The following is a 57,671-nucleotide window of genomic DNA, read 5'->3' on the forward strand; positions in this document are numbered from 1 at the left end:
TTGACACGGAAAATGCGACGTTGATTTTTATTCTGTCCTACGCCCCAACGGGGCAGCCACAACCCAGGGCGTTGCCCTGGGCTGGCATAGGGCTGCCCCGTTGGGGCGAAGTCGAGGAACAAAACCTGCGCAGTCCAAAGCGGTGTCAATACCAACCTTTTGACAGCCCAGGCGAACGCTCAAACGGCTCGCATGGTGGTGCGCGATCATTCCTGCCGACCTGCTTAGAAGAACATCTGCTGCGTCAGCTTCAGGTTCTTGGAGGGGGAGATTCGCAGCGGCTGAGTGGCGAGATAGCGGTCGGCACAGATCAGGTGCAGTTGATCGCCGAGGCATTCGCGGTGCGTTCGCAGTGTCACGTCGGGATCGTTGTTCTCGTCGGAAAGGTGAGCCAAGCAAGCCCACTGCAGGTGCTCGCTGGCGTGCGAGATCACTTCCGCAGCTTCCCGGTTGGAGATGTGCCCGCCAGAACCCGAGATGCGATCGCGAAGGAAGTCGGGGTAGGCCGAGGCGGCCAACATGCCTTCGTCGTAGTTGCTCTCGATGAGCAAGGCATCCAGCGTGTTGACACTGGCGAGCAGGTCATCGAAGACGCATCCCAGATCCGTCCACAATCCAAATCGAGAGCATCCGTTGTCGAGCGTGAAGGCGGCTCCGTCGACACCGTCATGCGGCGTGGGCATGGTTTCGATGGAAGTCTCGCCGACGGTGAATGTTTCGCCGGGAACGAAGTGCTGGATGTCTTGGACCGGGCCAAGTGGAACACGGTGCTCAGTCGCTCGCAGGGTGCGCCGGCTGATGTGAATCGGCACATTCAGTTTGCGGTTCAGGACGCCCAGGCAACCGATGTGGTCGCGGTGCTCGTGCGAGATCACAATGGCATCGATTTCCGATGCGTCACGCCCGGCTTCGTTCAAGCGTGTTTGGACTTTGCGGAAACTGATTCCCGCATCAAAGAGCAAGCATTCCGAGCCCGTGTCGACGAAGACACAGTTGCCGCTGCTTCCTGATTGCAAACACAGAACATCCATGCGTGCAATCGTAGCAGGTTCTCAAGCGATGTTCGACAACGGGTTTTGAACGCCGATTGCCGCGTTTGAACTGGTAGCAAACGCTGCGTCACAGCAGAAATGAGGTTTCCGTCCGTAGCGACACTCGTCAAGAGTTTCGACCGTCAGGAGATCTTCGAAAGGCTTGACGACTTTCGCTACGTCATTCTCCGGAAAATAAGCTGCATCGGGTCACGAGCGAGTTCTGGCGAATCTGGTTTTGCCGAACGACTTTTGTTCGCATTTCAGTGTGCAAGCGGATCAGTCCTTCGACTTCTTCGCTTTGCTGTCGCCCTTTTTCCCATCGCCTTTGGGTTCCGCCTTGGGTTTGTCGGCGCTTTGGCCTTTTTTGTAGCTCTCGCTGCGGTAGTCGGTTTGGTAGAAGCCGCTGCCTTTGAAGACGATGGCGGCCCCGGTTCCAAACTGGCGTTGCAGTTTGTTCTTTTTGCATTCCGGGCACTTCTTCAGCACTTCGTCGTTGATGCCTTGGAACACTTCCAACTCGTGACCACAGGCTTCACACAGATAATCGTAAGTCGGCATAGGAAGGGATTGAAAGAAGAAGGGAGAGGGAGGAATGGTTTCAAAATCGAGTCGGTGATCTTCGAAATTCTTGACGACTTTCGCTACGGATCAGGCGGAACCATCACCGGTGCTGACGACGACTTGAGCCGGACGCACAACGCGGTCGTGCATTTGGAAGCCAGGTGTGGCGACGTGAGCGACCATGCCCGATGCAATCTCGGGATGAGGCATCTGCGAGATGGCTTCGTGAAAGTTCGGATCGAACAGTTCGCCTTCGGCGGGGATCTCTTTGATCGCGTGTTTGGCCAGCACATCATCGAGTTGCTTGCGAACCATGGAAACACCTTCGATCAATCCGCCGACGGATTCCCCTTCCCCCGCAGCCTTTGCCGCGTCGATTGCCCGCAACAGATTGTCCCGGACTTGGAGTATGTCGGTGACCAGCGGCATGCCAGCAAATTTCAGTTGGGCTTCGGTGTCGCGGCGCAAGCGTTTGCGGAAGTTTTCCGCTTCGGCTTGGGCTTGCAAAACACGCTTGTTCGCTTCTTCCACTTCGCCTCGTAGACGCATCATTTCTTCATCGCGAGTTTCCTCGCCGGCCTGCGTGAACGCTTCGTCGTTGGAGGCGGAATCGTTTTCAAACGAAGCGTTGGCTTGCGATTCCAATGCTTCGTCTTCGGATTGGAATTCTTCTTTGGATGGTTCGTTCATGAGTCTTTCTCCGTGTCGGTTGAGCCGGTGTTGGCGTCTTCCGGTTCGGGGTCAAAAAAGTGGCGAAGTTTGTCGAGAAACGAAGTGCGTTCGGGAAGCACGGAGTCGTGGTCGAGTTCGGCCAATTCGCGAAGCAATTTTTGTTGTTTGTCGCTGAGCTTCTTGGGGACTTCGATGAAGACCTGGACCAGCAAGTCGCCGGTTCGTCCGCTGCGAGGGTCCACGATCCCCTGGCCACGAATGGTGAAGACGTGCCCGGTCTGTGTTCCGGCGGGGACGGTCAGTTCGTGCGGTCCATCGAGAGTCGGCACATTGATCGCAGCGCCGAGTGCGGCCTGGGCGTAGGAAATGGGCATCTGCAAAATCAGATGCTGGCCTTCGCGTTTGAACAGGTTGTGTTCTTTGACGGAGATGAAGCAGTAGCAATCGCCGTTGGGGCCGCCATCGGGGCTGGGTTCGCCTTCGCCCTGCAAGCGGACTCGCATGCCGTCGTCGACCCCAGCAGGGATCTCGACGTTCATCTCGGCTTTTTCGTTTTGTGTTCCCGTGCCACGGCACTTGCCGCAGGGTTCGCCGATTTGTTTGCCGGCTCCTTTGCAGGTCGGGCACGTCGTTTGGACACGCAGGATGCCTGCCGATTGGATGACTTGTCCCTGCCCGCCGCACATGGTGCAGGTGACGGGTTCGCTGCCCGCGGCGGCGCCACTGCCGTCGCAGGTGTCGCAGGAAACGCGGCGTCGGAAGACGATGTCTTTGTGGCATCCCCGAGCGGCTTCTTCCAGAGTCAGCGTGACATCGCAGCGAACATCGGCGCCGCGTCGAACGCGTCGTCGTCCGCCACCGCCTCGCCGGGAGCCTCCGCCGAAGAAGTCGCCAAAGCCGCCACCGAACAGGTCGCCGAAGGCTTCGAAGATGTCCTCGACATCGCCGTATTGTTGCGTGGTGCCTTCGACCCCGGCGTGGCCGTATTGGTCATAGCGGGCTCGCTTGTTCGCGTCGCTAAGGACTTCGTAGGCTTCGGTGGCTTCTTTGAATTTTGTCGTCGCGGAATCGTCGTCACGGTTGCTATCGGGGTGGTACTTGATAGCAAGTTTGCGATACGCGCGATCGACCTGCTGCTTCGTGGCCGTTCGCTCGACCTTCAGCACTTCGTAGTAGCAGGTTTGGGTGGCCATGAGGAATCAAACAGTGTGTGTTCGTGGTCGGTGATCACCTCGGCGCCGAGTCGTCCATCGGTCCGGCAGGGATGAGATGGAAAGACGCTGGGAGGGTCATGAAAACGGGCCGCTCACCGATGGCGAACGGCCCATTAATAAATTGCAGTGCCGGAGGCGGGATCGATGATCCCGTCCTTCGACGCTGGCGAATTTGGAAAGGCGATTAGCTAATCATGCCTTCGACAGGACGCTTGTCCTTGTCTTCTTGCTCGAAGTTCGTGACCAAGGCTTCGGTCGTGAGCAACAAGCCTGCGATGCTGGCGGCATTGGTCAATGCGGTGCGAACCACTTTGACCGGGTCGATGACGCCGGCTTTGACCATGTCGGTGTATTCGCCCGTGTGAGCGTTGAAACCGATCTTAGGATTGTTCTTTTGCAAGACTTCGTCGACGACAACGCTGCCGTCGATGCCGCCGTTGTCAGCGATTTGACGCATGGGAGCATCCAAGGCTCTCAGGACAATCTCGACGCCGACTTTTTCGTCGCCTTTGGCCTTCTTCTTGGCTGCTTCCACGGCTTCGCGGCAGTGAACCAAAGCCACACCGCCACCAGGCAGGATGCCTTCTTCGACTGCAGCGCGGGTGGCGTGCAAAGCGTCTTCCAGGCGAGCCTTGGTTTGCTTCATTTCAGCTTCGGTTTCGGCACCGACGCTGATGACAGCCACACCGCCGGCCAGTTTGGCCAAACGCTCTTGGAACTTTTCCTTGTCGTAATCGCTGTCCGTTTGCTCAATTTGAGCGCGGATTTGAGCGACACGTTTGTCGATGTCTTCGCGTTTGCCGGCACCTTCGACAATGGTCGTGTTCGACTTGTCGACGGTGACTTTCTTCGCGCGACCGAGGTGTTCCAGGGTGACGTTCTCGAGCTGCATGCCGAGGTCTTCGCTGATCAGCGTTCCGCCGGTCAACGTGGCGATGTCGCCCAGCATGGATTTGCGACGATCGCCGAAGCCAGGAGCCTTGACCGCACACACGTTCAGCGTGCCACGCAATTTGTTCACCACCAACAACGTCAATGCTTCCGCGTCGACGTCTTCGGCGATGATCAGCAAGGGCTGACCGGTTTGGGCGGTCTTCTCGAGCAACGGCACGAGGTCGCGGATGTTGCTGACTTTCTTTTCGTACAGCAACACCAACGCGTCTTCGAGGCTCGCTTCCATGGTGCTGGAATCGTTGATGAAGTACGGCGAGACATAGCCTTTGTCGAACTGCATCCCGTCGACGTATTCGACCTCGGTGTTCCGGCTCTTGCCTTCTTCCACGGTGATGACGCCGTCTTTGCCGACTCGTTCCAGCGCGTCGGCGAGCAATTCGCCGATCACGTTGTCGTTGTTGGCCGAGATCGCACCGACGTGAGCGACTTCTTGTTTCCCGTTGACTGGGCGTCCCATTTCAACCAAGTGATCGCAAGCGGCTTCGACAGCCTTTTCGATCCCGCGACGAATCGCGGTGGGGTTGCTACCGGCAACGATGTTTCGCAGGCCTTCTTTGAAGATGGCACGAGCGAGCACGGTGGCGGTGGTGGTTCCATCGCCGGCCAAGTCGCTGGTCTTTTGAGCGACTTCGATGACGAGTTTCGCACCCATGTTCTCGAAGCGATCTTCGAGTTCGATTTCTTTGGCAACGGTCACGCCGTCTTTGGTCACGGTGGGACCGCCAAAGGATTTGTCGATGATCACATTCCGACCGGTGGGGCCCATCGTCGTTGCGACGGCCTTGGCCAGTTTTTCAACGCCGGCCAACATGCGGGCCCGAGCGTGATCGTCAAAAAGCAATTGTTTTGCCACGACTGAATTCCTCGTAGATGTTTTGGGGTGAAAGAACGAACCGGATCAGCCGATCTTGGCCAAAATATCGCTTTCGCGAAGAATCTTCATTTCGTGTCCGTCGACTTCGATTTCGCTTCCGCCGTACTTGCCGTAGATCACGACGTCGCCGACCGAAACGCTGAGTTCACCGCGGTTGCCGCTATCGAGCAATTTGCCAGGTCCAACAGCGACGACAGTGCCGCGTTGTGGCTTTTCTTTGGCCGAATCGGGGAGCACGATGCCGCCAGCGGTGGTTTCTTCGGCTTCGCTGGGTTGAACCACGACGCGGTCATCGAGAGGACGCAGGTTGATTTTTTTAGCAGTGGCCATGAGTTGATTCCTGTGAGTTGAAAGTTGAGTTTGATGTGGGGGTGAAAAAAGGATTGAAAGGAGGGTCGCGGGCAGCGGCTTACATCATGCCGCCCATGCCACCCATGCCTCCCATTCCGCCCATGCCACCCATTCCCATGCCGCCCATGTCTGGCATTCCGCCGCCCATGCCGTGATCGTGATGATCGCCACCGGCTGGTTCTTCTTCGACGGGGATTTCAGCGACCAGCGATTCGGTGGTCAGCAACAAAGCGGCGACCGATGCGGCGTTGGTCAGCGAGGTGCGAACCACTTTGGCGGGGTCGACGATGCCGGCTGCGACGAGATCGCAGTACTTGTCAGCGTTGGCGTCGTAGCCTTCTGTTTTGCCCTTCATCTGAAGCACGCGGTTGACGACCACGGCTCCGTCGAGGCCAGCGTTGTTGGCGATCGCCCGCATGGGCTGGTCGAGCACGTTGCGAATGATTCGCACGCCGAGCTTTTGATCGCCTTCGGTTGCTTTTTCCAGTTTTTCAACGGCAGCACGGCAACGCAGGAGGGCGGTTCCGCCACCGGGGACGATGCCTTCTTCGAGTGCCGCTTGGGTTGCGGCACGCGCGTCGTCGATGAGGGCTTTGCGTTCCTTCATCTCGGTTTCGGTTGCTGCACCGACGTTGATCTGAGCCACGCCGCCGGCGAGTTTCGCCAAGCGCTCTTGCAGTTTTTCGCGGTCGTAATCGCTGTCGGTCGCTTCGATCTCGCGACGGATTTGAGCGACTCGGCCTTCGATGTCAGCTTTCTTGCCAGCACCACCGACGATGGTGGTGGCTTCGCTGGTGATGCGAATTTGCTTGGCGCGGCCGAGGTCGGAAACCTTGACGCTTTCCAGGTCGATGCCGAGGTCCTTGAAGATCGCCTTGCCGCCGGTCAGGGCTGCGATGTCGCCGAGGATGGCTTTGCGGCGATCGCCGTAACCAGGAGCCTTCACAGCACAGGCCGACAGGATGCCACGCATCTTGTTGACGACCAAGGTTGCGAGCGCTTCGCCTTCGGTGTCTTCGGCGATGATCAACAAGGGCTTCTTGGCTTTGCTGATCGCTTCCAGCAAAGGAATCATCTTCTTGTTGTTGCTGATCTTCTCTTCGAACAAGAGGATGTAGCAATCGTCCAATTCGACGGTGACATCGTCTTGGTTGGTGACGAAGTGAGGCGACAAGAATCCGCGATCGAATTGCATGCCTTCGACAACGTCGACATAAGTCTCGTTGCTGCGGCCTTCTTCGACTGTGATCACGCCGTTTTTGCCGACTTTGGTGAAGGCGTCTGCGAGGACGTCACCAATTTGTGGGTCGTTGTTGCCGGCGATCGTGGCGACTTGCTTGATGTCGCTCTTGCTCTTTTCGTTGATCGGGGTCGCCATTTTGGCGATGTGAGCGATCGCGGTGTCGACAGCCTTTTGGATGCCGCGAGACAGTGCCATGGGATCGGCTCCGGTCGCGACCATTTTCAGGCCTTCGCGGAAGATGGCTTCGCTGAGCACCGTTGCGGTGGTCGTGCCGTCACCAGCCACGTCGTTGGTCTTGCTGGCAGCTTCTTTGACCAGTTGAGCACCGAGGTTTTCGAATGGATCGTCCAGTTCGATGTCCTCGGCAACGGTCACGCCGTCCTTGGTGACTTTGGGGGAGCCCCATCCTTTGTCCAAAACGGCGTTGCGGCCGCGAGGGCCAAGTGTGCTGCGGACAGCACGGGCCAGCTTGCTGACGCCGGCAAGCAATGGGCCGCGTGCGTCATCGTCGAAAACGATCTGCTTTGCCACGATGTAGTTCTCCTGAGGTGGTTTGGATCCGACAGGCACGCGGGGTTGGACGATCGCAAAGTGCGAGTCCAGGCGGCCACGGATTCGATGCCAAGAGGGAAAGAGACGGGGGAATGTGTTCGGGTCGAACGAGGCGGTTCGGCCATTCGGGCACGAATGCGTTCGTTGGGGCTCGCAGGTAGCAATCGCCGTACCGAGCGTTTTGGATTGGTTGTAAGTCTCTACCTGTAAGGGGGTTACGGAATTGGTGTGGTTGCCAGGCCAAAGTCAGGGGCCTGGTTCTTCGGTCCGCGGTTGCCAACGTGGCAGGAGGGCGTGAAATCACCACGTGTCCGGCCAGGATCTTTCCCAACCGCTGCAATCGTTTCGACCGGCAGCCAACGGCCCGAAATGCTTGCCAAGCGGTGAACTGCCGCTCAAGAATCATTGACCTTTGGGCTTTCAAAACCTTCACTTGCGGCAACTGCGCGTCGTTGCGTGGTTTTCAAAAAGTTGAGTTCGAGTTTGATCTGGCCCCTGAGATGCGGTCGGTCAGTCCGTTCATCCCGATATGATTCAAACCTGATTGGTTGTGCTGATGCGTTGGTGTCATCGCCGATATGTGTTGCCGTTTGCCGTCCTGAGCCAGTTGGTGGGCTCCTTTGCCGCGCCCGTTGCCAACGCGTGCTGCTTGACGGATTGGCTGTATGGCAAGCAACCCGCTTACGTCGCCGGGTACACGCCGGTCGTGGGTGCGCCTGTCACAACGATCACCACGATGCCTGGGCCCGCCATGGGGGCTCCCGCGATTGCGCCTCCGCCTGGTTATGCCGCCAATTACCCGGGCTACACGGCGGGTTACACACCGCTGATGACCGCCGCGCCAACTTCGTCGGTGTTGCCGCTCAATCCGACCAGCATTTACACGCCGTCGCCGTCTTATTCGTTGCAGCGTCCCGCTTACGGAGCCGTGCCGCTGGACAATCCATCGGTCTACACCGGATTGCCGACCGCGAATTCACCCGTCGTTTCGGGGTACCGAGGCGCCGTTTCCACGGGTGCCAACTTCATGGGGGCGGGCAACGTGTATCCCAACAGCAGTTACGCGGCCAACCCCGCAGGTGTCCAGCCCGTCACGGCCTATCGGCCCGCCACTGGTTATCCACCAACGACCGGTTACCCCACCCCAATCCGAAGTGGACTGTCGCGGTTTTTCAATTCGTTGCTGGGCACGGGCTATCGCAGTTCCTATTACACGGCACCGATCACCTACTATCGGCCTGCCACGACGTTGGATCCTGTCACCGGGACCACGGTCACGGTTCAACGAGCGTGTGATTCAACCGTTCAGCAGTTGCAGCGAACCCCTTACACCACGTTCCAAGGCATGGCATCGCAACCCGCCATGGTCGCTCCCACCACGATGGATCCGTGCATGACCACGATCGATTCGTGCGGCGTTGCGACTTCGGTGGCTCCGGTCACCAGTCCCTACGGGGCTTCGCCTTACGCGGCCTCGCCTTCGACTCAGTTGGCACCTGCCGGGTCGTACGCGGCTCAGCCGAGTTGGAGCGGTGCGCCGTCCGCTTCGGCAATCCCCAGCACCATTGATCCGAATGGCTACGGCGGAGTCGCCCAAACGGGAGACCTGCAGCCGATGGCGCCGCCAGCTTCGGCTCCTTCGAACTTGCAGCCATTCGACGCTCAGCAGCAAACGCTTTCGCCGTTGACGGGGTCGCCCTACGCCAGTGAACCGTCTGTTGAGTCGCAGCCTTCGCCGTCGGATCAGCCGCCTGCATCGCAGTACCGTTACAGCATCGAGCCACCGGCTCCGTCGAACAGTCCTGCCTACGATCCGCCCGAAGCGGAAAGCAAGGATCCCAGCGATGCCTACGACAGCTATCGATACCAAAGCGAACCAGAAGAGCAGGGTGGCAGCGAAGGAAGCACTCCAGACTCGCTGGACGACTACCTCAGTCGAAGCCGGCAAGAGGTCCAGCGGGATCGCGAGGACTTGCGACGTTTGACCGCCGGAAACACTTCTGCCAATCCGTCTGCCGCTCCTCGTGTGCGACCCATTCCGGCACCGGAAGGTTATCGCCATGCGTTTGACGAAGGTTCCGCTCCAGCGGTCGCACCGGTTGCCCGTCCGAGCACTTCGCCGGTCCGTTCGATCCCTTCGCTGACACCGCCATCCACCTCGGGATCGGGGCAATTGCAGGCACCTGATTTGTTGCCTGCCCTGCCGCCTCCACCTCGCACCAGCGGTGGAGCTTACGAGCAAGCTCAATCACGAACGGTTCCTTCGTTGGAGGAGGAAGGTCCGGTTCAGTGGGGATACAAAGTCCGTGAAGCGTCGTTGACGGAACGTCGGCCCTCGATGCCAGAAACGACTGCGTTGTCCGAGCCTGCTGGCGACTACCAGCCTGTTCGACAGCCCGTTCAAGAACGATTGAATCGCGTGCAAAATCGACGTCCCGCCTTGGCTCCCGTCCAGGCGACTCCTCGGGCTTTGCAACCTGCCAAACCAAAAGCCACCCAGCATCAAGAGTCGGGCTGGCACGCACTGAATCGCTGAGCCTGGTGCTGCGTCACAGCTTCGTCGTCTGGTGAGCCGTTTTGACGCCAGCGGGCTGTTGATTTAGTCGGTTGTCGATCTTTCATGTGAGCCGTTTGGGCGTTCGCCCCGGTTTCATCGCAATCACCGGGTTCGTCCGGTGTTGCAAATCAGAATCGCCGCAGTTGGATGAATCAGCCGATGCCCATTGGCTCGGCTCGACTCATCACTTTGCGTTGGTTCACTCTGCGGAATCGATTCGCACCATCGAGTTCTCTTCACTGAGGTCGATCTCTTCGTCCAGTTCGAAGTCATCGAAGCTTGGGGCACCCGACGTGGCCATTGCGAATTCGAAATTGCCTTCGCCGAGGGTCTCGAGCAGGCGATTGTAGATCCGCGTTTGTCGGCCCATGTCGTCATACGGGCCCGCGATGTACGTCGGTTTTCCGTTCATTCCAAAGGCAAGTGTGTCGCCCACGGACGCGGGCTCGATGTGATGCCACAGCGGTGCGAATTTGCTGTAGTCGGGGTGCGGTTGCAGGCCACATGATTCGGCATACGCGATCGCGGCTTCCACCACCCCGCGAGCGAACTCGGGCTCGCAAGGTTGCAGCATCTGACGCGACTGCATGTCGGAGATCACATCGTTGTATTCCGTCTGGGTGCGATAGTTGCCAGCCACGTCTTTGACGCCCATGCAACCCAAGTCGACCAGGAAGAACGCCGCGGCAATTTGGCTGCCGGGTGCCGTTCGCGAAAGCATCACGTGCCCGATCGCGGGGCTGGTTGGATTGGGGGCCAGCAGATCCGGGCTGATCATGCAGTCCTTGATTGTTCCGGTGGCGGCAGCTCGCATTTTGCCGGCCATCGACGTCAGCATTTGCTGCTGGCGGGCCAGTTCTTTCTTTTTGCGAAGTTCTTTGGCCTTCAGCTTGGCCAGTTTTTTTTGCTTTTGTTGTTCTGATTTTGCCATCGTCGATCCTCCGTGGTTGAGACAAGTTCGTTGTTGGTTCAGGTACCTTCGAAGCGAATCCGCCTTGCCTAGTCGTTCGGCGGATGAGCGAAGGATTGGTTGTGGTCCCTCGCTCACGCGTCGGGTTGTGAGTCACTTCAACAGCAGGGCGTCACCCGTTGGGTTTCCTTCGCTGTCAACAACGCGATTTTGTTTCGTTGGCACTTGCGAGGCGGGTCAGTGTAGCGAACTTGGTTGCTTCGATGAGAGGCCAGGTTTGACCAATCGGACTAACTTTCCCAACTCGCCAATTGGTTGGCCCATTGGTTCAGTCGCGGTCGATGCTTTTCAATCATCGCCAATCCTGTCAGCAGCAGCAGTCCGGTCGTGATCCCAAACGCCCACCACGGCCACACCGCATCGATCGCTTGCGTGGAATGCCAGACCATGCTGGTCACGCCGAGGAACACGAAGATGGTGCCGAGATACAGGAACGGTTTGACTCGCAGCACCACGCCGAGCGCCATGCCGGCCAGAGCAAGCAGCACCAAAATCACCGGCCCCCATAGCGAGCGACCGATTTCAGACAGCAGCATGTCGGCCGTGCTGCTGAGGTAGATCACCAAGGTGCAAGCGTACCGAATCGCAGATCCCATGGCCGCCTCCAAACGCTCGCGTTGCAGGTGAGCGACCAGCAAGACGCAGGCGGCGGGCGGGATCAGCCAGGCTTGCGGGTGCGTGATGAAGTCCCAGCCAGGCACCTGGGTGAGCGTTACCCACAGGGCTGCGTTGGCAAGCACGACGGTGGCGATTCGAGGCAGCCCATTCTTCCACAGCAGCGACATCATTCCGTAGTAAATCGCACCGACCAGCAGCAGGCCTTGGTAGGACGTTGTGCCACGAAAAAAGGTCCAGGACCAACTCTCGGACTGGGTCACAACCGCGTACGAACCGCTCAGCCAGAACCCCACGACGGGGATCATCGGCAAGAACATGGAGGTGCGACGCATCACGTCGGCCAACACTTTGTCGTCGCGTCGCATCGCCCACTGGGTCAGACCAACACTGGCGAATGCGATCACCATCACCACGTACGGCCAGACCTGTCGCAGGCCCATGAAAGCGATTCCGGTTCGGCACAGGAACAAGTGCAACCAAGTTGTCGCGGCAACCCCTTGGGCGATGTACAGCAACCATTTCCGCTGCGAATCGTTGAGCTGCACGCTCAGCAGAGAATTGGACAACCGGGAGTTGGGCAGTCCGGTGTTCGGGCCCGTCAGGATTGCCAAGGCACCCGCCATCGCCGCCAGTCCGCCCAGCGTGATCGCGACGGCGATCACCACCGGCATGCTGATGCCAGGGATGCCAACCACTGGCATCCGTACCGCAGACTCCAGCGCCAGCATGATGACCAGGGATCCGATGGCGACGATGCCCGAGATCAGCCCGCCGCGGGTCAAGGCTTCGCTCCAGCGATCCAGGAAAGGACCCTTGAGCAACTTGGGGATCGCTAGCAACAACACCGCCACCATCAAGACGCCGGCAATCAGCAGTCGCATCACCGCGATCAAGGCGGGGTGCTGCAGCGGCAGGCCGGTCAGCAACGCCATCAAAGCGATCGACCACAAGGCAATCGCAACGGTGATGTGACGTCTTCGCGAGGTGATGGCAGCGTTGTTGGCGAGGTTTCTTTCGGACAGTTCAAAGAACACCCAGGCGAGAACGCCGGTGGCCAGGATGCAAACCCGCGGCCATGGTTCATGGGTGTGATCCAGTACCAGCCAGCAGGCCAGCAGGGAACTCAGTCCAGCCCACAGCAGCGTCACCTGTTCGAGCGAATTGGCCAATCGCAGGCGAGCGTGTCCAAGCAGGGAAGTGCCAAACGTCCAAGCCACCAAGGCCGCCGACACGACCAGGTGAGTCACCGCCAACCCTTCGTTGGTTGTCAGGCCAGTTTGCGATCCAATCCAAAGGGCGACTTCGCTGACCGCGATGCAGGAGAGCACCACGCTGACAAACCAAACCGTTCGTCCGCTCGGCCGCAGCCAGGCGGACGCGGCGACCAATCCGAGCGAAGCCAATGTCAACGTGCCGCTGGTGACGCCGATCCAACCGGAATCAGCGAAGGCCGAGTTGGGCAGTGCAAGGTGCGACTCGATCCAACCGAATGCCGCGATGGGGACCATGGCACAAGCGGTTTCGATGTCGGCCAACGGTGCCGATCGATCGTTTCTGACGCTTCGCCAGACGATCACCCACAACGCCATCCAAGCCAGCCAAATGGATGTCGGATCAAACTTGGCCACGGCAACGACGGGATCCAAGACTGTGTTCCAGAGCAAGAACCCACCCACCCCAACGGTCATCCATCCCAGCATTCGTGGCAGGATGAAACGCCAGTCCCAGCCGGCGAGTGAGGTGACCGAACCGATTGATTGCCAGGCCGGACGATGGTCGCTGATGACGTTGTTTTTCGAGTCGTCGTCGCTGGTGTTCACTCGCCCCAGCCGAGTGCAAAGGAGCCCTGCCACGGACAGTCCAAGGACCGCCAGGAAAGACAGTTCCCAAGGGGCAGTGTGGTTGTCAAACAACGCAACCCAAGCCATCAAGAATGTCAGTGAAGTCAGGTGCCACGCGTGCAGTGGGATGTTTCGAATCCAGTGTAGCACCGCCGACCCAATGGACGCGGCGAGCCAAAGACCGCTCAGGACAACCAGTGCTGATTCAGGCTGAACCCACTGCATCCAAACAATGAAGACGGTTGCGTGCCCGGACAACAGGCTGATTGCAAACGGCCAAGCGTCGCGAGCCGGTGTGACGACGCATCTCAACGCGATCGCGGCGGCAATCACCGATACCAAGCCACCGACGGGCAGCGTCCACAATGAAGAGGGGGGTTGCAGCATCGTTCCGGTCGATGAATAAGCCGCCAGCCCAGCTCCGATGCAGGATGCCAATCCAACGGTCAAAATCCAACACCGCGAAAAATAGGGTCCCGCGGTGGAGCGTGGTGGGCCGTCGGCAGGTGAACCCAAGGTGCTGCGAACCAACCGATGCAGCAACCACCACGCCAGTGACCCCAGCACCGACATTTGTGTCCACACCAAAGGCTCGTTCGCAAACGGAACTCGCGTGGCGATCGCTGGGGTGGCAACACCAATCGCCAGAGGCAGCAAGGTGCTGGAAAGAAGCGAATGGGAATTCGCTTCGCGTTTGGAGTCCGCCTTGGAGGACAGCAGCCCGACCGATGCGATCACCCACCAACTGGTCACCGCGAGCGTGCTGAATCGATCCGGTGAAAGGTTGTTCGACAGAGGTGCGAACCAGCCTGTCGCCAGCAACACAATTGATCCGGCTGCGACCAGCCCGGCGAGCATCGCGTGGATCACCGAACGCTCGGACGTGCTCGGCAGCAAGAATGCAGTCAGCGGATTTGGATGGCTCGATGCAAGCGATCCGCTGCCGAGTGGCAGCCAGGGGCTGAGCATGGCTTGGGACCGAAATTTCCAGGTCAACAAAAACGCACAGGCGAGCGTGGTGGTGATGACCAAACAGGCGGAGGCGGAGTTGGTCCACGCCAGAGAAAGTTGGCTCGCGAGATACAAGCTGGCTGCGCCAAGCAATCCTAGGAACCAATCTTGCCAGCCGTTTTCGGACCAGAGTGAATCTTCGGCGTGACGTCGTGAGAGAACGAACAACGCGGCCGTTCCCGCGATCAATCCCAAGCAGGCTGCTGATTCAAACCAAGCAAAATTCGCCGCGGCAATCCATTCGTTGGTGGGCCACTGCGCAATCGCTTCCAAGGGTGCCGCCACAATCGCGGCGTACTGGCGAGCGACGGTGAAGATGAGCGTGCCGGTCGCCAGCATGGCGAACAGGCCATCAGGCAGTTGAGCCCAATTCAGTTTGCGATCAGGAAACCAACTTCGAAGTGGTGCGACCATTCGAATGAGCATCCAGATCGCCGATGTCGCCGCGAAGATTGCCGCGACCCACCACGTTGCAATTCCGCCCAGCCACGATTCGGAATGCCAAGTCATCACGCCCAGCGAAGCGGTGAGGGTGGTCGCGACGGTGATCGCGGAGAGGCCCATCGAAGTCTGTAGCCAACTTCTTTCTCGCAGCAAGATCGCGACCCCGAACAACGCGGTCACCAGCAGCCAAAGTTGACCGCTGGCGGACCACCACCCGGGCGCTGTGATCTCGTTGGATGAGAGCGACAGCAATCCAATCCCGCCGAGTGCCGCAGCAGACAGGCATGCCGTCACTCCTGCCGACAAAGCATGACGTCGCAGCGACACTTTGCTTGCTCGCGAAAGCGAGTTGGGTGGCTCGGTTGAGAGGTGTTGTTCGTTGACGTTGGATTGCCGGTGGAGCAGGTGCTTCGCGAGCAACGCGGCCGTCATCAACGACATCGTGACCGCGAGTCCGATCCAAGGTGTCAGGGTGAAATCGGTTTGGAGACGCCCATCCGTCCAGGTGAAAAATCCGAGCACCGAGGTCCAAAAGGCGACCAAGATCACCGGTGTTGCCAGGGAGGCTCGCGAATCTTTGAAGGAACCCAGGATGCATCCCAAGGCGGACAATCCGAGCACCACATCGACCAGCATCGGCGGGACCTGACCAAGCCACGCGACCGGGGCAACGCTGAGTACCAACGCTTGGACAAACGCGAGTGCACCCCAGCCGCAGGCCGCCAGCCAGCTAGCAGTGACTTGGTTGCGAGCCCATGATTTCCCTGTCGCGAATTGGTCCAGGGCGAAGCCAGCCCCACCCAGCAGCGCGGCGATTGCAAGCGATGTCACCATCGGTTCGCCGCCCAGAACCAATCGCCACATCGGCAGATCGCCCCAGTTCATGTCACCCATCCAGACAGGAGACGACAGCATCGCGGCGATCCCGAGTGGCAGCGTTGTGCCAATGAGGCGAGAGAGTTGCCGGAGTGTGATCGAGGCCGCGCCCCACGAAGCCGCCGCAACCACCGCATGCATCCACATCCAGTCCAGTCTGCGAAGTGAAGCGGGCAAGATCGCCAGCACCGCGGCCATTGAGAGCACTGTCAGAACCGTTGCGATCAAATTTGAGTTGGCCATCCAGCCACGCTTGCGAGAGCCGCCGGTAGCGGGGACCGCGTCGACGCGAAACTTCAACATGTCGCTGTGGCAACTCGATGCAATCGCGATCCAAAATGGAATCGATGCGATCGCGATTTGAATCCAAGCGGTCTGCACCGCGAATTCGTTTTCCAGATTGCTGAACAGGAATGCAGCGTAAACCAGAACGCTGGCCATCGCCGAAGACGCGATCCCGAGCGATAGCCAACGATTTTTCCAGTGCCTTGGTCCGCCCAGGGAGGGCCCTCGCCCGTGCGAATTCAGGTGAGTGCGGCGTTGGCGTTGTGGCCAAAGCAACGCTGCCGCAACGCAGATCGCGGGAACCAAGATCGCAAATCCCGCGTGGGAGCCGAGCATGCGTGCGGCGGTCGGGAGCAATGGCAGTGAGAGCGTCGGTGCGATGACGCTGGCGGTCATCGGCAACGCATCGGCACGCCCGACCAAGCTGCGTGACGATTGCAGCAGCAGCCAACCGCAGCCCGCCAATCCAGCCACGATCGTGCCCAGCGTTGTGGGCTCGGAAAGCGAAACCGAATCCAGTCCTGCACCCGCCGCGGCCATGCCAGCCAACACGCACAGTGGGACCAGCAGCGTCGCAATGATCAACACCGCGCGGCTGGTGTGGCGCAGCTTCCATCGCCGCACCGTGTACAAACCCGCCGCGAAGATTGCCGCGTCGGCGGACATGAAGATCAACGAGGGGACAACTCGGTGGGCGGACGTCAGCGTGTTCCAAAGGCTGACGACCAGGCCAATCGAGCAGACCACGACCAGCAATCCAGCGACCAGTTCGCCCCAACGAATGTTGTTGCGAGCCAGGAACGAAGTGATGACTTCCGACAGCGCTCGCTTGGGCGTGCTTGGGACCGGAGGATCGTAGACGGCTTCAGCGGTGACCGCTTCTGCGACGAAGGGGGCAATGGCCACCGGTTCAATGGCCACGGGTTCGGTTGGCGACGTTGCGATCGACTTGGCTGCGATCGGGGGGAGGGAATCCGCGATTGGTTGGGGAGTCGCAGCGGTTGTGGCGGGAAGAATTGGCTCGACAACCGGTTCGACGTTCGTCGGTGTCGAGTCCAGGGCCAAGTCATGGGCGGACGCTTTCAATCGGCCGGCGGTCTCTGCATCGACTTGGCCGGTCGCGGTCAACGCATCCATCATTCTTGAAAACGCGGCCAGGTCCGCGGAGGCTGATGGTTGGTCAACAAAAGCTGTCGAGCTTTTCTGGTTTTGGGGGGTGGATCGCTGCGTTTCAGGTGTTTCGACCCGGGGTGGTGGTGATGGATAGAGCGTTTTGGGAGCGAACACCAGGCGAAAGATGGTCGCGAAGACGACCCAGGTCAGGTGCCCGACCATCGTGATGATCAGCCAACCGATCGCAATGAAAAACAGCACTTCCATCATGGAAACCGCAGCAAGAAGCAGGGAAGGGACCGAAACGGTCGGATACAGGCCAATCTAGGCCAAGTGGTTCTCTGCTAGAGACCATGGAGAGGAAAATGCTTCGGGCGGATGCGATTTTTCTTGGTTGGTGGAGGACGATGGGGGCGTTTCGAGTTGAGATCCGCATGAAAAAAGGCCACACCGATTGGAAATCGATGTGGCCTGGTCTTCAGGTTTCTGAGGGGCGCGAACGGAGTTCGCCAATCAAATCAGAGGGTGGCTTCGTTGGCTCGGGTCTCTCCTGAAGATGCCGTGCCCATGGCACCCCAGACGCCAAAGGGACTTTCGACACCGGCGTCATGGCCGGTTCCGGGCCCACGTGGGGTCACGGTTGTGTTGCTGTCCATGCCTTCGGTCGAGGCGTTGATCGAGTCGGTGATGAATTTGATCGAACCGTCGGTCATCAGAACGTGGGCTCCTCCTTGGTGACGGCTGGTGACGCTGTAGACGCCACCGGTCCAGTCTGACCCAGGGCCGGTGCTGTAGGTGCAGCTCACGCTGTTGGGGCCCAAGATTGTGTTGATGGCTGAGTTGCAGCTGACGGAATCGGTCCACCAGCGGCCGCGGTTGGATTGTCCGCCGTAGCTGCCGTAGCCGATCAGTTCTTGGCCGGGGGCATAAAACTGAGGACGCTCAGGATCAATCGTGTTCTTGCACTGAACCAGGTCGGTTTGGAAGTCCTGGCTTCCAAAGACTGCCGCGGTGCCGATGATCGAACGGTCATCGAGGAAGTTGGCCATTTCACCCATGATGATGGTTTGGCTGGTTCCGTCCAAGCAATCGCGGAATTTTTTCTTGTTGTTCCATCTCCACATGCCACGCCACACGGCATCATCGCCTGCCCACTCATAGCCAGGGTCGGTTCGTTGGTCACCGTCAAACCAATAGAAGGTGATGTACCGAGCCGCGTCTCCATAGCAGAACGCATAGTTGGTGCGGCCAATGGTATCGCCTTCGGCAGGGTCTGATGGACAACGCAACGTTGGGATTTGGAAACGGTTGGGAGTGTAGTCGGAACTCCATGGGAACCCGCCAAATTTGACGTAGGTCGTGCCACTGTCACTCGTATGGGGATTGGAAATCATCTCCCAAACGGCTTGCTGTTCCATGAAGGGCGTCATGGCCACGGTGGGACCCAGTCCACGCCATTGGGTTTGAGTTGCGACGCGACTATAAGGAAACGTGTTGTAGGCCGCGTGGTAGTTGTGAAGTGCCAAGCCCATCTGTTTGAAGTTGTTGCTGCAGCTCATTCGTCGGGCTGCTTCGCGAGCGGCTTGGACGGCGGGCAGAAGCAAACCCACCAAGACGCCGATGATCGCGATGACGACCAAGAGTTCGACCAGGGTGAATGCCGAGCGAGTCATGCGACTCGGGACAGGTTTGGGGCGATTGTGCCCCAGCGGTGAATGTGTAACGGACATCGATGCACCTAGGAGAAATGTGGTCAACGGACCACAGGAAGTTCGGAAGGAATGAAAATTCAGGATCGCCCGCCCATGAATGAGCTGGTGTTGTTTCCTGAATGAATTGGGATTTCGCCTCTTCCAAATGGATGCAAGTGAATCGCACCGCTTGTGTTGCCCGCCTGTTCATCGCCATGCCATGAACGGCGATGGGGCCTCATTCCGTCGGTCGCTCTGTTGCAGTCGCGTTGGCTCCGCCCATGATTTCTTCCACCGATGCCTGTTCGTCATCCGCGGCATCGAGGGGCAGCAGTTCCGTTTCGGAGCTGCCGCATCCGACCAAGGCTGTGAGAAGGAGGCCTGCGACCATCCATTTGCCGATTTGGCTCATCGGTTCTGTCATCTTTGCGTCCTGTCAGGTCATGAAACCAAACGGCCGGCAAAAGTTTCAGGATTCGATTGCTCTTTCAGTCGGCCACTGCAATGACCATAAGCACTTCGTTTTTAGATGCCAAATATCAATTGCGGTGGGTCGGGTTCTAGTACCGCGAAATTCAAAGGGTCTGAAGCGCGAGGGTGATTGGGAACTGTCAGCATGCTTCCGAAACGCCCCGGTGAAGGGCGTGGTTTTGAACGCTGATTTCTTCTGCAAAAAATTCAAGAAAGTTTGAGCTTTTTTGCTAAGAGCCCGGCTTTGTGCCTAGGAGATCACGTCTTGAGTCCAGGCTCCATCCACCAATCGCCATGTGTCGGGGGTTGGGGGCGTGGATTGCAGCAGAGCTGGTAAGCGGGAGTCTTTGACATTGTCATAACTCGTGAGCTTGCCAAACCGGATCAAGGAACCGGGGACTCCAACGGCAGTGAATCCGGGGTGCCCGGTCGCTGGGTAAGGGCCACCGTGATTCATCGCCGCGCTGACGGCCACACCGGTTGGCATTTTGTCATTGAGGATGCGGCCCACTTTGGGTTCCAGCTCAAACGCTACTTGCGTGTAAGTGTCTTCATCAGCACCTTGAGTCGCGGAGTAGATGCATCCGGTCAGGTTGCCTTCCAAGTGGCGGATCGCTTCGCAGAGTTGTTGGGTGTCGTCCGCGACCATGATCAACGATGCGTTTCCAAAGGCTTCGGTTTGGAAGCCTTCCGGATTGCCAAGGAACGCTTCGCCGCTGGTTTTCAACAATGTGTTGGCCATCGCACAGCGGTCCGTTTCGGCTTCGCCTCCGCCGGCAAGCAATTCGGCACCAAAGCCGACGAGTGCTTGGATGCTCTTGCCCAGAGAAGACGCGACAGCGGGTGACAGCAGGGTTCCGGCCGGAGCGGCGGTGAAACGCTCTTTCACCGCGGCGATGAATTTGTCCGTGGCTTGGCCTTGGACGAGCATCACCATTCCCGGGTTCGTGCAGAATTGCCCGGTGCCCATCAAGACGCTGGTGATGAACTCGTCGACAATTGCATCGCCGCGTTCTTCGAGGGCTGCAGGGGTGATGACCACGGGATTGACGCTGGAAAGTTCCAGGTAGATCGGTTTGCCGGCTTTGTCAGCGGCTGCCTTCAAGGTCAGGCCGGCGCCTCGACTGCCGGTGTAGCCGGTTGCTCCGATGCGTGGATCGGAAACCAGTTTTTCGCCATCCGAGTGGCTGGTTCGGTAAATCAGCTGCACCGTCGCGGCGGGGAGTCCGGTCTCAGCGAGGGCTTCGAGGGCCAGTTCGGCAAACAGACGTGTGGTGTCAGGATGCGAACTGTTGGCTTTGCCGATCACCGGGTTGCCGGCTGCGATGGCGGCGGCGAAATCGCCACCGGAAACGCTGCCGAACGCGAACGGGAAGTTGTTGGGGCCAAACACGCAGACGGGACCCAGTGGGCCCAAGCACGAACGAATGCCCGCTTGGGTGTCGATCGTGGGCATGGCCCAGTTGCCCGTCCGGCAGGCTTTCGCTGCGGCACGCAATTGATTGCTGGTTCGAGGCAGTTCGACGTCGGCCAAACGGGGCGAACGCGCCAGGCCGGTTTCAGCAAACGCGGTTTCGACCAATTGATCTTTGGCTGCGTCAATCTTGTCCGCGTACGCTTCGATGAAGTCAGCGATTTTGGCAGGCCCAAGTTTGCGAAGCTCCGTGGCGGCTTCGACGGCGGCATCGAGTGCCTCGTCGCAGTCTTTCCAACTGCTGACGGGGAACGTGGCGTCGAGTTTTTCGTTGCGATTGGGATCGGTGGCTTGGAAGGTCGACTCGGTGTTGGCTTCACGCCAAGTTCCAGCGATCAAAACAGGGTGAGTGGCGGGAGAAGCGATGGACATAGCAGGCAATCTTTCTGCGACGAGGTGTGACGGACGCGAAGGAACTCGATGGAGTTCGACCTGTATCGTCAATCATTCGCCGGGTTGTCTCAAGCGGTCACGTTTCAGTTGCCACAGGCCAAGCATCGGAACGCATCTGATCGCGGCGCAACTGGGGGTGGATCAATCGTCCCCCAGAAACCGTGACTCAACGCAAGCCATCAACTGGGTCAGGTGAGGTTCGACCACCTGGTAGTACACGCGGCGACCTTCGCGTTCGCTGTCCAAAAAGCCACATCGCTGCAGCAGTCGAAGGTGCTCGGATGCCAGGTTGTCTGCGATTTCGCAGTCGGCGGCAATTTCACCGACGGTGTAACGACTGTGCAGCAGCAATTGCACGATCCGTAGCCGGACCGGATGAGCCAGCGTTTTCAGGCATTCCGCAGCTTCGGAGAACGCTTGCACGTTTCCCGCAGGCTTGGTGGGGGCTTCCGAGACACGTTTGCTGGTGCGAGGTTTTGAAGCGGCCATGGCGGAGTGGCAGTTGCACTGAAGTGGGGGAATCGATATTCATGTGTCGTGATGTTACGAGATAACGACCAAAAAGGATAGTTAAATGTCGGCGGATTCAAATGCACCCGTTCGTTTGGTGATCGTTGGTGGTGTTGCGGGAGGGGCTTCGGCCGCCACCCGTGCCCGGCGGATGAATGAACAGGCCGAGATCATTTTGTTTGAAAAAGATCATGATGTCTCGTTCGCGAATTGTGGGTTGCCCTATCACATTGGTCAGGAGATCGAAGATCGAGACGCATTGGTGGTCGCTTCGGCTGACTTTTTGCGACGACGGTTCCGGTTGGATGTGAGGACGCGAGAAGAGGTCGTGTCAATTGATCGTGCCAACCAAACGGTGACCGTTCGGCGTCACGGGGTCACGTCCGGGCAAGACGAAACGTACTCGCAAGCCTATGACAAATTGATTTTGGCTCCGGGGGCTTCACCGATCGTGCCGGATCTTCCCGGCGTTGACGCGGACAATGTGTTGACGCTCAGGAATTTGGTCGACATGGATCGAATCAAGGCTCACGTGGATTCCGGTGCGGTCCGTCGGGCTGTCGTGGTTGGAGCAGGTTACATCGGGTTGGAAATGGTGGAGCAACTACGCCTTCGCGGGGTCGCCGTTGAGTTGGTGGAACTGCGTGATCAAGTGTTGCCGTTGCTTGATCATGAAATGGCCCAGCCAATCGAAGATGCTTTGCATCGAAACAATGTTGGGGTTCACTTGGGCGTCGGGCTGCAGTCGATTTCGTGTGAAGGTGGGACTGCCACTTCGGTTTGTCTGAGTGACGGGAAAAAACTGTCAACTGAACTGGTCATCCTGGGCATCGGCGTGCGGCCCAACGCTGGCTTGGCGAGTGAAGCTGGACTGGAAATTGGCGGCACGGGCGGGATTGCGGTGGACGAGTTCTCTCGCACCAGTGACCCCGACATCTACGCGGTGGGGGACGTCTCTGAACCGGTGTTTGGCCCGCTGGGGAAACCGATGCGAGTGCCTTTGGCTGGACCTGCGAACCGTTCCGGTCGATTGGCTGGCGAGCATGCGGTGACGGGGGAATCCGCTGCCGCGACGCCGGTGTGGGGGACCAGTGTCGTGCGAGTGTTTGACGTTTCCGTTGGGATGACCGGTCTGACGCGAGCCTCGGCAGAACGATGTGGGAAGGAAGCGACCAGTGTGACGATTGTCGCCAAGCATCATGCGGGGTACTTTCCCGGTGCGGAAACGATGACGCTGAAACTGGTCTATGAGCCAGGGACAGGCAAGGTCATGGGAGCTCAGTGCGTGGGCGGCGAAGGCATCGACAAACGCATCGATGTGATTGCCACCGCGATGCACTTCGGGGGAACCGCTCGCGATTTAACCGGTTTGGATTTGGCCTACGCACCGCCATTTGGTTCGGCCAAGGACCCGGTGCACATGGCTGGTTTTGCGGCCTGCAACGCACTCGATGGCATCGAATCCTTTCGAGATTCGGATGCTTCCCTCAGTGATGTTCAGGTGGTCGACGTGCGTGGTGCCACGGAAATCGAAAAGGCACCGCTTCAGGAAGCCGCCGGGGCGATTCATATTCCGGTTGACGAACTTCGTGATCGCTTGGACGAGTTGGACCGCCATCAGCCAACCGTTGTCAGTTGTGCGGTGGGAGTCCGCGGTCACATTGCCGCTCGGATTCTGCGGCAAAACGGCTTTGACGTTCAAAACCTTTCCGGTGGAGCAACCGTTCGCAATCGATGCTTTGAGTGAACGGAATCAAACCCTGGGCAAACCAAACGGTCACCGCGGTGCCGTTTGCTGTTTGCCGACGGAGAAGTCGGACAGTTCCATGAAGGATGGTTTGCCCTCGATCGCATCGGCCATCGCGACAGCGGTTCCGCACGCCAAGTGGATCCCGCTGCGGTAGTGCCCACCCGCGACGAACAGACGAGGCTGGTCCGGCACGCGGCCAATCATCGGGAACCCATCGAAGGTCATGGGACGGTGTCCCGACCAGTGGGAAGCGACGCTGGCTGATTCCAATTCAGGGCAAACTCGATTCGCGAAGTGTCGCAGTCCTTGGATGACATCGTCGGTGGTTCCCGGTTCGAACCCGACTTCTTCTTCGCAGGAACCGACCAACACGTTCCCGTCCCCTCGAGCGACCAAGTAGCGATTGCCAACGTTCAGAACGATGGGGTCGGTGAAGGTTTCGCTGTTGAGCAGCAGGATTTGACCGCGGATCGGAATCACCGAGGAGTCCAATCGGGCTTCGGGGAAGATGCTTCCCATCGAAGCGCCACCACAGAGGACCGTGCGTTCGCTTTGCAGCAGGTGATCGGTCGCATCTCGTGACTGAATGGTCGCGGAGCAGCCCGCTGCGTGGGAGGAAAGGTTGAGCAGTGTGTTGTGGGGAAGCAGCGTCACGCCTTGGCTTTGGCAAGCGGTGGCCAGGGCGGTCAGCAAACGTGGAGGTCGAATTTGATATTCGTCAGGCGTCCACCAGGCCGCACTGGTCGGATGGGATTGGATCCACGGATTGGTTTGAGCCCAGTTCTTCAACCGAGGTTGCCGGCGCAGCAGTTCTGATTCATCGATGCGCTCGCATTCCACCGCGAGGTCGGCCCAGTACGACATCATGCCGGTCAGTGCAGAGGCTTCGCCAACCGTTTCTGCCAAGTACAGCCCGCCGCAGCGAATCAGTCCGGGATCGATGCCGGTTTGATCCAGCAGCTGCTGAGACCACAGCGGCCACAGCGTGTGGCTGAAGCCGCGCAGGCGATCAATGGGATCGGTCGCACGATCAAAGTTGGCGGGGGGGAAGATTCCCGCGGCGGCCCACGAGGTTCCGTGAGCGATCGGGCCTTGGTCGATCACCGTCACGTTTTCGCCCCGGCGGACGAGTTCCCAGGCAATGGAAAGTCCGATCACGCCGCCCCCGACGATCAGCGTGCCGGTGGATTGGCGGTCGGAAGGGGGAGGGGCGTCGCTCGATGCGGGATGGATGGTAGACAAATCAGATCGCTAGCTGGAAAGGATGCGGCGGAGGTCTCGTGCGAGTTCGATGTGGGGGGTGGGGGCACCTGCATTGTCGGCTGGATGTTCGATTTGATGAAGGAGGGCTGTCAAATCTTCTTCCGTGTCGATGTCGGACCGGACGGGCAGCCTGCCAATCCTTCGCCCCATCGACTCAGCCGCGGCAACGGTGCGTTGGAAAACCTCGTCGGTGCTCCAGGGAATGTTGCTCCACAACGTGTCGAGAATGGGACCGGCGAGAGGGCCGGAAAGCCCGATCAGGTAGTAGCCGCCGTCCGCCGCCGGTCCCAGCACGAGATCATTTTCGCGCAAGAGTCGATCGGCCTCGTCGATATCTGCGGAAGTCAGCAAGGGGCAATCCGCTCCAATCAAAATCGCGTGAGTGCGGGGCAGAGCAGGGCGGTCAGGCAGGTGGTCGGCAAACCAGCGTCGCATGCGATCGCCCAGATCCCCATTCCCCTGGTCGGTGAGTCGCCACTTCGCTGGCGTGACTTGGGTCAGGTGCGAAACCGATTCGATCGGCGTGACCACCCAATGCCGCTCATCTCCCCAGTCCCGTAGTTCGTGGAAGAGTTGGTCGAGGAATCGTTGGTGAATTTGGGCCGCATGGTCGAATCCGATGGTGGCACCCAGTCTTGTTTTGACCTTCCCAGGGGCTGCGACTTTGGCCATCAGGCCGAGTTTGCGGACGGCCCGGCAGTGGGCCTCCTGGGATGGATTCGAAATCAGGGATGGATGGGGCATGAAATTAGCTTTGAGAGAGTCAGGAATCGGCCACGCTCGCGACCACTCAGCGATGGCGGATTGGTTTACAATTCCGCCCTCCGCGGTGGGCAATCCCGCAATTTCGTTCTGCCAGACGTGAGTTTTTGGTTAAACTTGATTGAGGGTGCGGTCGGACGCGGATAACCTCGCCGCCTCACTGACCTCCTTTGTTTGGCGTCTCTGCGATCGAGATCTTCACCATCGGACTTGTCTTCTAACTGGATTTTCTTCCACACACCATGGCTTCGATCACATCGGAACGATTTGTCGAGATGGTTGCACGGAGCAACTTGGTTGACGAAGCCACGCAGGAACGGTTCCTAAAAAAGGTTCGTGAAAAGTGTGAGGGCAGTTTGCCGGCCAGTTCGAAGAAGCTGGCGATGGCCTACAAAAAAGCGGGCCTGCTCACCGATTGGCACATCGAGAAGCTGTTCACAGGGAAGTACAAGGGCTTCTTCCTAGGCAAATACAAACTGCTCGGCCACATTGGATCGGGCGGGATGAGCAGCGTTTATCTGGCGGAACACACCGGTTTGGGCGACAAGCGTGCGATCAAGGTGCTGCCCAAGAAACGCGTCAACGATGCCTCGTATCTGGCTCGCTTCAAACTGGAAGCCAAAGCCATCGCGTCACTCAACCACCCCAACATTGTGTTGGCGCACGACATTGATAACGACGGTGACGTCCACTACATCGTCATGGAATACGTGGACGGGGTGGATTTGCAGGTGTTGGTGCGGCGCGACGGACCGCTCGATTTTTCCACCGCCGCGGAACTCATTTCCCAGGCTGCCCGTGGATTGGCACACGCGCACGATCGCGGCGTGGTTCATCGCGATGTCAAACCAGCCAACCTGTTGATTGACAGCGACGGCCGGGTTCGGTTGTTGGACATGGGATTGGCCCTGGTGACCAAAACCGGGGATGATGAATCTCTGACCGTCGCCAACAATGAGAATGTCCTCGGCACGGCCGACTACCTGGCACCTGAGCAAGCCCTGAACAGTCACACGGTGGACCACCGAGTCGACATCTATGGTCTGGGCTGCACGTTGTATTTTCTGTTGACCGGCAGGCCACCCTTCGCCGAAGGCACGCTGGCCCAGCGGATCGCCAAGCACCAAAACGAAATGCCCAAGGCGATTCGAGAGCTGCGACCAGAGTGTCCCGGCGAATTGGAAGGGATCGTGGTGAAGATGATCCAGAAGGATCCTCGCTACCGCTATCAAAACGCCACCGACGTCGCCGAGGTGCTCAAGAAATTTGCGGCTGCCGTGCCCAAGGGCGAAATGATTCGAGTTGGGCTGGGCGAAGACCCGGGCGAAGACAGCAGTCTGTCTTCGATGGATTTCGACAGCAGTTCAGAATCGATGGTCACCCAGTCCAATCAAGACACACTGACCAATAAAAACGATGACACCCTGGCGAGCAGTCGTTCCAAGCTCATTCGGGAACAGAATCAAGCGGCCAGCGAAAGTGGTCGATTGGTGAAGGTCGGATCGATGGGAACGCCCGCCGATATGTTGGAAGGAAGCTTTCTCGATTTGGAAGTGGAATCCGGTTACAAGGGCCCGCCCGGGCGGGCACCCAGTTCTGGAAGTCGACGTGGTGTGGGTTCGGGAATTGATCGCGGCCAGGCAGCTGACGCTCGAGCACAACCCGGTGACAACCGGAGCAAGGGCATCGATCCGGTGTTGCTGGGAACCGTGGTGACCTCGCTGTTCGTGGCCGCACTGGCTCTGGGTTATTTCCTCGCGAAAGTGACGTCTTGACTGTTGTTCTTGATCGGCCCTATGAGTTCGTGCCGCCTTATCGCGGGAACCTCTGGCCCACTGCAATTCAAACCTTTCGGTTGATTGATTGGCACCTTCGCAAGAAGGAGGCTGTGCTCGATTTCGAATGCCGGCACGCCGAGCGATTCGCGGAATCGTTGCAAGCCGGTCACGGAATCTTGCTTGCCCCCAACCACTGTCGCTATGCCGACCCGATCGTGCTGGGGTGGTTGGCTCGAGAGGTCCACACCCATCTGTATGCGATGGCATCGTGGCACTTGTTCAACACCAACCGGTTCGAGCAGTTTGCGCTACGGCGAATGGGGGCCTTCAGTGTTTTTCGAGAAGGCAATGATCGCAAAGCACTCGAAACCGCAATCGACATTCTGGTCAGCGGGGAACGTCCGCTGGTGTTGTTCCCTGAAGGCACCACCAATCGAACCAACGACGTGTTGAAGCCCTTGCTCGATGGCGTTTCCTTCATCGCTCGAGCTGCCGCGAAGAAGCGTGCCAAGCGAGAGGACGGGCAGGTCGTCATTCACCCGGTTGGTTTGAAGTACCTGTGCCTCGAAGACGCACATGCCTGGGCGCACGAGCAGTTGGCGGAGTTGGAGCGAACGCTGAGTTGGTTGCCAGCTCCCGGTCCCGGGGCCATTGGAAATTTGGTGGAGCGTTTGTTTCGAGTCTCGCAGGCCTACCTGGCTTTGAAAGAAATTGAGTTCACCGGGCATGCTTCCACTGGCGAACTCAGTCCTCGGCGTGATCGTTTGATTGAGCAGTTGCTTCAGCAGTCCGAAGAACGGTATAGCTTGGTGGCGAAACCGACGGAGGATGTGCGAGAACGCGTGCGGAAGATTCGTGCGGCGGTCTCCAACACGTTCTTTGCTGCCGAGAACACCGTCCGTGACCCTGCGACTTTTCGTCGCGATGCAGAACGCGCGGACTTGGCACAGTTTCTCCTCTCGTTTCCCGATGAATACTTGACACCGGGAAAAATCACCGACACTCGCATTGTGGAAACGATTCAACGCATTCAAGAGGCCATTTTTGGCAAGGCGAAGGAGTCACTGCCAATGAAAGTGGTGATCGAAGTGGGGGAAGCCATTCCGGTTCCCGCCGGGCGCCCGCCACGCGGTGAAGCGGATCCAGTGCTTTGCCAATTGCGGGACCAATTGCATACAATGGTGACATCGTTGTCCCAAGAGGCCACCTTGTTGGCCTGAGTCATCTCTTACTCATCTCACGCCAACACGATCATGCCGTCCAAATCTCCTCGTCGTTCGAAATCCCTCACTTGTTTGACTGGGGCGTTCGCGATCGCGGCCGGGTCGACGTTTCTTGGCGGTTGCAGCGAGCCGAAGCCGGTCGCGTTTGAGCCCAACCTCGTGCACGCGATGAAGTACGAGTTGAAGGAGGGCATCGAGATGGAACAGGCGTCCCAGGATGCGTTTTGGATCGTGACCGAGATGTTCGGGACTCCCGATCAGCCCAAGTTGCCAGCAGCGGCGATGGAAGACGAAGACTTTGCGACGTTGGTGTCACTCGACAATCTGATGATGGCCTCGGGCCCCGCGGACGCAGAAGGCCGTGGGCTTTATCAAAAACAGTGTGCCATCTGTCACGGCATCAGCGGCGATGGACGCGGCTCGTCCTCCGCGATTTTGAATCCGTATCCTCGTGATTACCGCAAGGGTGTCTTCAAATTCAAATCGACCGAACGAGGCGAGAAACCCACCCGAGAGGACTTGGCGACGTTGATCAAAAACGGCATCCAAGGCACCGCGATGGTGGCTCTGCCCAGGCTGACCGACGAGCAGATCGAGGACCACATCGGCAAAGCGATCGACACGCTGAGCGGCGAGGAAGTCGAGGCGGTCAACCAAGAAGTGATCGACCAACAAACCGAAGCGCTGACCGACTACGTGATCTACCTTTCCTGGCGCGGTGAGTTGGAGCGAACCCTGCTCGACGACGCGATCTTTGAGTTGGATTTGGAAGGCGGCGATCGCATCATCAATCCCGCTCACAAAAATTCCACCGACGAAGAAGAAAAGGAATTGTTTGATGAAGGTTGGGAGATCGCCGAAGACTACGCCTTGGAAATTGCTGACGCTTGGTTGGCAGCTCCAGACACGGTGGTCGAAGTTCCTGAACCACCGGCTGACCTGCCGGTCGCGGACAACTATGAAGAGTTCGTCGCGTTTCAAAACGGCGACCAGGCCGAAACCTTGGCCGAATCCGTCCAGCGAGGGCAAGAACTGTATCTCGGCAAGATCGCTTTGTGCAGCAAGTGCCACGGCGTGAAAGGATTGGGCGATGGGCAAACAACCGACTTCGACGATTGGACCAAGGAGTGGACGCTCGGCATCGGCATCAAGCCTGAGAATCGTGATCAGCTGATTCCTTTGCTCGCCCGGGGTGCGTTGCCGCCGCTGAATGCCTCGCCACGAAACTTCACCACAGGATTGTTCCACGGGGGTGGAACCGCGAATGATCTGTACATTCGAATCACGCAGGGCATCGAGGGTTCGCCGATGCCAGCGGCTACCTTTGTGGAAGGTGAATTCGAAGAAGATGACGTGTGGCACCTGATCAACTTCCTGCGTTCACTTCAAACGCCACCGGAACCGGAAGAAGAACCCACCGAAGAGCCAAAGCCAACCGAAGTGGCCGCTCGGTAGAACGTCGGCCAGGTCCCACCTGGCATGGTGAAATGCGAGGCTGTTGAATGCCACCGCTCCGCGGTTGGGGGACGCCTTGGCTTCAGTCGCGGAGCGACGACAGTTGGCAGCGAGTTCGGATCCACCTGTTGCCGTTCGGGATGTTCGGAAAATAAATGGTGGCTGGCATCTGGGTTTCGCCCCGGATGGGGCCGTCATGCTTAGCTCGGGGCGGAAGCCCCGAGAGACCGATGCCGGAAAACAAACGGTCGCCCCGGATGGGGCCGTCGTGGGAGTTGGGGGAGTCCCTCGCTCACGCGTCGGGTTGTGATGGTTGGTCTAGGCAGGTCGGCTGGAATGATCGGGCACAACCATGTGAGCCGTTTGGGCGTTCGCCCCGGTTGCGCGTGAAAACCGTGGCTAACGCCAACGGCTCACATACGCGATGACACCTGTGTACCTGCTTAGGCCGACTCTGACGGGCAAGAGTGCCCATCATACGTTGAAACGTCGTTGACGACTGAGTCGACCAGCCGTCACCATTGACGCTCTGATTGCGAATGCCAATTTTATCCCTGGATTGCACCCCGCGGCTTGGGGCCGGTGCGGGGCACCTGGACCTCGGGTTGAAACCCGAGGCTGTCGAATGCCACCGCTCCGCGGTTGGGGGGGCGTCTTGGCCTTCGTTGCATCGGAAATGGTTGCCAGGTGCAACCTGGCCGTCGGGCATCTCACCCACCACTTCAGTGCAGGGCTTCTGCGAAGGCTTGTTTGAGCCTGGCTGCGGCGTCCCCGGCTTGGTCGCTTTGGATGACCACGTTCACTTGCAGTTCGCTGGTCGCGATCATCTCGACGTTGATGCCGGCGCTGGCCAGTTGCTCGAACAGCACCGTGCCGACTTGCGTGTGGCTTCGCAGTCCGATGCCGCTGACACTGAGCTTGGTGATTCCGGACGCACCGCGTACGTCTCGCATTTCATGTTTGTCACAGATCGCTCGAGCGACCTTGGTGGCGGCATCCACATCGGCTTGTTCAACCGTGAAGCTGACGCTGGTGCTGCCGTGTTCGCCGTCGTAGCCTTGCACGATCATGTCGATGAAGATGCCAGCTTCACCGATCTGTTCAAAGATGTCGGCTGCCACACCGACTTGGTCCGGCACGCCGTCGAGTGTCACGCGAGCTTGTTCGGGCACGATGGAAATGTCGGTCAGTGTGAGCGCTTCCAACGCGTCGTTTTGCAAGCGAGAGACGACGTCGGCCACATCGGCTTCCTTGGCATGGCTGGCTTTGATTTCGTTCCATGTTTTTGCGTCGCTGGGACGCTTGTCCAATGAGAACGCTTCGTGCACCGCACGCAGGGCTGTGTTGGCTTGATCACGAGGAACCAAGCAGGAGATTTTGATCTCGCTGGTCGTGATCATGTGGATGTTGACCTTGGCCTCGGCCAGGGCTCGGAACATGCTGGCAGCGACGGCCTTTTGATGGGCCATCCCCAGTCCCACGACGCTGACCTTGGAGACTTGATCGTCGTGGGTCACACCATCGGCACCGAGCGACGCCAGGATTCCCTCAAGTGCTGCGAGGGTTTTTTTGAGTTCGCCGCCCGCGACCGTGAACGACACATCGGCCTTGCCAGAGGAGCCCACGTTTTGGACGACCATGTCGACGGCCACCTTCTGCTCCGCGATCGCCGAGAAGATCTTTTGACTCATGCCAGGAACGTCTGGCACGCCCAACACGGTCACGCGAGCCTCATCGCGGGTCAACGCCGCGCCTGAGACGGGAGCGGTCTCCGATTCGGGCTGGGCGACGATCATCGTGCCGTCTTGATCCGAGAAACTGCTGCGGACGTGGATCGGCACCTCAAATTTCTTCGCAAATTCGATGGAGCGGGAGTGCATCACACCGGCACCCAACGAAGCGAGTTCCAGCATTTCGTCGTAGCTGATCACATCCACCCGGCGGGCTTCTGCCAGCAGTCGTGGGTCGGTGGTGTAAACGCCATCGACGTCCGTGTTGATTTCGCAAGCGTCCGCGCCCAGCACGGCCGCCAGTGCCACCGCGGTGGTGTCGCTGCCGCCTCGCCCGAGCGTCGTGATGTTCAAGTCATCGTCGATGCCTTGGAAACCCGCCGCGACGACGATGTTGCCAGCGTCGAGCAAGCGTTCGATGCGACCGGTGTCGATCGATTGAATGCGAGCCTTGCTGAAGCTGTTGTCGGTCTTTAGGCCGATTTGTCCGCCTGTCAGGCTAACCGCTTTTGATCCCATGTTGTGGATCGCCATCGCAACCAACGCCACGCTGACCTGTTCGCCGGTGCTGAGCAGCATGTCCATTTCGCGTGCCGGTGGTTCATCGCTGATTTGCGACGCCAGATCCAGCAGCGTGTCCGTGTTTTTGCCCATCGCACTGACAACCATCACGACTCGATGGCCGGCTTTTTGCGCACGAATAGCCTTCCGCGCTGCGGCACGAATCTTTTCAGTGTCGGCAACCGACGTGCCGCCAAATTTTTGAACGATCAGGGACATGGAAGTGACGAAGCGAAACGGAAGGAAGGAGGGAAAGGGATTGGCAGTCCATTTGCCAGCGGACCCGAAGGATCAGCCTTTTTGAATGTAGGCGTCCATCATCGTCCAACCGGGATCGAACACCCATCCGGATGCCTTCGCGGCGATCTCGTCGAAGGTCGTCGCGGAGTCAGTTTCGATGCCGGTGCCGGCCATCGTCAGGGGCACGGGGCCGTGTGTGTGTTTCTTGGTCCGGCAAAACGTGGGGTGATCGGGCAAGATCAACATGCGGTGTTCGTCGTGCTTGGAAAGAGCTTCCCAAAGCGGTGCAACGATGTGCTGGTCGATTTGCTGCAACGCTTCGATCTTGGCCTCGACGTTGCCCTCGTGAGAGGCTTCGTCAGGAGCTTCGATGTGGACGCAGACGAAATCATAGTCCGCGAGGGCTTGGATTGCCGCTTCGCCTTTGCCAGCGTAGTTCGTGTCGAGGTACCCGGTGGCACCTTCGACTTCGATCCGCGGCCAACCGGCAAGGGCACCGATGCCGCGAAGCAAGTCGACCGCGGTGATCATCACGCCGCGAATGCCGTAGCGTTCCTCGAATGTCGACAATTGAGGCGCGCCGCCGGAGCTCCACAACCAAACGTGGGTCGCGACGTCTTTGCCGGCCGCTTTGCGAGCGACGTTGATCGGGTGTTTGGCCAAAATCTCCGCTGACGCATTCATCAGGTCCACCAAGATCTGGCTGCCGGGACCACGTGGGAAATCATCCATCACGCTGAGGTCAGTCAAATCGTGGGGTGCGCTGGATCGTGTCGCGTTGGTGAACGGCGAGGGGTGATCGGCGTCGCCGCGGTACAGCATCAAATTGCGATAGCTGACTCCGGGGACAAATTCCAATCGGCTGGCCAGGTCAGCGTTGCCCAGAGGTCCGTTTTCGGCGAACAATTCCTTCGACAAATCCGCGAGCAACGTGGTGGCTTCTTCGGTGCTGATGTGATCGGCGGTGAAGTCGATCATGGTCTGGTCGCGAATGGTGACCAAATTGCATCGCACGGCGCAATCGTGAGGGCCCAATTCGATGCCCTGCGCGGCGGCTTCCAAAGGAGCTCGGCCGGTGAAGCACACATTGGGGTCGTACCCCAGCAGGCACAGGTTGGCGATTTCGCTGCCAGCAGGGAAATCAATCGGCGTGTTGTCGGTCACGCCAACACGGCCCAGCGAGGCGATCTGGTCCATCGCGGGCAGGTTGGCGGCTTGCAGAGGTGTGCGTCCGTTCAGTGGTTCGAGCGGTTCGTCGGCACAGCCGTCGGGGATAATCAGGACATATTTCATGGCGAAGGCTCCGCCTGGATGGTCGAAAGAATTGCGGCAGTTTCGTTGAACGCCCGCGAAAACGAAAGGGCCCGACCCAAACCGATGTCGCGGGAACCCGCAAAATCGATCTTATCGTCGTCTCCGTTGCTGCCGGATCGACCGATACAGACCGACGCGGCAGCAGCGGACTTGCGCCAGTCAAGCAAAAATCGGTGGTGAAGAGGGAGGGGGTGACCCATCCTTGAGAGGACACAGAGATCCTTCTCGTTCCAGGTCCATTGTTAAACGATGCATTCTGCCCCACCACCATCCGATTCCCCATCGGCGACTGGCCTTTATTCAGGCCCGTCTTCGGCATGCACATGGGAACAATCCGCCGAACCGGTGGCCCTCGCGGTGAGAACTTCCGCTGACGTCCGCCATTTGGCTCGCGCTGTCCGCAAGGGACGCAATGTGTCCCCGATCGTGGCCGCGTCAGAGGAGCCCGGCCAAGACCCCAGTGGGTCTGGTGCCGGTGAGTCTTCCTCGTCGCTGAAGCCACATCGCCGGATTCTGGAACTCGACGCGCTGCGTGCGATGGCCGCGATCAATTTGGTGCTGTTCCACTTCACGCACGTTTACGCGGTCAAGTTTGGCTTCTCCAGTCCGCTGGGCGGGGAGTGGCCCTACGGTGCCTACGGCGTCGAGCTGTTCTTCATCCTCAGCGGTTTCGTCAACAGCATGTCGCTGATGCGTCGTGGAAAGCCCACCGACTTCGTGGCCGCTCGACTGATTCGAATCGTGCCGCTGTTCCTGATGGTGATTTTCGCGAACCTTTGGATCGTGACGTTTGCCCCGTTGAATGGGCAGCCGATTTCGACGCAGCAGTTCCTGGCGAATTTGACCTTGATGCCGCGAGTCTTCGGCTACGAGTGCATCGATCCCGTGATGTGGACCTTGCAAGTCGAGATGATGTTCTACTTCGTCTTGGTGACGCTGTTCTGCAAAGGCTACTTGCAACGCTACTTCGTCGGTTGGGGATCGTTGCTCGCCGCTTCATTGGTGCTGTGTCCCGCGTTGGATGCAGCTCAGGCCAGCTATGGTGACACGTCCATGTTCGCTGCTCTGACAGCGGTCAGGCATCTGCTGGTGCTCGACTTCGCGCCGCTGTTTGCGATCGGGTTCTTGCTGTACATGATCAAGACCGGTGTCGGGGCGAAGTGGCAGAACTTGCTGGGCATCGTCGTTGCCGCGGGAGTCTTCCACAGCATCGATCACGGCAAGCACAACCCGGCTGCGACGGCCCTGATCATCGGCTTGGTCACGATGGCCGCCTACGGAAAAATTCCCGTCTTGCGGCTGAAACCTTTCGTGGCCATCAGTTCGATCTCGTACGCGTTGTACCTGTGTCACAACAATCTGGGCTGCACGTTGCTGCATGCCTTTGATCAAGCCGGCCTGCCACCGATCGTGTGTTTGGCGATCGTGATCGGGTTCTCATTCGCTTTGGCCTGGATGGTGACCGTTTGGATCGAGCAACCGATCACGAAGGCACTGCGTCGCTTGTACGCCAATGTGTCCGTGCGACTACGTCGGCCATCATCCGTCACCGAACCAGCCATCAGCTGATTCGTCGTCGCCCACAATCATGTCGCCCATCGACTCCGCTCGATGGAACCGGTAACGCGTAGCCGGATTCGCCAGAATTCGGACACGAACACGAACCGAATTCTTGGCGAATCCGGCTACCTTGGCCTACGTTCGCTCACCGGGTCACTTGACGACCAGGTTCACCATTCGGCCGGGGACCGCGATCGTCTTGACGACCTTTTTATCGCCGATCGCGTTTTGAACCGCGGGGTCTGCCAGCGCTGCTTCGCCCATTTCATTGGGCTTGGCATCGGGTGACAACGAGATCTTCGCTTTCAGCTTGCCATTGATCTGAACCGGGATCTCGATGCTGGACTGGACCAACGCGGCTTCGTCCCATTGCGGCCATGGCTGCAACGAAATCGATTCGTTGTGACCCAGGTGCTTCCACAGTTCTTCGCACAAGTGAGGTGCGTAAGGCGCCAGCAAGATCAGGAACGATTCCATCGCTTCGCGTGGTCGTGTTTCGCAGCGGGTGAAGTGATTGGTGAATTCCATCATCTTCGCAATTGCGGTGTTGAAGCTCATCGCTTCGTTGTCTTCGGTGACCTTCTTAATCGTTTGGTGCAGCACGCGAAGTTGTTCTTCATCGCAGGGCGTGTCCACCACCGCGGCGGAAACCTGCAGCTCGTCTTCAGGTTCGTCGATGATCATCCGCCAGACGCGATCGAGGAAGCTGCGAACGCCGCCGACGCCGTTCATCGCCCAAGGCTTGGTTGCTTCCAACGGGCCCATGAACATCTCGTACAAACGCAGCGAGTCCGCTCCATAATCGCGAACGACCGAGTCGGGGTTGACCACGTTGCCGCGGCTTTTGCTCATCTTGAACGCGCGGCTATCGACCTTGATCGAGGCGTCCGACGCCAAGACAAAGCCTTCGCCTTTCTTGATGACTTCTTCTTCGGTCAACGAAACGATCTCGACCTGTTCGCCAGTGGCTTTGCTGACACGGTTGCCCTCGGCGTCTTTTTTGACGTCTTTGGTGGAGACGTGTTTGCCGGACGGATCCACGAAGCTGGTGAATTCCACTTCGCCCAGAATCATGCCTTGGTTGACCAGCTTGCCAAACGGTTCGGGGCAAGACACATGCCCGCGATCGAACAGGACCTTGTGCCAGAACCGTGAGTACAACAAGTGCAGCACAGCGTGTTCCGCACCGCCGACATACAAGTCGACTGGCATCCAGTCCTTTTCCTTTTGTGGATCGATCAGCGCGTCGCTGTTCTTGGGGTCGATGTACCGCAGGTAGTACCAGCATGAACCGGCCCACTGAGGCATCGTGTTGGTTTCGCGGCGATAGCGTTTGCCGTCGAGCTCCACGATCAACCAATCGTCGTCGGCTTTCGCCAGCGGTGGCTCAGGGCGACCGTGCGGTTTGAAGTCAGCCAGTTCTGGCAACGTCACCGGCAATTGATCATCGGGTACCAAGCGACGCACGCCGGTCGCATTGCCTTCCGAGTCGATCTCGTGCAGGACCGGGAACGGCTCGCCCCAGAAACGTTGTCGGCTGAACAACCAATCCCGCAACTTGTAATTGACGGCTTCGCAGGCCAAGCCTTGTTGGGCCAATTCCGCGGTCAAAGCGGCTTTGACTTCCGCGGTCGTCTTGCCATCGTACTCGCCGCTGTTGATCGCGACGCCTTCTGCGGCGAAGCAAGCTTTGCCAGCCAAGATTTCTTCGCGTTGTTTGTGGTCCGCAGGAGGATCCACCACGGGGATCACAGGCAAGTCAAACGCCACGGCGAATTCAAAATCTCGTTCGTCGTGAGCGGGAACGGCCATGATCGCGCCGGTTCCATAACCCGCCAAAACATAATCCGCGACCCAAATCGGGATGCTGCGTCCGTCCGCTGGGTTGATCGCGTGCGAACCCGTGAACACGCCTGTCTTGGCTCGATCGCCATCGGTTCGTTCGCGGTCACTTTTGAACGAAGCCTTTTCGCGATAGGCGTCGACCTCGGCCTTTTGTTCCGGTTTGACCAGCACATCGATCAGTGGGTGTTCCGGCGCGACGACCATGTAGGTCGCTCCGAACAAGGTGTCGGGACGCGTTGTGTAAACACGCAAGCAATCCTTGCCGGGGTCGGCTGGGAAGCCTTCCGATTCTCGAGCACGCTTGAACGCGACGAATGGTCCGGTGTCGTCCCCGACGGCGCCGCGTTGCAAGTAGAAATCGACTTCGCCACCGGTGCTGCGACCGATCCAGTCGGATTGCAATTTCTTGATGCCGGAGGGCCAATCCACGTTCGCCAATCCGTCCAACAATCGTTCCGCGTAATCGGTGATCCGCAACATCCATTGCCGCAGCGGGATCCGCTTGACCGGGTGCCCACCGACTTCGCTCTTGCCATCGACCACTTCTTCGTTGGCCAGCACCGTGCCCAGTTTCGGGCACCAGTTCACCAAGGCGTCGTCCAGGTAAGCCAAGCGGTTTGAGTCGCGATACTGCTCGATTGCCAATTTGCCTTCCGCGGTGACTTCCGCGGGGATCGGCAACTCCGCAATCGGGCGGCCTTTTTGTTGCTCGTGATCGAACCAAGTGTCGTACAACACGCCGAAGATCCACTGCGTCCAACGAAAGTACTCTTCGTCCGTCGTCGCCAAGACCCGATCCCAGTCGTAGCTGAAACCGAGCATCTTCAATTGACGAGTGAAGTTGTCGATGTTGCGTTGGGTTTGAACGCGAGGGTGTTCGCCCGTCTTGATCGCGTGCTCTTCCGCGGGCAATCCAAACGCATCGAATCCCATCGGGTGCAAAACCGCTTCCCCGCGAGCCCGAGCGAAACGCGAGACGATGTCGGTCGCCGTGTAACCTTCCGGGTGTCCAACGTGCAGCCCGTCGCCGCTGGGGTAGGGGAACATGTCCAGCACGTAGCGTTTCTTCTGGCCGACCTGATCGGGCGTGGCGAAAGTGTGGTGTTCGTCCCAGTAAGCTTGCCAGCGAGGTTCAATTTCGTTGGGGTTGTAGCGGACCATGTCGTCTTAGCGATGCGGGGAAGGGCAGGGCAGAGCAGGGCAGGGCACTCGAGATGAAAAAAACGACCACCTTGCGTTGCAAACAGGTTCCCTCAGGGGGCGTTTTCGGGCAAGCGGTCTGGTGCGAGAGCTGCTCCGGCAAGTTCGCTTGCGTTGCCAAGTCGCTGCCGGATGGGCGTCGCAAAGCCTCCTTCATTCGGCCTGCGCAGACCGGAATCGCCACGACGGGACCCGTGACAAAGGCCGTCTGCGTCCGCACCCAAGTAGGCCGGATCAAGCCACTCCGGCAAGTCCGCTGCCTGCTAAGTGATGCCTAGCACGCGGACGACAACCAGCACGCCTGCCGCGACCACCAGGCTCACGGCCGCCGTTCGCCGCAGCCAGACTCCGGCGGGTTGGGTCACCGCGACCCATTCGGCCCGAAACGCCATTTCTGTCCAGTTGTCGCCCTTGTCTGGGGACTGCAACGCTTCCGCTTTCTGATCGCGGATGCCCAGCGAAGCCAGTTCCAGCCGGCGGACCGGCGAGGCGTCGAGCCAAGTCCAGCCCGAGATCGCGACCATGAGTGCCACGCCAATGGCCCATGCCCAGGCGCGAGTCGGCCACGAGATGGGCAGCGTGTTCACTTCGATGGTCTTGGCAAACATCGCGATCCGCTCCGCGTTGGCTCGCTCGTACCCCGCCAGCCATTCGTTGGTGCGGGTTGTTTCGCTCTGCCAAAACGCAGCCCACTTGGACGCTTTGGAGGGAGGTTGGGAAGTCGAGTCGGAAGTCGAGTGGCTGGCCAATCGAAGCGGCGACTCGGAATCGCTTTCGTGCGAAGCGACTTGGTTTTGTTCGGCTTTCGCGTAGAAGGCCGCCACCTCACTCCGCCACCGCACCCATCCCACATTGGCGGATGCTTTGGGCTGTTGAGCGTCCAGCAGTCGCGTGCGGAACCCGTCCACGTTGTCGCCGGTGACAACGCGATGCGACCAGACGTTCGCGTTGGGACCTGTTTCAGAAGATCCAGCGCGAACCGGTTGCGGATAAGAAACCCGATGCCGGCTCGGCTGCGGCGGCCAGATCGCCATCACCAGCGTGAAACTGGCGATCGACGTGATCGCGATGCCGACGAGCGGGTTGCGTGTTAGGATTCTCAATGCAGCGAACTTGCCAGACACGAAACGATGCCACTGAAAATGCGAGGGATCGGCGGTTCGAACGTGCTCGCAGAAATCTCGAGACCGTCCATCTTGATGATCGGCCGGTTCCACTTCGGTGATCCAGGAAACTTGAAACGATTGTGACAACCTTGCCTCCGTCAGGTCCCACCACTCCCCCCACCACCCGTTCTTTGCGGTCACCGTTCGCGATCAAAATCTGCGGCATGCGAAGCGTGCAGGACGTATGGGCCGTTGCCGATGCGGGAGCGGACGCGGTGGGGCTGAACTTTTACGGACCCAGCGTCCGATCGCTCAACCCCGATGCTGACGAAACATTCCAGATCAATGACGCGGCTCGCCAAGCGGGGTTGATTCAGGTCGGATTGTTCGTCAACCATGACTTGGCATTCATCCAGCGGGTGGTTGAATCGTTGCAGCTTGATTGGATCCAGTTGCATGGTGACGAGCCCGTGACACTGGCCGAGGAACTGATCCGCCGTGGCGGGCGAGTCCTGAGAGCGATCCGGTTGCCGCGCGGGAATCTCGAGCCCGGGCAGATTGATGCCGCGATCGGTCAATGGAATGACGCGGGTGTTTCACTGTTGCTCGACGCGGACGCGGGGGCCTCGTTCGGCGGAGGCGGCCAGTCGCTGGATTGGCCCAGCATTCGAGATTGGGCGGATCGCCGCGGCGAATCAGCGGCCGGGTGGGTGTTGGCTGGCGGCCTGAATCCCGAAAACGTGCCAGAAGCGATTCGGATCAGTGGAGCGACCAGCGTCGACGTTGCCAGCGGCGTCGAGCAGCCCAAGGGGCAGAAAAACGCCGAGAAAATCCGCCAATTCGTCGCAGCCGTCCGGCGGGGTGAGGAAGCTCTGTGAATCCAGGCTGACTGGGCGTTGACGTCGGACGGATTTGTGCCAAACTTTGCCACCCAGTCAAAGACCAACACAGCTCGCGGCCGTGGCGGAACTGGCAGACGCGCTAGGTTGAGGGCCTAGTGGGAGTTAATCCCGTGGAGGTTCGAGTCCTCTCGGCCGCATCCAAAGAACCCCGTGATTCACGGGGTTTTTTCATGCGCGGACGGGATTTCCCGTCGTCGGCATTCCCGACAGAATGGTCAGCAACGGGCCCTGATTCACCACGGTTGCCTGAATCTCGTGCAACCAGTGGTGCAACCGTTCATGTGATGGTGCGGCCCGTTTGGGATTCTGACTCCGCAACGTCTTCCCCACCAAGCCAGGTGGTGCGAGGTGTCACGTCGGAATCGAGTCGAGGTGGCGTCCACCAACGTTTCCTGTTCGTCGAGCGTTGTCATCTATCTGTGGTCGACGGCCAGCGATTCAGAACCGGACGCGATCGCATTTCGGCTGACGAGGTGGTTGGTCATCGTGTCGGCCGCGGGACGCTCGTCCCCGGTTTCGGTGCGTGGTTGGGGGAGGTGGTTGGCAGGCTCCGCTGTGCTGAATTGCGTCTGACCAAGATCATCTTTCGTGAGCGATCGTTTCGGCAATGTTTCGGGCGTGGTCACGGACGCGGATGTAGGCGTTCAAGGCGGCCATGAACGCGACGCTGACCACGGGAGGAATTGTGCCCGCGGATAACTCTTCCAGGTGCTTGCGACGCAATGCCTTGACTTGATCTCGAATGCGTTTGCCGCTGGCATCGGTGCTGGTCAGAACGTTGGGGTTCGATGCGGTCAGGGCCTCGTGGATCTCACGGGTGTAGGCTTTCACGCTGCGATTGAGTGTTTCCAGGTCGGCCCGCTGCGAATCGGTGAAGCGAAAGCCGTCGCGTCTCAGTTTTCGGTCAAACTTGTCCAGATTGACGATGTAATCACTGATGGATTCGTATTCGTCGGCCAGTCGCAATTGCCGTCGCGCCTCTTCGGCCGTTGCGTGCGACACATTCCCTGAGAGCAGATTGGTGATGAACGCAGCGACCTCGTCTTGGACAGAATCCAGCACGCGTTCGCGTTGCCGCAGGCGGTCGCCGAGTTGCTTGTTCGGTTTCTCGGCTTGCATCAACTCCAGGTGCCAATCGAGCATCTTCAGGCAGCCATCTCCCATCTTGAGAATCTCTTTGCGAGATTGCTCGATCGCTAGGAGAGGTGTTTCCAAAATACGGACGTCCAAATCGGTCAGGCGTGGTTTTTCTTTGTAAGACAACGACGGAATGACCCGTTCCAGGAAGCTGACGATCGGCTTCAAGAACGGCATGAACATCAAGGTGTTGCAAACGTTGAAAACGCTGTGAGTCGCCGCAATGGCTGCCACGGTGTTGGGGTAGGTTTTGTTCCCATCAACGATCACGGATTCCGCCACATCGACGCCGATGATGCCTTGGATCAGTTGGATGTACCACTGGAAAATCAGCGTGATCCAAAACACACCAATCAGATTGAAAATCACATGGAAATACGCGGCTCGCTTTGCATTGGTGGTGGTCCCCAGGGAAGCCAAGAAAGCGGTGATCGTCGTCCCAAGGTTCTCGCCCAAGATCAACGCCGCGGCGGTGGGATACGAAATCACACCTTGGGTCGCCAGCGAAATCGTGATGCCGAGCGTTGCGGAAGAGGATTGGACCAACGTTGTGAGCACGCAGCCGACCAAGGCACACTTCAACACACCCACGTAAGTGTCTGCCTGGAAGCGGGCGAACCAGGCTTCGAAGTCGGGCATCTCTTTGATGATCGAACAAGCGTCCTTCATCACTTCGAGCCCAAAGAACACCATCCCGATGCCCATCACGACCATCGCCCAATAACGCCAGCGATCACTGCGGGTGAACAGATAAACGAACGCGGCAAACCCCAGCAGCGGCAACCCGTACTTGCCAATCTTCAGAACCAAGATCCAGCCTGTGATCGTCGTGCCGATGTTGGCTCCCATGATCACGCCGACCGCTTGCGACAGATTCATCACACCGCTGTTGACGAACCCCACGACCATCACGGTCGTGATTGAGCTGGATTGAACGATGCAGGTCACGATGACGCCGACCATCGTGGCGAAAACGCGGTGGTTGGTGACAGCGCCGACCAGGCGACGCAGGCTGTTCCCAGCGACGGCTTGCATCCCGTCGGACATGTGCTTCATGCCCAACAGAAAGATGCCGAGTCCGCCGGCCAGTTCAAAAATCATCTTGATCAGCGTGGATGAATCCAAGGGGGCCCGTCCCGAAACTTCGAAAGTGAATCGTTAAGATTGCATGAAGAGATCGCAATTCGGCGGGATTGTAACCTGACGGGCCTGCTTTCGGGGTGCAGCCGAAGGATTTTCACGGTGGGTGCGTGCGATCTGTCCCAGCGGGCCGGCACGCGGTCGCTGGGGGTGGGAGCCCGAGGGTGCGAGGGACCACCTAGCCGGCGAATTGTTGCTGCATGGTGTCGAGGAATTCTTGCAGTTGGTCGGCGGGGAGTTGGTTGATGCCCGCCGCGGCTTTGCGGCCGCCTCCGGTTGGGAATTGACGGACAAGTTCGTCGGCACCGGTCTTGGTGGTCAAGGGAGCGCGGACGCTGACCAGGTACTCGCCCGATGGCAGTTCGCTCAGCAACGCGTGGGCTCGGTTGGGATTTTCGCGGGCGAGTTGGTTGCTGTAGACGCCGCTGACTCGGCGCGAAAAGGAATCGTTGGGGAACAAAAACGCCGCACACGATTCGGTCGCCAGCTTGGGGGCGATCGAAGCGGCTCGCTGCATGTCACTGTCAAAACCGTCACGAAGGGTTTCAAACGTGGTGTCCGCCGCGATGAACTCAAACGGATCCGCATACGGTTGAACCTTGCGATACAACTCGTCGGGAGCGAAGTAGAGGTCGTCGAGCGTTCCCCCGTAGCCGTTGTAGTTGAGCAAGGTGCCGAGTTGTTCCAGTTCCCCGAGTTGCGAATCGCTGAGGTTCAGAGGTTCGGCGGCCGATTTGGCGGCGTCGTACAAGTTGTCACCGTACAGAGCGGTGATCGCCCAGGGCAAGAATTGACCGTGGAGGAACTGATTGACCAGCAGTCCCGTGCACACATCACCGGCGGTGTCGATGTGTGTCGACAGCAGCGGCGACGCCGGAATGTCGCCCGCGAAATGGTGATCGAAGTAGGTGACGGGAACTTCGGCGGCCAAGATCCGTTGGAGTTCGTCGCGGTTCTTATCGAGCGAAATGTCGAGCACGGTCACGGAATCGCCCGAGCCCGCGAGGACTCGTTTGAGAAGGTTGATGTCTCGTTTGACGCCAGTCACGAGCGTGCTGTCTTTCGGTTCCGCCAGCCGCAATTGGTGCAGCGCGCAAATGCCATCCGCGTCGCCATTGAAAACGTCAAAGTGAGTCACGTTGGTATCTCTGTGAGAGTGAAAGCTGGAGGGCACGAGCAGTGGGGCTTGGATGTTCTGATTCTAGTTCCCCATTGCGAAAGCGAAACCGTGCCTGCAGAGTGGGTCACAGGCCAAATTCGTCGAGTGAGATCGTTTGAAATTCCAGGTCGGCTCGCGACGATTCGTACAGAATTCCGACGGTCCTGTCGTCGACCATCACGAGCGAACTGTAGGATCCGCCGTCGGCGTCCAAGGCGATTTGTCGATCGGATGGCCAGGTCGCACCGTCATCGAGGCTGGCACGAACCGTCATGTTGGCACGGCGAGTTTTGTGATTTGGGTTGCTGAAGAACAGAACACGACGACCATCGGCCAACTTGTGCGAGATCAGACTGGCCATGCAGACAGGTTCGGGCAGGACGCCGTGGTCGCTTGGGTGAACCGTCCAGGTCTGGCCCAAGTCGCTTGTCACGCTGATGGCTCGTCCGTTGGTTTCGGATTTGTCTCGGCGGTTCCGGTTGTCTCGCATGTTCAGCATCAACGAACCATCGGCCAACTCAGCAACGGCGCATTCGGTCGTGTCGGATCGTGCGGGGGCCGAGACCGTCCAAGTCTTCCCGTGATCACGCGAATAGATGAGATTGGAAAACGGAAGCCCGGTTTGGTCGCGGCCTTGTGTTGGAATCACCAGCGTGCCGTCGGTCATGGTGATTCCATTGCCGGGCGCGGGAGCGAACAGGTACCACTTGGGATCCTTGAGTTGCTTCGTCCAGTTCTCGGGGGACGACCAAGTTTGTCCGTCGTCGCTGGAACGCACGGCCAAGAACTGGGTGGAGGTGGCAACGTTCAGTCCCGGTTCGGAGCCATTGCCACGCCATTGATGCGTGCCTGGTTTGCCATGAGTCCAGACGGCGGTGACGATGATTTCTCCGGTTTGTGTGTCGACCAAGATATTGGGATCAGAGCATCCGTTCTGATTTTCGGGCAATCCTCCGTGGGTGCGCATGTCCATGATGGGTCGAGGAGCGGACCACGTCTTTCCGCCATCGGTGGATCTCGATAGTCCGATGTCCATGTGGCCTTGCAGATCGCGACGACTGTCGTATCGCATGTCGTAAACCGCCAGCAAAGTGCCCGCGTTGGAACGAGCGATCCCGGGAATGCGAAATGTGTGGCAATCGTGATCACCTTGGCGGTGCAGAATCACTGAGGGACATTGGTCAGCGTTGGCGATGGGTGTCAGCGAGCAACCAATGAGTGTCGAAGTCAGGACCATCGCGAGGCAACGTGGCGACATGAAGCGTTGGGACATGGGAGGGAGCTTGGCGGGACGGGTTTGGCGGGAGGCAAATAAAAAAGCCGACGCGAAACTTGGCTGGCAAGTTTCGCGTCGGCTATCAAGATAGTCGGTGTGAAAACCTAGGAGTTGCTGGGAAGGGGGCTGTGCTTGTTGACCCTCACCCCCGACCCCTCTCCCCGAGGCGGGGCGAGGGGAGACTGTTGCTATTTGGAAGCGAAAGTTGCTTCCAAACGGGCCGGGGCCCCGGACGAATTTCCTTGCGGATCAGTTTTTGATCTTCGCTTTCTTCTTCAACTGGTTCAGCGTCTTCGTGCCGCCTTCGTTGACTTCGAAGATGAACTTGGCGAGATCCAAGAACTCTTGTCGATCCTTCAGCATGTTGACGAGTCCGGGCGGCATGGTCGAGTTTTGTGACTCGAGCACGTCTTCCACATCATCGATTGGGATGGTGCGGGGTTTGCCTTGATCGGCGGCGATGCTGAGCGTGATCTTGTCGTCGGTTTCTTCCACCAGGAAGCCAGACAGGATGGCACCGTCGACCGTGATCACGTTCACGGTTTGGTAGCCTTCCAGAATCTTCTCGGAGGGTTTCAGGATCGATTCGATCAAGTGCTCATGCGTGATGTCCTCCCGTGTTTTGGTGAGGTGAGGTCCAAGTTGGTACCCTTCGTTGACATCGTGGCAAGTCGCACAGGCGGTCTTGGAACCATAGAAGGATGTGGCACCTCGAACGGCATCGCCTTGTTCACGAGCATCGCGAACCAGATCGCTGAGTGACTCCGCGAGGAGTTCCGTTTCGAGTTGGTTGGTGGCTGGTTCCTCCTCCATCAGTTCTGGGCGGCTGCCCTCGGGGAACGGATGCATCTCGATCAGTTCTTCGGGGCTGTAGAAGCGTTGCCGGTCCTCGGTCACCGCACGGATGCGTTTGACTTCGTCGGGTGTGATTTCGCTGGCGTCATTGCCCCAGCTGTTTCGAACATAAGTCAGAGCGGCCGCGATTTCTGCATCGGAGAACATGTTGCCGATCGCGGTCATTGGCGGCACGCCTTGGGTTGGTTCAAAGACCTTGCCGCGAACACGGATTTCTCCCCAGATGCCGTGCAGAGTCAGCTTGATCAGGCGTTCGGAGTCGCCGGTGATCCATTCACTGCCAGCAAGCGGCGGGTAGATTCGAGCGATGCCTTCCCCGTTGTCACGGTGGCAGGCGTAGCACGATCCTTCTTCGAAGAAGACTTGCTGACCCAGGTTGTAGGTCTGAGCAAATTGCTTGTTCTTGAACTTCTTTGACTTGGTGCGGTAGTCCTTGGGTTTGGCGGCACCTTCCAATTTGCCAGCGAGCAATTGCTTGTACTCCACCAGCAAGTTTTCCGGATCGAATGCTTTCGCTTCAATCAATTGTTCGACATCGTTTTTCAGCAGCGGCATGGCGCTGTTGAGTGCATTGCGAATCCAGCGATCTGTCTTGTAAGAGGCGACCGTGAGTAGCACTTCTGCACCGGGTTTGCCGCCCAGCCAAGAACCGGCCGAGAGAGCTTCCAGGCGAACCCGGGGGTGTTCATCCGCGGCAGCGGCCATCAAGTAAGTTTCGGGATGGTCGAGCAAGTGCAGGCAGTGCCGGACGACTCGAACCGCTGCGGAGCGAACCCGGTGGTCTTCGGCTTGCAGGCACTGGTCAATCAACTCGGTGGACGGTTCTTGGTGACCCCAGGTTGCCCAAAGAGCTTCCAAGACCAAGCGTTCGTTGTCCGCATTGTCGCTGGCGAATTTCATCGCGGCAGAGATCACGGCTTGTTTGTCACGACCACGCAATTCGAGGTGTGAACGTTTGCGAGCGTTGAGTTCCGGCAACTTCATGTTCTCGAACAGTTGTTCGATCTCGGCGCCGTCAACCGTTGGCGGTTCGACCAAGTCACGTTCCGCGTAGGTGATGCGATAGATGCGGCCGTATTCTGAATTCCGCATCGGATCACGAGCGCTGTGTTGCATGTGACCGATCAACGTGTTGTGCCAATCGATGAAGTACAGGCTTCCATCGGGAGCCACTTCCAGATCACAAGGACGGAAGTTGCCATCGGAAGACTGGATCAAGTCTTGGCGGAATTTGCCTTTGATCTCAACGCCGTCTTCGACCGTCTTGTATTGCTTGATTCCCAGGAAGCCAATTGTGTTGGCGTACATGTAGTCGCCTTGGACTTCGTCTGGGAAGTGACGGCTGTAGAGGAATTCCGATCCGGAAGTCGGGCGTGTGTGGTGTTCGTAGTTGAACTTCGAAACCTTTGGAATCTCTTTCGAGTGGGGGACCTTGATCGAGTAACCCAGCATCCAGTACTGGGCACCACCGGAGGCATCATTGACAAAGGTTTGGCCGTATTCGTCGTGGGCGACGCCCCATGGGTTGTTGACGTCCGACTGCATGACGCGTTCGACTTTCCATGACTTGGGATCGAAACGCCAAATGCCACCGTCCGTCATGCGTTCAGGACCCCAAGGGGTTTCGACTTGCGAGTGCAGGAAACGACCTTCGCACATGTAGATCCCGGCACCGTGGTCGACATCAAATGCTGAGATGGCATGGTGCGTGTCGTGCGGGTCGAAGCCGTCGAGCAGGACTTCTTTCTTGTCGGCGCGGCCGTCGCCGTCGGTGTCCTTCAGCAGCACCAAGAACGGTTCTTGCGAAAGGTAGACGCCTTCGGGAGCCAATTCAAAGCCGATCGGCATGTGCAATCCATCGGCGAAGACGGTTTCTTTGTCCGCGCGTCCATCCCCATCGGTGTCCTCGTAGATGAGGATCATGTCGTTGGGTTTGGAGTCACCTGGTTTGTAGTGCGGGTAGCTTGGCAGGGTCGAAACCCACAGGCGGCCCTTGTTGTCAAACCGCATTTGGGCTGGGTTGCCCAGGTTCGGAAAGTCTTGCTCGGAAGCAAACATCGAGACTTCGTAACCTTCAGGCAGCGTGAACGTTTTCAGGGCTTCTTCTTCGACCTTGAGGTAGTCCGGGTTGCCGTTCTTCTCGCTCATTTGGAAGTTCGTTTCCACCGTCGACAAAGGCCGAGTGATCGAGTCATCGACTTCGAGGGTGGACGATTTTCCTTGCGCGATCGCCCAAATGTTGTGGTCTCGCAAGACCGTCATCTGACGGATCTTTTCGATCTCTTCGGGATAGTTGAAGTTTCCGTAGGGAGCCCAACGACGGCCATAGGCATGCACACCGTTGAGCATGCGGAAGTCATTTCGCCAGAACCAGGCTTTGTCTTGGACGGCCGCATGCAGCAACGAATCAGCCGGGGCGACACCCGAATCAGCACCAAACAATTGCTGCATGATGACAGGAGCGAGTTTGCGATAGCCTGCTTCGGACAGGTGGACGCCGTTGATTGTCAGAGGTTCATTGGAAGACTGAAACCATTCCAAGGTGGGCGAATAAAGGTCGATGAAGCCGACATGTTTTTCATCGGCCACCGCACCCACGGCATCCGCGTACGCCTTCAGAATCGCGTTGCGATCATCCGCGTTGGGGAGATTGAATTCGGGAAGTTGCTGCGTCGCGATCGGGGTCGCCAGCACCAGACGAGGTGGTTTGGATGCGTCACGTTCGTAGGAACGCGAGAGGGTGTGATCGACGAAGGCACGCAGTTCGTTCTTGAAGTTTTCGACCCCGGCCAGGCCGTCGAAGGATTCGTTGAACCCGAAGAAGGCGACGATCGTGTTGGCTTGGACGATGGTCAGCCATTCGTCTGGTTTGGGGTAGTGGCCTTCGCCGTAGTGCCCCTGGATTTCAGGACGGAACTTTTCGGCACCTGGAAATGCCCAGGGATCGTCTTTGCCGGCTTCGGGACGATAGGCCGGGGTGTGGCCGGGAAAGCCCATGTTTCGGAAGGTCAATTCCTTGTCGGGGAACTGCCGGTAGAGCGCTGTCTCAAACGCATTGAACAACTCCATCCGCGAGGCCAAACCGCTGCCGAGGAAGGTGATGGTTTCGCCTTGGGTCGGCGTCAGCGGCAACGACGTGGCGGCGGCTTTGGTTTCCACCGCGACGGGTTGCAGGTATTCCGGACGGACCTTTTTGGTCTGTTGGGTTTCGTTGTCGGTGAGGGTCGTGATGACCTCCGGTGCCTTTCGTGCGTCGCCGGATTTCTCATCCGCTTTCGCCAGCGACAAACCGCCTGTCAGCAGACAGGCGAGGCAAGCAAGACCAAGGGGAGTCAATGTCGACGCGGGGCGTCGCAATTGGTTCTCTGTGAGTCGCAAATTGTTTGGGAGTGTCGGATTCATTTTGAGGCAGGTTCTTAGCAGCGAGTTTGGGACGCCGAAGACGGTGAGAGGAGGGAGGGTGTGTAAGGGGGTTATTCTAGTTCATCAGGCTCGCTTGGGGATCAGGGAAGCTCGCTAGAGGCCAACCTTTTTGTCGCGTTCGGGGCTTCGGTCAGCGTTTGATCTCGATCGATTCACGCCGCCAGCAGACGGAACAATCCCGGCTGCGACGAATGTTGCTTTGTCACTACGAAAGCATCTCGCAATAAGATCGGGATCCAGCGGAACGTCGCAGGCGGGCTGTTGGTCTATTGAGCCGTTTCGGCGTTCGCCTCGGTTCCACCATCACCGACCGGGGCGAACGCCCAAACGGCTCACGTTCAAAATCGAATACGGCCTCAATCAACAGCGGGAAGCCGTCGGGTGCCGCGAATCCGGAAGTCTTTCGGCCAAGGCTGCTCAACTTGAAACCGGAAAAATGGATTCGGGACCGTTCCTCGAGAGCCAAGTTGCGAGAGGGATGGCTCGCGTTTCCAGAGTGTGCTTCGGTCGTGTTCGTCGTCGCTGCGATCGACCGAGCATCAGGGAAGAAGAGGCGTCTCGCCAGCGGTGGGCTGGCGAGACGGAATTGAAAAGAAGCAGCAAGCGAACGATCAGGCTTGATTCAGTTTGGGGGAACCCGATTCGACGACAAAGGAATTGCGGACGAACGTTTTGCCGTCTGGTTTCAGCACATCGTCCACGACCATGTAGTCGGACGTCCAGCTGTCGGGAGTGACGTCGCAGCGGATGTAGCCACGTTCGGCATTGTGCCATTTGACACAAGCGTTTTCTGCCAGCACCGCGTCCACGTTCTTGGGTTTGTCAGGGCCGTTGCCGCCACTGGAAAGCGAGGTGGCAACGAACTCGGTGGCGACGAGTCCTTGTTCCGTTTGTCGATCGTCGACGCGAAGTTCGTTGGCCCAGTTGGAATGAATGTCGCCGGTCAGGACGACGGGATTGCTGACTTGTCGGTCACGAATGTACCGCAGCAATTCCATTCGTTCGTGGGCGTAACCAGGCCATTGGTCCATCGAGAACTGATGATTGTCTGGATCGCCTGAGCGATTGACCATGCCCATCATGACTTGTTGTGCCAGCACATTCCAAGTCGCGTTGGAGCGGATCAAGTTGCGGGACAACCAACCGCGTTGTTTGGTTCCCAGCATCGACTGCGTTGGATCCAGTGCGGCTTCATTCAGTGGGCTCTTGCGATCGTCATTGGGTTGGTCGGATCGGTACTGCCGGGTGTCCAGGATCGAGAAATCGGCCAGTCGTCCGAACTGAGCCGAGCGATACAAACGCATGTCGCTGCCACGAGGAATCTGGCGCAGTCGAAGCGGCATCATTTCGTAGTACGCTTGGTATGCGTTGGCTCGCCGCGAAAGAAAGGAGGGTGAGTCGACGCCGGCCTGCTCTGAAACATCGCAAGCACAGTTGTTGTCAAACTCGTGATCATCCCAGGTCACCCACCAAGGGCACTGGGCGTGCATGTTCTGCAGCAAAGGGTCGGATCGGTATTGAGCGTGCCGCACGCGGTAGTCGCCCAACGACATGATTTCGGATCCATGGTGCGTGCGGACTTTCCCGTTGCGACCAGCTTCGTATTCATAGATGTAGTCGCCCAGGTGAAAGACCAAGTCGACATCGTCGTCCGCCATTTGTTCATAGGCAGTGAAGAGGCCTTGTTCGTAGTTTTGACAGGAGGTCACGGCGAAGCGGACCTTGTCAGGGAGTTGGTGCGGCAGTGGCATCGTGCGGGTGCGAGCGATGGGGCTTTCGGCGTCGCCACATCGGAACCGATACCAGTACCACCGATCGGGTTCAAGTTGGTTCAGTTCGACATGAACGGAGTGGCCAAGTTGAGGTGTTGCCAGTTGAGTGCCGGATGCAACGACGTTTCGCATCGTGTCATCGGTGGCAACTTCCCAGGTCACTTCCACCACTTGAGCGGGCATGCCGCCATCAGGCAGCAAGGGTGAAGGGGCCAGGCGAGTCCATAGCACCATGCCGCGGTGATCGGGGTCGCCGGAGGCAACGCCCAGGCTGAACGGGTCATTGGAAAATGAAACCTTGGCATCCGCCCAGGCGTGCTGGGTCGAGATCACAAACGCGGGAAGGGCACTGGAGAAAGCGAGGAAGCGTCGGCGATTCCAAGCGGCGTCAGAGACGCGAGCGGCGGCGGAAGGTCGTGGCATGAGTGGCTGTGGGGGAAGGAGGGTGCGGCGAAACGAATGTCAACAGGCAATGCGTTGGCCGCGGGGCGGGGACGTTCCTTGGTTTGTTCCCGCGGTCTCGAGCGACCATTTCGCGGGAAGTGTATCGATCGCTCATTTTGAACCAATGCGATCGCGTCTTGCCTGCTCGGATTTCAAGAAATCTTCACAACTTCTTGGGGCGGTCTCTCCGGCGGAGCCAACCATGTGAACATACCGTGAAATTTCGTCGTCTCTGAGGAACTGCGAGAGGCGGTGCGACCCAAATGGGATACTCTGTCGCGAACGCAGGGGAGCGGTGAGCAGGTGTTCTCAGGCGTCTTTCATTCCCGTTCAATTCAACGGATCACTGGGGCGTTTTTCGCTCTGGATGGTCCTCTCTTGGTAGGAGCGACTCTTCTGATGACCGATCGCAATCGACGGCAATTTCTAAGTGATAACTTTTCCGCTTTGGGTTCTTTTGGCGTGACCGCTGCGATCGCGGGATTGGGCCAAGGCGTGGTTCAGGGTGGGCAAGCGGATGCCGCCGCCTCGAGCTTGCGACCGACGGCGGATGAAACCACTGGTTTGGAGCTGCTGCGACTGCCAGAGGGTTTTCGGTATCGCACCTTCGGTTGGACGGGGGACATCATGAGCGATGGAACGCCGACCCCTCACGCTCACGATGGCATGGGGGTGATTGCCAGCGAGGGAGATGTGTTGAGGATTTGTCGGAACCATGAGGTCAGCGATGACGGTCGCGCGATCGCCTTTCAAGCCGGGAAGGCGTACGATCGCCGAGCTCAAGCCGGTTGCACCGAGTTGCGATTCGACAGCGCGAAAGGGGAGTGGTTGGACAGTCGCGTCGTGTTCTCGGGAACCAGTCGCAACTGTGCCGGCGGAGTCACGCCCTGGGGAACGTGGCTGACCGCCGAAGAAACTGTCCTGGGGCCCAAGGACGCCGATCACTACAAAGACGACAAAGTTCGCACGTTCGAAAAGACCCACGGCTGGGTTTTCGAAGTGGGGCACACCGATTCCGACGGCAACCCGGTTCCGTTGAAAGACATGGGACGCTTCGTTCATGAAGCGGTCGCGATCGACCGAAACAGCGGGATTGTGTATCTCACCGAAGACCGTTCTACCTCGGGCTTCTATCGGTTCTTGCCCAACACGCCCGAGAAGTTGGCTGACGGCGGACGCTTGGAAATGGCCGAGATCGTCGGCCAAGCCGATTTGCGGGGCGGCTTCCAGGACGGTGTCGAGTTTGACGTGCGTTGGCACTTGATCGACGATCCGACTTTGGCACACAGTCCCGAGTCATTGAAGAACGTTTCCAAAGAAGGCGAGGTGGGAGACGAACTGGGCGTCTTCAAGCAAGGGCAATCCCAAGGCGGATCGACGTTCTCTCGATTGGAAGGGTGCTGGTTTGGCAACGGCGTGGTTTACTTTGATGCGACCAGTGGTGGGGCCGCCAAAGCCGGGCAGATCTGGCAGTTCGATCCTGAGAAGCAAACCTTGAAGTTGTTGTTTGAATCACCGAGCAAGCCGACGCTCAATATGCCTGACAATCTGTGCGTCAGTCCCCAGGGTGGGTTGGTGTTGTGCGAAGACAATGACTACGGAGCGAACGAATACCCGCAGCGTGCGTTCACTCTGTCGCAAGACGGGAAGTTGAAGTTGCTGGCAGAGAACAACGTTCAGCTCCAGGGAGAAAAGAACGGCTTTCAAGGTGATTTTCGCACCAAAGAGTGGGCCGGAGCAACCTTCAGCCCCGATGGGAAATGGTTGTTCATCAACCTTCAAAGCCCGGGCATCACGTGCGCGATCACGGGGCCTTGGAAAGACGCTTTCGCCTAACGATCGGTGGTCATGCTCAACTCCGTTTTGAGGTGGAACGGTACTGGATGAAGCAACGAATCCTCTGGCCCGATTGCACCTCAGGGACTCGTTGCTTTGTCTGCCAATCGAAAGCCGAGCTGCGGCGGAATGCTAAGCAGGTACGCAGGAATGAACGGGGGCAATCTCGTGAGCCGTTTGGGCGTTGGCCCCGGTTGTGCGTGGGAACCGTGGCTAACGCCAGGCGGCTCACATACCCGATGACACCTGCGTACCTGCTTAGTGTTGTGCAATCTCTCCTATCGCATCAACCAGGTTTTCTGAGAGGCCGCTCGGGGTTTGAGAGGTGAATTTCACGCCTATTGGCACTCCAGGGGCCCCTGGACGGTGTATTCTCCAGTCTCTGTTTGGTTTTTGCATTTGGCAGTGTGGAGGCAGAATAGATTGGTTCTTAGGGCACGCGTGGCGGTGTGGTCCTGGAGAACCCTCGGGTGATCGGCAGTGGACATCGGCACAGAACCGATGTGCCGGCACGTTGCAATCGGCGAGAGAAGCACAGAGCGAGTGGCGATGAGACGAAAGACACGGAACAGTGGCAGCACGGAAGGCGAGATCAATCTGATTTCGCCTTGGGGGCCCCGGACTGGTTTCACGTTGGTGGAACTGTTGGTGGTCATCGCGATCATCGGGATGTTGGTGGGGTTGTTGCTGCCCGCCGTCCAGGCCGCTCGCGAGGCGGCACGGCGAACTGATTGCAGCAACCGATCCCGGCAGCTCGCCCTTGCGATTCACAACTATCATTCCGCGTACCGCAAGTTGCCGCGAGCGTGGTGGTTGGAAACGCCGCCGAAGGCATTCAACGGTGGCAACTGGATGATGGCGATTTTGCCCCAGTTGGAGCAGCAAGGTTTGGACGACCGGATCGATCGCAGCATTTTGCCGGTCGATCAACTCAGTCCCAGCAACGTGGCTGCTCTGCAGACTCCGATGTCGATTTTTGTGTGCCCTTCGACGCCCGGCGGCATTGAATCTCGACGTTACCTGTTCGATTCAAGTCCGGCCGGGCTGCCCTTCACGGCAACCAATTTGGCGGCCGCGGATTTCACTCCGACCACCGGTGTGCGTGGCACGTACGCGAACTTTGCTTACGGCGCGAGCTTGAGTGGTGGCCGCGAAGGGGCGCTGCAGGTTGTGAGTCCGATTTTCGGTGGGGACCAGGACGGTCGATTTGCCGACATCTTGGATGGCTTGTCCCACACGACCTTGTTCGGAGAACGCACCGGCGGCAATGTGGTTTACAGTGCTGGTCGCGAAGATCCAGTTGCCACTGCCGCTTTGATCGGGGTGGAAGGTGGCGGTTGGGGGGATCTGCTGAACGGTGAGCACTGGTTGCAAGGTTCCTTGCGAAGTGGCCTGAGTTGGCCGCCGGTTGGCGGACCCTGTGCGATCAATTGCACGAATGCCCGCGGGTTTGGTTTTCATAGTTTTCATGTGGGAGGTTGCCACTTTGCATTCGCCGATGGCTCGATTCGTTTCATCAACACCAGCATCGAACCGCGGGTGTTTTCCTCGCACGTCACGCGGCGTGGACGGGAAGCGATCGCGGACGATGGGATCTAGTCTGTTGGGAAAACGAAGGATGGCGATGGAGAGAGCGGGTCACCGATGGGGTTTGTTTCTGCTGCTCGGGTTGCTGGGCGGATGTGGTGGCAACCAGCCCGATGACGGGATGGTCCCGGTCAGCGGTGTGCTGGAAGTGGACGGCCAACCCGCCGTGGGAGTCGTGGTTGAATTGCATCCGCCATCGAAGGCACCGGCACTCGCCAGGGGCATCACATCAGAAGGTGGTCGCTTTGAAATCAGCACGCTGACACAGGGCGATGGTGTGAAGCCGGGGGCGTATGATGTGACGTTCGTTTGGAGTGAATTCAACATTGTCACCCGTTCGCAAGAAGGCGATCGGTTGAACGGGCTGTACGCGAAGCCGGACCAGTCACCGATTCACTGGACGGTTCCCGACAAGGATTCTTGGGACGCTGGCACCATTCAGTTGGCCAGTAAAAAATAGCTTTTCCTTGAGCAGACACTCCGTGGCTTGGTCACTGGGACGCTTGGTCACTGGGACGCTGCGATCACGATCAGGAATAGCAGCGCGACCACGACGGCGGCGCCAATCGTGAGTGCAATTTTGGCGGTGGAGTAGGGGGCGGTTCCCGTCAGGTGCTTGGCATTTTGTCCGCTGATCACGACTCGGTAGAGCTGGTCGTGATAGCGATAAGCCAGCACGTAGGCGGGCAACGACAATCGTCGTGTGGTGAGCCCTTTGACAACGGTCTCCACGTGAACATTGCGAAATCGCGAGCCGGGGATCTGCGTGTTCTCGACATGCTGTTGGGCCATCAGTCGCAAGGCGTCGCGAACTTGCCGGCGGGCTTGCGACCGTTGGACGTCAAATTGTTCTCGGGTGACGCCGTCCTCCAGGTTGGGGGTTGCTCGAGCGGTTCTCAGGTCCAGTCCTTGGCTGACCGCGACCGCTTCGGATTGTGAGAGACCGCGCGACGCGGACACGAGGATGTTTTGAAACACCACGTCTGTTTGTCCCGAATGGGGTGCCCAGCTTGATCGTCGCGAATTGGCGTTGGAGTCAGCGGCCCAGCTGATTTTGCACTCCGTGTCGAAGACCCAGGCGACCCAGTACAGCGGATGCAAGTCATCGATGTGCGAAGCAGAAATCAAGTCGCTTGGTCGGAACCAACCCAGTGAGCCAAGCCATTGTCGGAGTGCCCGCTGGGCGTCATCGGGAGTCAGAATGAATGGCAGGTAGGCTTCGGTTTGTTCCATCGGATCGACGATGGTTTCAATCTCGACGATCCCATCGCAGAACGAACATCGCAATGCTTGATGGTCCGGATCAAAGGCGACCGCCGCCCCGCATCCTTTGCATCGCAAAATTTTGGCGACCGTTTGCTGCCTCGCCGATTCATTGGGAGGTGACGATTGGCCACAGATTGAGCACCGCAGGTCACCATGTTCGAGTGGTGTGTTGCAGCGAGAGCAGAGGGAAATGATTTCGGGCATCGTCAACTCACTGCATGGCGAAAAGAAGCACGATGAACGCGATGAACAACAGCACCGCACCGATCACCAACGCAACTTTGGTGGTCGAGGTGGGGACATTGCCAGCCACACGACCGGTTTGTCCGTTGACCAAGATTTGGACCGGAGGTTGCTCCTCGTCGTAGCGAACTGCAAAGCACCAGATCGGCAGCAACGTCAAGTCGATCACTTCACGGGAGAGCTGAGTGCGATGTTCCAGGTTGCGATGGGAGTCACCTGGTAGGAAGTGTTTGAGTTGTGCACCGACTTTGGCAATCGTTTCGCCGTGCGCCAATTGAAAGCAGGTGGCTTGGTCTTTGGAGGGAAGTTCCGCCAGCCACCCTGTGATGATGGATGGCGAGTATCGTCGAAGGGCTCGCAAGTCGAACGGTTCGATGGCCTCGAGCGAATCATTGTTGGTGCCTTGGGAGGCGGTGACAATCACATCCAAGACGTAGCACGAGTGGTGCCCTGCGAGGCTTCGCCATTCCGTTTTGGTGACGGTTCGAGTCCTGGTGACTCGATTTCCTTTCGAGTCAGTGGTCGTGTAGGTTTCCGTTTCGGTGTAGTTCTCGCCGATGCTGGCCGAGTACTGGGTGTCCGCAACGGCGCCGTACAGGTAGGCGGGCAAATAAACGCCCCGGGTGCAGTCCGGTGCGGCACGTTTGAAGTCGGACCGAGCGAACCAATGAGCTCGGTTCAGCCATTGTTTGACCAATTCGGTCGCTCGTTCTTGATCGACAACGAAGCCGATGGCGAAGGTCGGGATAGGGCGATTCGCCGACGGAGGCCGTTGGATCACGGATGGCGAGGCGCAATACGGACAAATCGTCGCCAGCATGCCGGACAGACCCGTCAACGCCGCACCACACGACTGGCAGGCAATCTCTAGCTGTTCGGGCTCGGTCGTCACTTCCGCAGCGGGCATTCTGGGTGGGCTCGGTTTTCTTTCCAAGAGGCGTGGAATGGGCGATCAACTTCGGGCGGGCATTGGTTCAGGCCCCTTTTTCGGGGGCAGGGGGCGCCGGGTGGTTGGTTTCAACAGGAGGATTTCTTCAAGTGTGCCTCGTATTCTTTCGAAGTGGCGCACATTCGGTGGTGGATCGTCGACAATCGCAGTGAGAGAATACACTCAAAACCGGATGGGAATGAGGGC

The 57,671-nt window shown here is 58.6% G+C and carries 36 protein-coding genes and 1 tRNA gene; 11 read left to right on the plus strand and 26 right to left on the minus strand.

Translation table 11 applies throughout. The annotated features are described in order from the left end of the window. Positions 1 to 224: 224 nt before the first annotated feature. The 7 genes from RISK_RS17705 to groL (RISK_RS17735) form a co-directional block, all read right to left on the minus strand. Positions 225 to 1,031, minus strand: coding sequence for an MBL fold metallo-hydrolase (locus RISK_RS17705; RefSeq protein ID WP_047815669.1), 807 nt, complete (start codon positions 1,029 to 1,031; stop codon positions 225 to 227). A gap of 279 nt (positions 1,032 to 1,310) precedes the next feature. After that, the gene (locus tag RISK_RS17710; RefSeq protein WP_047815670.1) at positions 1,311 to 1,592 is read right to left on the minus strand and encodes an FmdB family zinc ribbon protein; all 282 of its coding nucleotides are present in this window, start codon (positions 1,590 to 1,592) and stop codon (positions 1,311 to 1,313) included. Positions 1,593 to 1,682: 90 nt separating this feature from the next. After that, entirely contained in the window at positions 1,683 to 2,285 is a 603-nt protein-coding gene (locus RISK_RS17715) for a nucleotide exchange factor GrpE (RefSeq protein WP_047815671.1), read from the minus strand. Then, positions 2,282 to 3,460 (minus strand): molecular chaperone DnaJ, encoded by a 1,179-nt coding sequence (gene dnaJ, locus RISK_RS17720; RefSeq protein WP_047815672.1) that lies wholly within the window; start codon positions 3,458 to 3,460, stop codon positions 2,282 to 2,284. The genes RISK_RS17715 and dnaJ overlap by 4 nt, the downstream gene beginning before the upstream one ends. A gap of 205 nt (positions 3,461 to 3,665) precedes the next feature. Beyond that, on the minus strand, positions 3,666 to 5,288 hold the full coding sequence (gene groL, locus RISK_RS17725) for a chaperonin GroEL (protein ID WP_047815673.1): 1,623 nt from the start codon (positions 5,286 to 5,288) through the stop codon (positions 3,666 to 3,668). Between the two features lie 45 nt (positions 5,289 to 5,333). Beyond that, positions 5,334 to 5,639, minus strand: a complete 306-nt coding sequence (gene groES / locus RISK_RS17730) for a co-chaperone GroES (RefSeq protein WP_007330007.1) — start codon at positions 5,637 to 5,639, stop codon at positions 5,334 to 5,336. 79 nt (positions 5,640 to 5,718) lie between these two features. After that, positions 5,719 to 7,434, minus strand: a complete 1,716-nt coding sequence (gene groL / locus RISK_RS17735; protein WP_047815716.1) for a chaperonin GroEL — start codon at positions 7,432 to 7,434, stop codon at positions 5,719 to 5,721. A gap of 577 nt (positions 7,435 to 8,011) precedes the next feature. On the opposite strand from groL (RISK_RS17735), the gene RISK_RS17740 reads away from it, so the two are divergent. Continuing rightward, positions 8,012 to 9,991 carry a hypothetical protein gene (locus RISK_RS17740; RefSeq protein ID WP_047815674.1) on the plus strand — a complete coding sequence of 660 codons (1,980 nt, stop codon included), beginning with the start codon at positions 8,012 to 8,014 and terminating at the stop codon, positions 9,989 to 9,991. A 220-nt stretch (positions 9,992 to 10,211) separates the two neighbouring features. Here the strand turns inward: RISK_RS17740 and RISK_RS17745 are convergent, their stop codons facing one another. The 6 genes from RISK_RS17745 to RISK_RS17775 form a co-directional block, all read right to left on the minus strand. Further along, on the minus strand, positions 10,212 to 10,943 hold the full coding sequence (locus RISK_RS17745; protein WP_047815675.1) for a hypothetical protein: 732 nt from the start codon (positions 10,941 to 10,943) through the stop codon (positions 10,212 to 10,214). 269 nt (positions 10,944 to 11,212) lie between these two features. Beyond that, entirely contained in the window at positions 11,213 to 17,440 is a 6,228-nt protein-coding gene (locus RISK_RS17750) for a hypothetical protein (RefSeq protein ID WP_047815676.1), read from the minus strand. A gap of 248 nt (positions 17,441 to 17,688) precedes the next feature. Further along, positions 17,689 to 18,900, minus strand: coding sequence for a DUF1559 domain-containing protein (locus tag RISK_RS17755; protein ID WP_083435030.1), 1,212 nt, complete (start codon positions 18,898 to 18,900; stop codon positions 17,689 to 17,691). Positions 18,901 to 19,099: 199 nt separating this feature from the next. Continuing rightward, a complete protein-coding gene (locus tag RISK_RS17760; RefSeq protein WP_047815678.1) occupies positions 19,100 to 19,285 on the minus strand; it encodes a hypothetical protein in 186 nt (61 codons plus the stop codon). A gap of 297 nt (positions 19,286 to 19,582) precedes the next feature. After that, positions 19,583 to 21,178 (minus strand): aldehyde dehydrogenase (NADP(+)), encoded by a 1,596-nt coding sequence (locus tag RISK_RS17770; RefSeq protein ID WP_047815680.1) that lies wholly within the window; start codon positions 21,176 to 21,178, stop codon positions 19,583 to 19,585. Positions 21,179 to 21,340: 162 nt separating this feature from the next. Then, positions 21,341 to 21,688: an ArsR/SmtB family transcription factor gene (locus RISK_RS17775; RefSeq protein WP_047815681.1), complete on the minus strand. Its 348-nt coding sequence runs from the start codon at positions 21,686 to 21,688 to the stop codon at positions 21,341 to 21,343. An 85-nt stretch (positions 21,689 to 21,773) separates the two neighbouring features. Between RISK_RS17775 and RISK_RS17780 the strand changes: the two genes are divergently transcribed. Then, on the plus strand, positions 21,774 to 23,456 hold the full coding sequence (locus RISK_RS17780; RefSeq protein WP_047815682.1) for an FAD-dependent oxidoreductase: 1,683 nt from the start codon (positions 21,774 to 21,776) through the stop codon (positions 23,454 to 23,456). A gap of 30 nt (positions 23,457 to 23,486) precedes the next feature. On the opposite strand, the gene RISK_RS17785 is transcribed toward RISK_RS17780, so the two are convergent. Both RISK_RS17785 and RISK_RS17790 read right to left on the minus strand, forming a co-directional pair. Further along, on the minus strand, positions 23,487 to 24,701 hold the full coding sequence (locus RISK_RS17785; protein WP_053061218.1) for an NAD(P)/FAD-dependent oxidoreductase: 1,215 nt from the start codon (positions 24,699 to 24,701) through the stop codon (positions 23,487 to 23,489). A 9-nt stretch (positions 24,702 to 24,710) separates the two neighbouring features. After that, positions 24,711 to 25,466: a TIGR04282 family arsenosugar biosynthesis glycosyltransferase gene (locus tag RISK_RS17790; RefSeq protein WP_047815683.1), complete on the minus strand. Its 756-nt coding sequence runs from the start codon at positions 25,464 to 25,466 to the stop codon at positions 24,711 to 24,713. A 260-nt stretch (positions 25,467 to 25,726) separates the two neighbouring features. Between RISK_RS17790 and RISK_RS17795 the strand changes: the two genes are divergently transcribed. From RISK_RS17795 to RISK_RS17805, 3 genes are read left to right on the plus strand one after another with little or no spacing between them, the layout of a single operon-like run. After that, positions 25,727 to 27,259 (plus strand): serine/threonine protein kinase, encoded by a 1,533-nt coding sequence (locus tag RISK_RS17795; protein WP_047815684.1) that lies wholly within the window; start codon positions 25,727 to 25,729, stop codon positions 27,257 to 27,259. Next, positions 27,256 to 28,482 carry a 1-acyl-sn-glycerol-3-phosphate acyltransferase gene (locus tag RISK_RS17800; RefSeq protein WP_047815685.1) on the plus strand — a complete coding sequence of 409 codons (1,227 nt, stop codon included), beginning with the start codon at positions 27,256 to 27,258 and terminating at the stop codon, positions 28,480 to 28,482. The genes RISK_RS17795 and RISK_RS17800 overlap by 4 nt, the downstream gene beginning before the upstream one ends. A gap of 33 nt (positions 28,483 to 28,515) precedes the next feature. Further along, a complete protein-coding gene (locus RISK_RS17805) occupies positions 28,516 to 29,940 on the plus strand; it encodes a cytochrome c (RefSeq protein WP_047815686.1) in 1,425 nt (474 codons plus the stop codon). Between the two features lie 722 nt (positions 29,941 to 30,662). Here the strand turns inward: RISK_RS17805 and RISK_RS17810 are convergent. Both RISK_RS17810 and RISK_RS17815 read right to left on the minus strand, forming a co-directional pair. Then, the gene (locus RISK_RS17810) at positions 30,663 to 32,450 is read right to left on the minus strand and encodes an aspartate kinase (protein ID WP_047815687.1); all 1,788 of its coding nucleotides are present in this window, start codon (positions 32,448 to 32,450) and stop codon (positions 30,663 to 30,665) included. A 72-nt stretch (positions 32,451 to 32,522) separates the two neighbouring features. Then, complete coding sequence (locus RISK_RS17815) at positions 32,523 to 33,764, minus strand: cofactor-independent phosphoglycerate mutase (RefSeq protein WP_047815688.1); 1,242 nt, start codon at positions 33,762 to 33,764, stop codon at positions 32,523 to 32,525. Between the two features lie 405 nt (positions 33,765 to 34,169). Here RISK_RS17815 and RISK_RS17825 point away from each other — a divergent pair, with 405 nt between their 5' ends. Beyond that, positions 34,170 to 35,354 (plus strand): acyltransferase family protein, encoded by a 1,185-nt coding sequence (locus RISK_RS17825; protein ID WP_047815718.1) that lies wholly within the window; start codon positions 34,170 to 34,172, stop codon positions 35,352 to 35,354. 144 nt (positions 35,355 to 35,498) lie between these two features. Here the strand turns inward: RISK_RS17825 and leuS are convergent, their stop codons facing one another. Then, positions 35,499 to 38,351 (minus strand): leucine--tRNA ligase, encoded by a 2,853-nt coding sequence (leuS, locus tag RISK_RS17830; protein ID WP_047815690.1) that lies wholly within the window; start codon positions 38,349 to 38,351, stop codon positions 35,499 to 35,501. A gap of 302 nt (positions 38,352 to 38,653) precedes the next feature. Then, positions 38,654 to 39,643, minus strand: coding sequence for a hypothetical protein (locus RISK_RS17835; RefSeq protein WP_236696412.1), 990 nt, complete (start codon positions 39,641 to 39,643; stop codon positions 38,654 to 38,656). 77 nt (positions 39,644 to 39,720) lie between these two features. Here RISK_RS17835 and RISK_RS17840 point away from each other — a divergent pair, with 77 nt between their 5' ends. Both RISK_RS17840 and RISK_RS17845 read left to right on the plus strand, forming a co-directional pair. Then, positions 39,721 to 40,374 (plus strand): phosphoribosylanthranilate isomerase, encoded by a 654-nt coding sequence (locus tag RISK_RS17840; protein ID WP_047815691.1) that lies wholly within the window; start codon positions 39,721 to 39,723, stop codon positions 40,372 to 40,374. Positions 40,375 to 40,450: 76 nt separating this feature from the next. After that, a tRNA-Leu gene (locus RISK_RS17845) sits at positions 40,451 to 40,535 on the plus strand. A 442-nt stretch (positions 40,536 to 40,977) separates the two neighbouring features. Here the strand turns inward: RISK_RS17845 and RISK_RS17855 are convergent. The 5 genes from RISK_RS17855 to RISK_RS17880 form a co-directional block, all read right to left on the minus strand. Continuing rightward, complete coding sequence (locus RISK_RS17855) at positions 40,978 to 42,660, minus strand: Na/Pi cotransporter family protein (RefSeq protein ID WP_053061219.1); 1,683 nt, start codon at positions 42,658 to 42,660, stop codon at positions 40,978 to 40,980. A 193-nt stretch (positions 42,661 to 42,853) separates the two neighbouring features. Next, positions 42,854 to 43,813, minus strand: coding sequence for a DHH family phosphoesterase (locus tag RISK_RS17860; RefSeq protein ID WP_047815693.1), 960 nt, complete (start codon positions 43,811 to 43,813; stop codon positions 42,854 to 42,856). Positions 43,814 to 43,919: 106 nt separating this feature from the next. Continuing rightward, positions 43,920 to 45,092 carry a sialidase family protein gene (locus RISK_RS17865; RefSeq protein WP_236696413.1) on the minus strand — a complete coding sequence of 391 codons (1,173 nt, stop codon included), beginning with the start codon at positions 45,090 to 45,092 and terminating at the stop codon, positions 43,920 to 43,922. Between the two features lie 267 nt (positions 45,093 to 45,359). After that, positions 45,360 to 49,367 (minus strand): PVC-type heme-binding CxxCH protein, encoded by a 4,008-nt coding sequence (locus RISK_RS17870; protein WP_047815695.1) that lies wholly within the window; start codon positions 49,365 to 49,367, stop codon positions 45,360 to 45,362. Between the two features lie 632 nt (positions 49,368 to 49,999). After that, complete coding sequence (locus RISK_RS17880; protein WP_047815697.1) at positions 50,000 to 51,583, minus strand: alkaline phosphatase D family protein; 1,584 nt, start codon at positions 51,581 to 51,583, stop codon at positions 50,000 to 50,002. Positions 51,584 to 52,003: 420 nt separating this feature from the next. Here RISK_RS17880 and RISK_RS17885 point away from each other — a divergent pair, with 420 nt between their 5' ends. The 3 genes from RISK_RS17885 to RISK_RS17895 all read left to right on the plus strand — a co-directional run bounded on the left by RISK_RS17885 (position 52,004) and on the right by RISK_RS17895 (position 55,487). After that, positions 52,004 to 53,440: an alkaline phosphatase PhoX gene (locus tag RISK_RS17885; protein WP_047815698.1), complete on the plus strand. Its 1,437-nt coding sequence runs from the start codon at positions 52,004 to 52,006 to the stop codon at positions 53,438 to 53,440. A gap of 549 nt (positions 53,441 to 53,989) precedes the next feature. Beyond that, a complete protein-coding gene (locus tag RISK_RS17890) occupies positions 53,990 to 55,039 on the plus strand; it encodes a DUF1559 domain-containing protein (RefSeq protein WP_047815720.1) in 1,050 nt (349 codons plus the stop codon). A gap of 19 nt (positions 55,040 to 55,058) precedes the next feature. Next, positions 55,059 to 55,487 carry a hypothetical protein gene (locus RISK_RS17895; protein ID WP_236696414.1) on the plus strand — a complete coding sequence of 143 codons (429 nt, stop codon included), beginning with the start codon at positions 55,059 to 55,061 and terminating at the stop codon, positions 55,485 to 55,487. A gap of 47 nt (positions 55,488 to 55,534) precedes the next feature. On the opposite strand, the gene RISK_RS17900 is transcribed toward RISK_RS17895, so the two are convergent. Beyond that, positions 55,535 to 56,497: a hypothetical protein gene (locus tag RISK_RS17900; RefSeq protein WP_047815722.1), complete on the minus strand. Its 963-nt coding sequence runs from the start codon at positions 56,495 to 56,497 to the stop codon at positions 55,535 to 55,537. Positions 56,498 to 56,504: 7 nt separating this feature from the next. Beyond that, entirely contained in the window at positions 56,505 to 57,443 is a 939-nt protein-coding gene (locus tag RISK_RS17905; RefSeq protein WP_047815699.1) for a hypothetical protein, read from the minus strand. Positions 57,444 to 57,671: the final 228 nt, after the last annotated feature.

This window comes from Rhodopirellula islandica (assembly GCF_001027925.1).
Taxonomy (GTDB): Bacteria; Planctomycetota; Planctomycetia; order Pirellulales; family Pirellulaceae; genus Rhodopirellula; species Rhodopirellula islandica.

Excerpts from the sequence above, each read along its gene's own strand:
- RISK_RS17705 (WP_047815669.1), bottom strand. The coding sequence starts at position 1,031 with ATGGATGTTCTGTGTTTGCAATCAGGAAGCAGCGGCAACTGTGTCTTC.
- RISK_RS17710 (WP_047815670.1), bottom strand. The coding sequence starts at position 1,592 with ATGCCGACTTACGATTATCTGTGTGAAGCCTGTGGTCACGAGTTGGAA.
- RISK_RS17715 (WP_047815671.1), bottom strand. The coding sequence starts at position 2,285 with ATGAACGAACCATCCAAAGAAGAATTCCAATCCGAAGACGAAGCATTG.
- dnaJ (WP_047815672.1), bottom strand. The coding sequence starts at position 3,460 with ATGGCCACCCAAACCTGCTACTACGAAGTGCTGAAGGTCGAGCGAACG.
- groES (WP_007330007.1), bottom strand. The coding sequence starts at position 5,639 with ATGGCCACTGCTAAAAAAATCAACCTGCGTCCTCTCGATGACCGCGTC.
- RISK_RS17740 (WP_047815674.1), top strand. The coding sequence starts at position 8,012 with ATGCGTTGGTGTCATCGCCGATATGTGTTGCCGTTTGCCGTCCTGAGC.
- RISK_RS17745 (WP_047815675.1), bottom strand. The coding sequence starts at position 10,943 with ATGGCAAAATCAGAACAACAAAAGCAAAAAAAACTGGCCAAGCTGAAG.
- RISK_RS17750 (WP_047815676.1), bottom strand. The coding sequence starts at position 17,440 with ATGATGGAAGTGCTGTTTTTCATTGCGATCGGTTGGCTGATCATCACG.
- RISK_RS17755 (WP_083435030.1), bottom strand. The coding sequence starts at position 18,900 with ATGTCCGTTACACATTCACCGCTGGGGCACAATCGCCCCAAACCTGTC.
- RISK_RS17760 (WP_047815678.1), bottom strand. The coding sequence starts at position 19,285 with ATGACAGAACCGATGAGCCAAATCGGCAAATGGATGGTCGCAGGCCTC.
- RISK_RS17770 (WP_047815680.1), bottom strand. The coding sequence starts at position 21,178 with ATGTCCATCGCTTCTCCCGCCACTCACCCTGTTTTGATCGCTGGAACT.
- RISK_RS17775 (WP_047815681.1), bottom strand. The coding sequence starts at position 21,688 with ATGGCCGCTTCAAAACCTCGCACCAGCAAACGTGTCTCGGAAGCCCCC.
- RISK_RS17780 (WP_047815682.1), top strand. The coding sequence starts at position 21,774 with ATGTCGGCGGATTCAAATGCACCCGTTCGTTTGGTGATCGTTGGTGGT.
- RISK_RS17790 (WP_047815683.1), bottom strand. The coding sequence starts at position 25,466 with ATGCCCCATCCATCCCTGATTTCGAATCCATCCCAGGAGGCCCACTGC.
- RISK_RS17795 (WP_047815684.1), top strand. The coding sequence starts at position 25,727 with ATGGCTTCGATCACATCGGAACGATTTGTCGAGATGGTTGCACGGAGC.
- RISK_RS17805 (WP_047815686.1), top strand. The coding sequence starts at position 28,516 with ATGCCGTCCAAATCTCCTCGTCGTTCGAAATCCCTCACTTGTTTGACT.
- RISK_RS17810 (WP_047815687.1), bottom strand. The coding sequence starts at position 32,450 with ATGTCCCTGATCGTTCAAAAATTTGGCGGCACGTCGGTTGCCGACACT.
- RISK_RS17815 (WP_047815688.1), bottom strand. The coding sequence starts at position 33,764 with ATGAAATATGTCCTGATTATCCCCGACGGCTGTGCCGACGAACCGCTC.
- leuS (WP_047815690.1), bottom strand. The coding sequence starts at position 38,351 with ATGGTCCGCTACAACCCCAACGAAATTGAACCTCGCTGGCAAGCTTAC.
- RISK_RS17840 (WP_047815691.1), top strand. The coding sequence starts at position 39,721 with ATGCGAAGCGTGCAGGACGTATGGGCCGTTGCCGATGCGGGAGCGGAC.
- RISK_RS17865 (WP_236696413.1), bottom strand. The coding sequence starts at position 45,092 with ATGTCGCCACGTTGCCTCGCGATGGTCCTGACTTCGACACTCATTGGT.
- RISK_RS17870 (WP_047815695.1), bottom strand. The coding sequence starts at position 49,367 with ATGAATCCGACACTCCCAAACAATTTGCGACTCACAGAGAACCAATTG.
- RISK_RS17880 (WP_047815697.1), bottom strand. The coding sequence starts at position 51,583 with ATGCCACGACCTTCCGCCGCCGCTCGCGTCTCTGACGCCGCTTGGAAT.
- RISK_RS17885 (WP_047815698.1), top strand. The coding sequence starts at position 52,004 with ATGACCGATCGCAATCGACGGCAATTTCTAAGTGATAACTTTTCCGCT.
- RISK_RS17890 (WP_047815720.1), top strand. The coding sequence starts at position 53,990 with ATGAGACGAAAGACACGGAACAGTGGCAGCACGGAAGGCGAGATCAAT.
- RISK_RS17895 (WP_236696414.1), top strand. The coding sequence starts at position 55,059 with ATGGCGATGGAGAGAGCGGGTCACCGATGGGGTTTGTTTCTGCTGCTC.
- RISK_RS17900 (WP_047815722.1), bottom strand. The coding sequence starts at position 56,497 with ATGCCCGAAATCATTTCCCTCTGCTCTCGCTGCAACACACCACTCGAA.
- RISK_RS17905 (WP_047815699.1), bottom strand. The coding sequence starts at position 57,443 with ATGCCCGCTGCGGAAGTGACGACCGAGCCCGAACAGCTAGAGATTGCC.